Consider the following 55,005-nt stretch of genomic DNA (forward strand, 5'->3'; position numbering starts at 1 on the left):
GCGTCGGCATGTCCGCGCTGGACACCGCCATCGCCAACACCGCCCTTCCCGCCATCGCCGACCAGCTGCACACCACGCCCGCCGCCTCGGTATGGATCGTCAACGTTTATCAATTGGCCATGGTGGCCACGCTGCTGCCGTTCGCCGCCCTCGGTGAAGTGATCGGCTACCGGCGCGTGTGCCTGTTCGGCATCGCCATGTTCACCGCCGCCTCGCTGGCCTGCGCGCTGGCCTGGTCGCTGCCGTCGCTGGTGATCGCGCGCCTGTTCCAGGGCATCGGCGGCGCCGCCATGATGGGCGTGAACACCGCCATGGTGCGCGCCATCTTCCCGGCCAAGCTGCACGGCCACGGCTTCGGCCTCAATTCGCTGGTGGTGGCGGTCGGCTTCGCGGTCGGCCCCACGGCCGCATCGCTGATCCTGGCCGTCGCCTCGTGGCCCTGGCTATTCGCCATCAACGTGCCGCTGGGCGTGGTTGCCGTGGCGCTGGGCCGCCGCGTGCTGCCGCACACGCACCGCGCCAGCCACAAGATCGACGCGCCCACCGCCATCCTCAACGTATTTGCCTTCGGCCTGCTGATCCTGACCTTCGGCGACGCCGCCCACCAGGAAGGCTGGCACAAGCTGCTGCCGGAAGTGATCGCCACGCTGATTTTCTTCGGCCTGCTGCTGCGCCGCCAGGCCGGCCACGCCGCGCCGATGCTGCCGGTGGACCTGTTCAAGCGCCCGCTGTTCACGCTGTCGGCGCTGACGGCCGTGTGCACGTTTGCCGCCCAGGGCCTGGCCTTCGTCTCGCTGCCGTTTTATTTCGAGACCACGCTGGGCCGCTCGCCGATCGAAACCGGCTTCCTGATGACGCCATGGGCGGTGCTGGTGGCGGTGATGGCGCCGATTGCCGGCCGCCTGAGCGACCGGTATCCGGCCGGTGTGCTGGGCGGTATCGGCACCGCGCTGCTGTCCTCCGGCCTGGTGGCCATGCTGATGCTGCCGTCCAATCCCTCGGTGCTGGACATCGGCTGGCGCATGGCGTGGTGCGGCATCGGCTTCGGCTTCTTCCAGGCGCCGAATCTGAAGGCGATCATGGGCAGCGCGCCGCCGGCCCGCGCGGGCGGCGCCAGCGGTATCGTCGCCACCGCGCGTCTGATCGGCCAGGCCAGCGGCGCGGCATTGGTGGCCTACTGCTTCACGCTGTCGGCCACACGCGGCACCTCGTATGCGCTGATCCTGGGCGCGGTGTTTGCGGGCGTGGCCTGCGTCGCCAGCTTCTCGCGGCTGGTCGTGTCCAACGAACTGTGAGCCGCGTTTGCGCGGACGCTGCTACACTCTCCGGCAAATGAATGAGGAGACGTCAGCATGTCCAACCGCACGCTTAACCTGACCGATACACTGTACGACTACGTGCTCGCGCATTCGCTGCGCGAGCATCCGGCGCAGACCGCGCTGCGCGCCGCCACCCGCGGCCACGAACGCGCCAGCATGCAGATCTCGCCGGAACAAGGCCAGTTCATGGCCTTGCTGGTCAAGCTGATGGGCGCCCGCAACGCGATTGAAGTCGGCGTCTTCACCGGCTACAGCGCGCTGTCGGTGGCGCTGGCGCTGCCGCCGGAAGGCCGGCTGGTGGCCTGCGACATCAGCGATGAATACACCAGCGTCGCCAAGCCGTTCTGGCAGCAGGCCGGCGTGGCCGGCAAGATCGACCTGCGCCTGGCGCCGGCGCTGGAAACGCTGCAGGCGCTGCTCGCCGACGGCGAGGCCGGCCTGTACGACTTCGCCTTCATCGACGCCGACAAGGTCGGCTACGACGCCTACTACGAAAGCTGTTTGCAGCTGGTGCGCCCCGGCGGCCTGATCGTGCTGGATAACACGCTGCGCGAGGGTAAAGTCACCGCCCGCGCCGACAACGACGATACCGCCGCGCTGCAAGCGCTGAACATCAAGCTGCGCGAGGACCATCGCGTCGACATCTCCCTGCTGCCGATCAGCGATGGCGTGACCCTGGCGCGCAAGCGCTAGCGCTGCGCAGGGGCCGTCGGCTATTTCGGCCGCGCCGGTTCGATATCCTCATCCGGCTTGTTCAGAAGGCCGGCGCGCAGCTGCCGCACCGCCACCGCCACCGAACGCGCGACGTTGCGCACCTCCTGCTGGAACTTCTCATCCTTGTCCAGCACCAGATGGCTCCCGGCATAGGATTCGTAATAGCCCACATAGCGGTCCAGCGCCGACTGCTTGCCGGCGTCGATCAATCCCATCCAGTCCAGCCAGTCGGCCAGGCCCCGGCGCAGGCCCTCGATGCCGGCCACGTCGCCGTGCACCACCAGCCCATAGGCGCGGCCCGACAGGTGCTTGGGATAGTCCCAGCCGGCCAGTTCCAGCTGCTTGGCCTCCGCCGCCTTCTTGCCGTGCGTGGTGGTGGGATCGGGATTGCCGCCGTCCGCGCAGACCAGCCGGTCGATCATCAGCTTCAGCACCGACGGCGCCTGATACCAGTAGGTCGGCGTCAGGATGATGACGCCGTGCGCCGCCACCCATTTTTCGTAGATCTCCGCCATCCAGTCATTGGTCTGGCGCTCGCCGTGGTTCGGATAGCAGCTGCACGGCCAGTGGCACAAGGGCATGGCGGTCGACAAGCAGCCTTTGCAGGGATGGATGTGCAGATCGTAGCTGGACGTGAGCAGGCTCAGGTCCAGCACATCGGCTTCGATATCCGCTTCAGCCAGCGCTTCCCTGGCCCATAAGCTCATGCGATACGTCTTGGAGATCTCGCCGGGGCAGGAACCGTCGTTGCGCGCCGCGCCGATAATCAGCAGCACGCGCGAACGCGTCTGCGGATCTTTCTGGCGCTGCTCGGCCGCCAGCAGGCGGTCGCGCGTCGCCTTCCACTCCACCGACAGATCGTAATCGGGATCGGCGAACTCGCTGCCCGCCTTCTGCGTAATCGGCGATTTGCGGCTGTCCTGATAATTGTGCCACGCGATCTCCTCCACCTGTGCCAGCGCCGCCTGCACCGGCTCGAAGTTCGGATCCTTGAACGAGCGCATGAACTGCAATTTGAACTCCTGGCGCTCCAACTTCTCCGGCGCCTGGCCCTGCCTTACCTCTGGTTCCGCCATGTGACCTCCATATGATAAGCCAGCTTGGCACGCGCTCCGGCGATGCTCCGTTCGCTCACGCACACTCCTACACGCCCACGGCGCGTACACCTACTGCGGTCATGGCCGAGGCGGCATAGCATGTACCTGCAATCTTTTCAAAGGAGACCATCATGAGCCAGTCCAACAAACCCGATCCACGCGGCTTCAAGCCAGGCGCCAATATGCCGCAGGAAGGTTACGATCCCAAACAGCAGGGCATGTCGGAAAGCGGCAACCACGCCACCGGCCATCCGGGCAACGACACGCCGCCGGGCAATTTGCAGCACGACCCGAAAGAACAGTCGGAGCGCGCGCTGCGCCAGGATAACCACAACCGCGCCGACCAGCGCAACGAGCAAAGCGCAGCAGCCGCTGCCACCGCCGCCACCCACCGCGACAAGAACGCCGGTGCGCGCGGCGACGACTCCACCGACACCAATCGCGACCGCAAACGCTGATCAACAGCGCTTATTCCAGTTTACTGGACATGGATTTCCTGTAAAATGGAAATCCATGGACATCAATCTTCTCATTGCCCGCCGCGTGCGGGAACTGCGCGACGCCCACGGCCTGTCTCTCGACGCGCTGGCGTCGCGCAGTGGCGTCAGCCGTTCCAACATCTCCCTGATTGAACGTGGCGAAAGCAGCCCGACCGCTGCCGTGCTGGATAAACTCGCCAGCGCGCTCGGCGTGGCGCTGGCCGCGCTGTTCGAAGATAAAAGCGCTGAAGCCGAACCGTCGCCGGTCATGCGCGCGGCAGAGCAGCCGGTATGGACCGATCCCGGCTCCGGCTACATGCGCCGCAGCCTGTCGCCGTCCGCGCCATCACCACTGCAACTGGTGGACGTGGCGTTCCCCGCCGGCCAGCGCGTCGCCTATGACAGCGTGCCGCACAACGCCGACATTCACCAGCAGATCTGGATGATCGAAGGCGCGATGGAAATCGGCGTCGGCGAGCAGCAATGGCGGCTGGAGGCCGGCGACACGCTGGCGATGCGCCTGGACCGTCACATCGTCTACCACAATCCCACCCGCAAGCAGGCGCGTTATCTGGTCGCGCTGACCAGTCAACCGGCCAACAGGAGAAGCCAATGAATGTAAGCACGCCAGCCGTCATGAGCTCCGGACGCGCCGACGAGGCAAGCGCGCCGACGATCGCTGTCCGCCGTATCAGCGCTGACGAAGCGCACACGCGCGCCGACGCGCTGGCCGAAGCGCTGGCCGACGTTCTGCTCGACTGCGTGGAAGGCGGCGCATCGGTCAGCTTCATGCTGCCACTGCCGCGCGCGAAGGCGCTGGATTTCTGGCGCGGCGTGCTGCACGGCGCGGCGCGCAAGGAGCGCGTGCTGCTGGTGGCGGAAACGGCAGCGGGCCGCATCATCGGCACCGTCCAGCTCATCACCGCGCAGCCGGACAACCAGCCGCACCGCGCCGACGTCGCCAAGATGCTGGTCCACCGCGATGCACGCCGCCGTGGCGTGGCCGCGCAGCTGATGGCCGCCGTCCACCAGACCGCGCGCCAAGAAGGCAAGACCGTGCTGGTGCTGGACACCGTCACCGGTGGCGACGCCGAGCGCCTCTACCAGCGCGCCGGATGGCAGACCGTCGGCACGGTGCCAAACTTCGCGCTGATGCCGGATGGCGCCTTATGCGGCACCACCTTCTTCCACAAGCAGCTTTAAAAGTCGGTCTCGCCCTCGATCACTACCGGATAACCGCTGATCGCGCGCGAGGTCTGCATGCCGGCCATCACCGCCGCCTCCACGCAGCCCGCATTGATGCCGGTCTTGATCCAGTCGCCCGTCAGGAACAGGTTGGAAAAGCCCGATTGATCGGTGCGCAGACGATACCGGGTGCTGTTCACCACCGACATCACATAGCGCTCGGACGGATCGACGTTGGCGCGCCAGTACTGCGCATCGAAACGCTGCACGCCGGTGGCCTCGCTGCCGTCCACCAGCCATTGCCAGGGGAACGCGCCTGCCGGACCGGCGGCCGACCACAGCGACGCGATCTCCTTGCTCAACTGGTGAATCGCCCCCTCTTTCGCCACCTGCGCCATCCGCTGCGGGAAACCGTGGTCGCTCACCGGCGGATAGCTCTCCACCGGCAGCGCGCTGCAGAAGTAGGACACATTGCGCGGGTCCAGCGGCGCCGGCCAATCCTCGCGCACCAGCAGCTGATCCATCGGCGCCCAGGTGTCGAACGGTTCGGTGAAGCCGCTGAGCACCGGCTGCGGCCCTTTCGGCTGATTCGCCCAGCCCATTTGCGCCAAGTCCCTGTCCAGCCAGACCTGATAGGCCTGCGTCGCCACCGTCTGCACCTTCTCGGACGTGGCCAGCAGCGCCGGGCTTTGCGCCAGCAACTGCGGGCACAGCACCGGCAGGGAGCCGATCGAAATGCCGAACACCACCTGGTCGAAATCGACGCCGCGCTTCAGCGTGACCGCCGGCAGCTCCTTGCCGAAGGCGTCGCGATACACCTGCGGCCAATCGGTCCAATGCGATTCCAGGTTGATGCCCTGCTCCTGCAACAGCGCGGCCTGTGCCGGATCGATCTGGCCGTACAGCGGCTCGCTCGGCCAGCAATCCAGGCCTTTCACCGGCACCAGCGGATCGTAGGCGTCGCCGGCCAGCTGCACCTGTTGCGTCATGCGGATGCTGCCGATCTGCGCGCCGTCCGGCACCAGCTCCTCGACCTTGTGGAAGAACTGGAACTTGACGCCGCGATTCAACAGCGCCTGATACATTGGCGTGAAGATGGTGTCGCCCATCCCGGCCTGCATCTTGAACATGATGCCGCCCTTGTAGGCCAGGCCGATACGCGCCATCGCGCGCAGCATGGTGCCGGCTTCCGCGTTCGGCTTGTCGAACGCGCCGCCCTCGTAGGCGAAGATCAGGTCATAGAAACCGCGCACCGGCGCCGACTGCACGCATAGCTGCTCGTCACCACCATGCTTGCGCAGCCAGTCGCGGAAGTCGATATCGTTGATGACGTCGAAGCCATGCCTGATCACGCCATCCTCAAACACGCCCTTCATCACCGTGATGCCGAGATCGAGGCAGATGAACAGGCGGCGGATATCGTCCACCACGTCGCCGTCGGCGTTGGCGATCAACTTGCCGTAGCGCGCATGCAGCTTGCCGCGCACCCCGGCCATGGCGCCGGCCAGCGCCAGGTGCTGGCCCTCGCTGGCGTCTTCCGCCATGTTGAACACCATGCCGGACAAGGCGCCGGCCAGCAGCGACACGTCATCCAGCAATTCGTGCGCCGATGACGTCACGCCTTCGGCCAGATGGTATAACCAGTCAGGAATGACGCCGGTGTGGTGCGGGTGCGGCGGCAGCTCCATCTCCCTTGTGAGATTATCCAGGCTGCGTATCCACTGCTCGATCCAGCCGACCATGGCCACGGCCATCTGCCACAGCGTGATTTTCTGATCGCCCTCGCCCGGCTCGCCCGGCAGCGTCGGAAAGACGATGGACCAGTTGCGCCACTGGCCGCCGACGCTCTCGGACAAGGCCACGTAGTCCTGCTGCTTGAAGGCGTCGCGCCAGGTGGCGAGCGGCGCGCCGGGCGGCCGCTCCAGGCTTGCGTAAGCGGCTTTGATCATCTTGAACGCATTCGAATAGAAACCGAACCAGATGTGCAGACCATGCTCCTCGATGCGCTGGCCATATTGGGCATTGCGGCCGCTGGCGCCCTTGCCGCCCAGCCGCCAGCCTTGCTGGTAGACCGTGATGTCGTAGTTGTTCTGCCAGCCCGGCTGCTCGGTGAGGTAATAGGCCGTGGTCATGGCGCTGACGCCGCCGCCCAGGATCGCGACCTTCTGCGGTGCGATCGATGAATTGTCCACCAACTCCTCGCCCGGCTGCGCGGTGAAGTCGAAGTTCAGGTAGTACGGCAGGATGGCCTGCTGTGCACCGAGTTGCAGGCCAAGCGTCTCGTTGAGCGGGAAGCTGTCGAAGGCGTGCAGCACGGCTTGGTATTCGTAGCCCAGCACTTTGCCGCTGTGGATTTTCTCGATCGTGGCCGGCGCGGCAAGGATGGCCTGGTACACCGCCTTCAGCCCCGCGCTGTCCGGGAACTGCTTGAGGAAGATCTGATCGATACGCGGATTGCGCAGCAGCGAAATGATGTCCTCCCAACCGGCGACGTCCATGTTGAAGAAATCCGGAATCGACAGGAACAGCTCGATCGCCTGCTCGATCAGCTCCAGCAGGCTGCTGACTTCCTTCTCGCCGTCCGTCTGCCGCGTGGCGGTCACCTCCAGCAGCGGATGCATGGCGATCTTCGTCTCCGGCGAGAACGGATGGAAGCCCTTGGCCGACAGCGCGCAGCGCTGCGCGTCGATCTCGTATTCGCACAAATACTTGGGATAGCCGAACAGCTCACGGCCGTTAATCAGCGCCATCGCGTCATCGACGAAGATGTGCGCCGGATAGTAGTAGATGTGCGCCAGCTTGCCGTCGTCGTCCATGGCGCCGACCATGATCCAGGTGACGATATCGATCTCCGTGATCCAGCCCTTCGCGTGATCGACCGGCGCCGCCGAATCGGCATGGTTCACCTGCGTGAAGGTGATCAGCACATATGGCGAAATCGCCTTGAACGTCATGCGCTGGCCGGCCACCGCGTTCAGCGTGCCGTCCAGCGTGGACTGCAGTTTCGCCAGGTCGCCCTTGACGAAAAAGCCGTACATCTCGGAGTTTTTCAACTGCAGCGGTGAATGCATCATCACCGAGCCGCCCTGGTAAATATACGAAGGTCTGGTCGCCATGGCATGGAAGGAAGAGTTAAACCGATGCCACAAGTGTATTTCAAATTCAGCACAGTTGCCAAAAATAAATCCACGGATGAGCGTGTAAAATGACGCCATGGGCAGAGAACAACATGAACAACGCGCGTGGGTGCGCATGCCGTCCGGACGCCGCCTGGACCTGCTCGATCCCACACCTTTCGACTGGGACGACAGCGACCTTGCGCTGGGCCTGGCGCGCACCTACCGCTGGGGCGGACATTCGGCGTGGCCGTTGCCGCTGTCGGTGGCGCAGCATTCGCTGACGGTGATGCACGTGCGCGCGGCCGCATGTACCGCCATGGGCCTGACGCTGCCGCCGGTGTCGGCGCTGCGCGAGCTGCTGCATGACGCGGAGGAAGGCCTGCTCGGCTTCGACTGCATCTCGCCGCTCAAGCCCTTCCTCGGCGACGCGTTCAAGACCCTGTCACAGAAACTGGAAGCGGCCGTGTTTCTTCGTTACGGCCTGCCCGGCTGGACGCCGAAGGAGCACGCCGCCCACAAGCTGGCCGACCGCCTGGCCGCCGCCAGCGAAGCGGTGCACATCGCCGGCTGGTCCGCAAAAGAAGTACAGCAGACGCTGAAGATCGCCGTGCCGCCGCTGCACGACGACCCGCTGCAAGCCATCTACGGCGGCATCGCCTGGGAACCCTGGCCGCCCGCCCTCGCCGCCGAGCGCTTCCTCGCCGAACTGGACCGCCTGAAGGCAAACAGCGATTGATGCGAGCGCTTCCATACTTCTGAAGGATGTACTCGCCTATACCAATGTATAGCTATACGGCCCGGCCAAGGTTGACGAAAATGACTTCATCAACCTTACCTGGAGCCAGACCATGAATACCGCTTCCGTCGTTATCGCCGATGTCCACCCGCTGATCCGCGCCGGCATGGCTGCCATGATTGAATCCGATGGCAAATTCACGTTGCTGGGCCAGGCCTGCAACGGCAGCCAGGCGCTGGAGATGTGCGAACGCCTGCAGCCGGACCTGGTGCTGATGGACATGAACATGCCGGACTGCGACGGCGTCGAAGCCATCGGCCGCATCCGCGCCCGCCGCCCGGACGCCAAGGTCATCGTCCTCAGCGGCCATGACGGCGAGGAAGACGCCGACCGCAGCATGCGCGCCGGCGCCCACGCCTACATGCTGAAAAGCGCCGCGCTGGCCGACCTGATGACCTGCATCCACGCTGTTTTGCAAGGCAAGAAATTCATGATGCCGGAACTGGCCGTCAGGCTGGCCAGCCGCATCCACGCCAACCAGCTGACACCGCGCGAGCGCGACATCCTGATCCACCTGGCCACCGGCATGAGCAACAAGGTCATCGCGCGCGCCGCCGGCATCGGCGTCGGCACGGTCAAGTTCCACGTCAAGAGCATCATGGCCAAACTCAACGTCTGCACCCGCACCGAGGCCGCCATGGTGGCCGCCAAACGCGGCCTGGTCCACCTGAACTGACCTTTAGCCGAGTAGCAGCGGCAACGCGCAGGGGCTAGTATTGCCGCTTTACCGCCTCATACTGGAGTTACCATGTTTGCATTCCCGCGCCGCCTGCTGGCCGCCCTCCTGCTGGCCTGCGCCAGCCTCGCCCAAGCGGCCGCGCCGATGGCGACTGCGCAGGCGCCCGGCTATTACCGCATCATGCTGGGCGATTTCCAGATCACCGCGTTGTCCGACGGCACGCATCCGTTCCCGGTCGATACGGTGATGACCAATATCACGCAGCCGCAAGCCATCCAGGATCTGGCCGATGTCGACCTCAAGCTGCCGGTGCAGGGCTCGATCAATGCCTTCCTGATCAATACCGGCAGCAAGCTGATCCTGGTGGACGCCGGCGCCGGCGCGCTGTACGGCCCGTGCTGCGGCAAGCTGATGGCGCATCTGCGCGCCGCCGGCTATCAGCCGGAGCAGGTCGATGAGGTGCTGCTGACCCACCTGCACAAGGACCACGCGGGCGGCATCATGCAGAACAACGCCGCCGCCTTCCCCAACGCCGTGCTGCGCCTGTCGCAGGCGGAAGCCGATTACTGGCTGACGCCGGCCAACAAGGCCAAGGCGCCGGAGTTCCTGTCGACCTTCTTCGACGCCGCGCAAGCCGCCGTGGCGCCGTACCAGGCCGCCGGCCGCTACCAGCCGTACAAGGATTTCGGGCCGCTGGAACCGGGCATCGAAGCGCTGCCGGCGCCCGGCCACACGCCGGGCCACGCCGCCTACCTGGTGCAAAGCAAGTCGCAGCAGCTGCTGATCTGGGGCGACATCGTCCACGTGGCCGGCATCCAGTTCCCGCATCCGAGCGCCACCCTCAAGTACGACAGCAGCGAACCCGACGCGCAGGGCACCCGCGCCAGGCTGCTGGAGCTGGTCACCGGCAAGCAGCTGATGATCGGCGCGGCCCACATCGCCTTCCCGGGCCTGGGCCATGTGCGCCTGCACAAGGGCGAATACGAATGGCTGCCGCTCAATTATGACGAGACACCGGCAAACCAGCGATAAGCCGGTTAGCGGCGACTAACCCTATCGGGTGTGTCGCTTCTTACAAATCTGCCGTATTTCGCCAAATCGCCCCATGCTGCATCATCTGTGCTGAAGTCAACCACCGGATATGCAGCATGGCAAGCATCAAGCCCACTCCCGACCTGCGACCCGCGCGTCTGAACGCCCTCGGCGAATTTGCCGCCTCCATCGCGCATGAAGTCAAGCAGCCGCTGGCCGCCATCACGCTCAACGCGCGCGCCGGCCTGCAATGGCTGGACCAGGACCCGCCACGCCTGGAAGAAGCCCGCGCCGCCCTGCGCATCGTACTGGAAGCAAGCATGGCCGCAACCGGCATGGTGCGCAGCCTGCACGGCATGGCCTGCCAGACCGCGCCGCAACGCGCCACCTTCGTCGTCAACGACGTGGTGCGCGACGTGCTGCAACTGCTGCGCGCCGAGCTGCGCCTGCAATGCATCGGCGTCACCGAAGACTACGGCCCGGACTACCAGCTCAACGCCGACCGGGTGCAGCTGATGCAAGTCATCATGAACCTGGTCCTGAACGCCATCGAGGCGCTGAAGGACATCCACGACCGGCCGCGCACGCTGGCCCTGCGCACCGCGATCGACGGCGGCGCGCTGTGCGTCAGCGTGGCCGACAACGGCGCCGGCATTCCGGCGGCGCTGGCCGAACGCATCTTCGATCCCCTGTTTTCCACCAAGCCGGGCGGCACCGGCATGGGCCTGGCCATTTGCCGCAGCATTGCCCAGGCCCACGGCGGCTGCCTCCGGAGCGGCGACGCCCGGCCGCACGGCGCCGTTTTTCACCTCAGCTTCAAGGAGTACACCTTATGGACCCCATCTCGATCCTGATCGCGGACGATCACCCCCTGATACTGGCAGGCCTGAGCGCGCTGATCAGCGCCATGCCCGAGTTCCACCTGGCGGCGCAGGCCACCGACGGCCAGCAGGCGGTCGACCTGTATCGCCAGCACCGCCCGGACGTGGTCATCATGGACCTCAGCATGCCGCGCCTGAACGGCGTCGAGGCCATCGAGCAGATCCGCGCCTGGGACGCCAGCGCCAGCATCGTCATCCTCACCACCTACCAGGGCGATGAAGACGTCTACCGCGGCCTGCGCGCCGGCGCCAAGGCCTATCTGCTGAAAGACGCCGACACCGGCCAGCTGGTCGATTGCCTGCGCACCGTTGCCAGCGGCCAGCAATTCCTGCCGGCCGAAGTGGCCAGCAAGCTGGCCGAACGCAAGGGCACCAGCCAGCTGTCGCGGCGCGAACTGGAAATCCTCGCCCATCTCGCCACCGGCAAGAGCAACAAGATGATCGCGCGCAGCGCCGACATCGAGGTCGGCACCGTCAAATTCCACGTCAACAATATTTTGGCCAAGCTCAACGTGGCAAGCCGCACCGAAGCCGCCACAGTGGCGGCCCGGCGCGGCTTGCTCAGCGTCTTCTAGATTACTTGGCAGGAACGGCCGGCAGGATCTTGTGGACGCTGCTGGTGCGTTCCGGCGCCTTGTGCACCATGGTGTAGGCGTAGTCCACGCCCATGCCGTAGGCGCCCGAGTGTTCCTTGGCGATGGCCATCACGCCATCATAGGTCTCGCGGCGGGCCCAGTCGCGCTGCCATTCCAGCATGACTTGCTGCCAGGTCACCGGCACCACGCCGGCCTGGATCATGCGCGCCATGGCCTGGTCGTGCGCTTCTTTCGAGGTGCCGCCGGAAGCGTCGGACACCATGTAGATTTCGTAGTCGCCTTCCAGCATCGCGCACAGGGCGAAGGTGGTGTTGCAGACTTCGGTCCACAGGCCGGCCACGACGACTTTTTTCTTGCCATTGGCTTTCAGTGCGTCGCGCACTTTCTGGTCGTCCCACGAATTCATCGACGAACGTTCCAGGATTTCCTTGTCCGGGAAGACGTCCAGCAGTTCCGGGTAGGTGTGGCCCGAGAAGGCTTCGGTTTCCACGGTGGTGATGGTGGTCGGGATGTTGAACACCTTGGCCGCCTTGGCCAGCGCAACGGTATTGTTTTTCAGCACCTGGCGGTCGATCGACTGGACGCCGAAGGCCATTTGCGGCTGGTGATCGATGAAGATCAGCTGGCTGTTTTGCGGGGTCAGGACTTCTAGTTTGGGATTGCTCATGATGGGTTCCAAGTGGTGTAAAAAGGAACCTTCATCTTAGGGTTTGGCGGCCACCAGCACCACTCATCTAAATATAGGCTTTGCCCGGTCCCCGGCTCTGTTAAGCTGTCGCTTACGATTGACTATGGACTTGCCATGAACGAACAACTTACCGCCCTCACGCGCGGCCTGCGCGACCTGCACAAGCAGCTGATCAATCTGGAGACCCAGTACTTCGGCGCGGTCGGCAGTCCGCTCGAGCATTTGCAGCTGATCACCAACCACCCGCATTTCGCCTGGCTGCAAAAATTGTCCGGCCTGATGACGCAGATCGACGAGCGGCTTGACGACAAGGAGCCGGTCACGGTGGAGGAAGCCAAGGCGTTCCGCCAGTCGCTGGAAATGCTGATCGGCCCGTGCGAGGAAGGCGACCAGGAGTTCCGCACCAAGTACAACGCGCTGCTGCACGACGGCCCGGAACTGGTGATGGCCCACGGCAACGTGCGCCAGTTGCTGGCGAAGATCTAGGCCGCTTCGGCGCCGGCTCATTTGAACCAGGGTATATACCGTTTCCAGCGCGCCTGGCCGGCGTAGGCGCACGCCGCCGGCACCACCAGCCGCATGCAGGTGCCGCCGCTGGCGCGGTTCTCCAGCGTCGCCTGGCTGCCGATGCGGCCGGCGCGCTCGAACAGGCCGGTCAGGCCCCAGCGCCCGGAACTGCCGTGCCGCGCCACCTCCGGATCGATGCCCTTGCCGTCGTCCAGCACCTGCACGATGAACTGGGCGGCGCCGTACTCAAGCTCCACCTGCACCGACGCCGCATCCGCATGGCGGAAGGCGTTGATCAGCGCCTCGCGGGCGATGCTGTAGACTTCGCACGCCACCTGTTCGTCCAGCGCACGCGGCTTGCCCTGCGTGCGCAGGCTGAACACGGCGCGATGGCTTTCCTCCAGCACCTCGCCCACCAGCATCAGGCCGCGCGCCAGGTCGCCGTCGCCCATGGCGCCGGAACGCAGATCCTGCAATTCGTCGCGCCCCTCTTCCATCACCTTGTCCGCCATCAGCAGCACGCGTTCGATCTTGCGCCGCGCCGGCGAGTCGGGCGCCAGGCCACCCAGCGCCGACTGGAAGCTCAGCGTCAGGCCGTGCACGCTTTGCAGGAAGCTGTCGTGCAGCGCGCGGGCGATGCGCTCGCGCTCGGCCGTGCGGGTGGCCAGGCGCAGCGTCGCCTGGTTCAGCCATACGCGGTACAGCAGATACGCCGCGCCGGCCAGCACCGCGATGCACAGCAGATAGAACAGCGGCGTCTGCCGGAAGGTCGGCAGGATGCGCACCGCGATCACGGCTGCCTGGTCGTTCCACTGGCCGAACTGGTTCACCGCCGCCACGCGGAAACGGTAATCGCCCGGCCCCAGGTTGGTATAGGAAACGGCGCGGCGCGCGCCGGCATCTTGCCAGTCCGTATCGACGCCTTCCAGCTGGTAGCGGAAGCGCAGGCCTTCGGGCATGGTGTAGCTGAGCGCCGTGTATTCGATGCGCAGCGAGGTGGTGCCGGGCGCCAGCAGCACCGGCTGGTCCAGCGCCAGGTAGCGCTTGCCCTGCGCCACCAGCGTTTCGATCTTGACCTGTGGCGGATGCGGCAAGGGGTAGGCGCGCGTGCTGTCGAGCCGGGCGATGCCGTTGGTGCCGGCAAACCATAGCTGCCCCTCGGCATCGGCCACCGCGCTCGGCACATGGTTGGTGATGGAGGCAAAGCCCGGATAACCGTCCAGCGCGCCGTACAGCGCATACTTGAGGGGCAGTTCCGGATTGTCCAGCGCGCTCCGCCAGTCGACGGCGCGCACGTGCACCACGCCCTTGCTGCCGTTGAACCAGCGGTCGCCATTGGCCGAGATCGCCATGCCCGACACGCGCGCCAGCACATCCGGGTCCTGGGCATGGAGCCGGCGGAACTGCCCGCCCTGCAACACCACCACGCCGGCATTGCCGCCCACCACCACTTCCGGACCGCCACGCACGAAGGTGATGGCGCCGATGTCGCCTTCCTCATGCGGCGCATAGCGGGTGATGCGGCCCTGGTCGTAGTACAGCAGCGTGCCGTCGTTATAACCGAACCACATGGCGCCCGGCGCGCCCGGCGCGGCATACGCCACCACGGTCGGTATGCCGAGCTCGGCCTGCGACATCCAGCGGCCGTCCTGCCAGCGGAACAGTCCGCGCCGCGTCACGGACAGCCACAGGCCCTTGCCGTCGTCCACCATGCGCACGGCATTGACGACGCCGTGCTCTTCGAGGCCGGGCGGATAGGCAATGCGCTCGACCGTCTTGCCGTGACGGCGTTCGATGTCGTGCGGCCCGGCCTTGAGCAGGCCGCCGTCGGCGCTGTTGGCCAGCGCGCCGAACTCCGTTTCCGTGCCGCGCTCCAGCAGCTCGGTCGAGCCGTCGGCGTTCAGCCGCCACAATTCATTGTTGGGCCTGGCCAGCACCAGCACCCGCCCCGCCTCGTCGCGGGCAAAGGTGAAGAAGCGCTCGCCCCCGGACAGCTTCACCTGGAACAGGCGGTTCTGGCGGAAACGTTCGACGCCGGCCTGGGTGCCGACCCAGATGCTGCCGTCGCGGTCTTCAAACAGCACGTTGCCGGTCAGGTTGCTGACCTGCCAGGCCTGATCGAGCCGGCTGTCCGGCTTGCCGGTGGGCGTGAACACGCCGCCGGGCTGGCGGCCGACGCCGTCGGTGCGGCAGACGCCGGGACAGTTGAGCGCCCAGTAATTGCCGTCGCGGTCGAACAGGCCGTCCTCCTGCCCTTCGCCCAGCGCCATCCACTGCGGACGCGGCAGTTGCTGTCCCGGCTGCTGGGCCGGCACCGGCGTCAGCTTGTCGTGCGAGTCGAGCCACAGGCGGCCGTCCGGCGACGCGCTCAGATTGGTGGTGTTGTAACCGCGGAGCACCGAACGGAAACGCTGCGCGCCATGCGCCAGCACCATCAACTGGTCGCCGGCCGCCAGCCAGATTTGCCGGTACTGGTCGATCAGGATGTTGGAGACCCGGCCGCGCGGCAAGCCCATCGCGGCGCCGACATTGCGCCATTCCCCCTGTTTCAGTTGCAGCAGGCCGCCGTTGGTGGCGGCCCACACCACGCCGTCGTCATCGGCGATGACATTGATCACGCCGGGAATCAGGTCGCGGCCGATATGCGAGGGGTAATGCGTGAGGCGGCCCTTGCTCAGCCGGCTGACGCCGCCAAAGATGTAGCCGATCAGCAGGTCGCCGTTGCGCAGCGCCTTCAGCGCCGTGATGGGCCTGGCGGGCATCGCCGCGCCGGGCAGCGTTTCGAAGCGCTGGAAACGGAAGCCGTCAAAGCGGTACAGGCCGGTGCTGCTGCCGATCCACAGCCAGCCGTCGGCGGTTTGCGCCATGGCGGCGATTTCCCCTGGCGCGCCGTCCTTGCCGGTCCAGATGTCATGATGGTAATCGCTGAGTGCAACCTTGCTGTCCAGTGCCCAGGCGCGCGGCGCGATGCAGGCCAACACCAGCAACAACAGGATTATGCGGCGACTCACGGGAGGTAACAATCAGGTCATTAATGAGTCTGTATCATAGACTAAAAAGCAAAAATATAAAAACCTATCAGTTTGATAGATACAATAAAATTTACCAATCGTCGTGCAGCCGCTAATCTGGTCACACGTTCCACAGATTAAGAGAGCACCATCATGACCATCAAAGCCCGCCTTCACTCCCTGCCACTGCCTGTCAGCGCCATCGCCCTGCTGGCCGCCATCGTATTGGGCAGCCTCGACTACCAGGCCGCCGGCTGGCTGCTGTTCGGCATCGGCGTTCTGACCTGGGCCCGTTTCGACGCCCGGCAGCTGCTCAAGGCCGACCGCAACGGCCTGTCGCCGGCGCTCGCGCTGCTGGCCTACACCGCGGTGGCCGGCGACCAGGCCAACGCCGCCGTGACCTTCGCGCTGGCCTTGCATGCGCTGGTGGTTTTCCTTATCCTGATCAGCCGCCATCTCTCCGAAGATGTAGCGCAAGCATTTTCTCAGCAAAAAGGCATAAGCCAGCGTATTTAAAGTGGTTTTTTCAGATATCCACACCAACTGTGGATAAGGGTGTGAATAACCGCCACTTGACAGCCGAGAACGCCTTTAACGACGGGCTTTTCAACAAAATGCCTAATCCACAGGCAGAATTTTTCCTTCATAAAATCAAAGACTTAGGAAATGTTAAAAGTCGGCGCACGCGATTTTTCCGCCATCTTGAAAAAATAATTTTTGTGCATAAGTGGGAAGCAGGACACCGTTGTTGCGCAGCACTGGGAATCCTTTGACAAAAGTGCTGGCGAGGAATAGTGTCACTCTGGAGTTCGGCCAGTTCGACTTACCATGGGAACCTGCATGAATCAGAACGACGACGATACCGATTGGATGATAGAAGACGAGGCGCAGCCCAACAGCCAGCCGCGCCAGGGCGGCGCCAATGCAGCCCCGGCGCCGCCGCCATGGCGGGTGCTGATCGTGGATGATGATGTGGATGTCCACGTGGTCACCAAATTCTCGCTGAGCAACGCCTGCTTCCAGGGCCGCCGGCTCAGCTTCCTGCATGCCTACAGCGGCGAGGAAGCCCTCAACGTGCTGCGCAACACGCCGGACATCGCGCTGGTGTTGCTGGACGTCATCATGGAAACCAGCGACGCCGGCCTGCACGTGGCGCGCCAGATCCGCGACAGCCTGCACAACAACCTGGTGCGCATCGTGCTGCGCACCGGCCAGCCGGGCCAGGCGCTGGAACACAGCATCATCCTCGATTACGACATCAACGATTTCTGGTGCAAGACCGACCTGACCACGCGCAAGCTGTTCACCACCGTGATTTCCTCGCTGCGCGCGTATGCCGGGCTGGAGGAGGCGCATCGCCGCAGCGTCGCCCTGCAAAACGAGCTGGACCAGGCGCGCAAGCTGCTGGCGGCCGTCGACCAGCACGCCGTGATCGCCACGCTCGATGCGCGCGGCCACATCGTCACCGTCAACGACAAGTTCTGCACCGTGTTCCAGTACAGCCGCGAGGAACTGCAGGGAGCCGACGCGCGCCTGCTGCATGCCCCGCCCTATCCGCAGGACCAGCTGGCCGATGCGCTGCAGGCGTTGAAAGATGGGGAGGCATGGACTGACGTCATCACCACCTGGCGCCGCGACGGCCAGGAAGTCCGCCTGCGCGTCACCGCCACCGGCGACGATGGCGGCGCCATCATCATCGGCAGCGTGTTGCAGGCGCTCAAGATTCCGCTTTAAGTTTCGCTTAAGTTACGGAAACATAAGCCTTTTTCCGGATATCCACAAATCCTGTGCATAACTATGTGGATAGCCCCCCATTGACAACGGATACAGCCTGTAACGGCGCGGTTTTCTACAAACTGCACATCCAACAGGCAAAACCAATATCCTTAAAAATCAATGACTTACATTATCACGGATTGTAACGCAAAAAGTTTTCAAAAAAATTCTTGCCAACATGATTTGTGTATAAGTAAACGTGGGGGCGGTATATCAGTGGGCGGCTTTTCGCCGCTGATCGGGATGCAATAGCACCCGTTCAATCACCTTGGGATCGACGTTATGCGATTTCAGGTATTCGATCGCACACACGGTGTTGAAACTGGACTGCACCAGGATGCCGCGGTTGACCACCGCGCTGCACTCCTCGTCGTGGCGGGGCTGGAATAAGGTGACCGGCGGGGCGAATTCCAGGCTCTGGACTAGCGAGACGTTCATCATGATCCTTCGTGAAAGTGAGGGGCTGCCACCCCGATCGTCGATGCGCTCAGGGAGTATGGCCGACACTCGGACAAAGTCAATGTCAGCCTCCTATCATTCCGCAATTAAAACCTTCCGTTCTATAATGTGGCATGAACCCCGACCGCCCGCGCCCATCTTCCCTGCTCGATTTGTTCATCTCCTTCACCCTGCTTGCGCTGCAAGGCTTCGGCGGCGTACTGGCCGTGGTGCAACGTGAGATGGTGGAACGCAAGAAATGGCTGACGCCGGAAGAGTTTCTGGAAGACTGGGCGGTCGCGCAGATCCTGCCCGGTCCCAACGTGGTCAATATTTCGCTGATGATCGGCGGCCGCTACTTCGGCCTGCGCGGCGCCCTGAGCGCGCTGGCCGGCATGCTGTGCGTGCCGCTGCTGGTGGTGCTGGGCCTGGCGCTGCTGTATGCGCAGTACGGCAACCATCCGGGCGTGGCCGGCGCGCTGCGCGGCATGGCGGCGGTCACGGCCGGGCTGATCGCGGCCACCGGCGTCAAGCTGGGCGCGGCGCTGCGCAAGCATCCGCTGCCGGGTTGGCAGACCGGGCTGATTGTGCTGCTGTGCATGGTCTTCGGGCTGGCGCTGCATCTGCCGCTGGGCTATACGCTGCTGATCCTGGGCGGGGTGAGCTTTGCCCTCACCTGGCGTAAGCTGAAAGGCGCAGCCGCATGAACGAGGCGCCGCTCCATATCGTGTTGACCTTGGCCGACTGGCTGGGCCTGTTCGGGCATTACCTGCTGCTGTCGCTGCTGTCGATCGGCGGCGCGATTTCGACGTCGACCGAGATGCACCGTTATCTGGTGGTCGAACATCACTGGCTGACGCAGGCGCAGTTCAATAATTCGATGGCGATTGCGCAGGCGGCGCCGGGGCCGAACGTGCTGTTCGTGGCCTTGATGGGCTGGAACGTGGGATTGAATGCGGGCAGCTATGCGGCGGCGCTGGCCGGTGTGGCGGTGACCATGCTGGGGATTCTGATTCCCAGCACGACCCTGACCTATTTTGCGGCGCGCTGGGGGCATCAGAACCGCGACCTGGTGGGCGTGCGCGCGTTCAAGCAGGGCATGGCGCCGGTGGTGGTGGGATTGATGGTGTCGGTTGGGCTGATACTGGCGGCGGCCGGCGGCGATGCCGCCACCGACTGGCCGCTGTGGGTGATTTCGCTGGTGGCGGGGTTGCTGATCTGGCGGACGCGCATCCACTTGCTCTGGCTGCTGGCGGCGGGGGCTGTTATTGGCTGGTTTTTACCCCTTTAGCCGGAGGGGTCAGACCCCTGCGGGGTCTGACCCCGGGCCGCCGCCGGGGGCCGGGTTTTACTTGTTCTGATAACCGCCGTAGTATTTTACCGGGCTCCAGTCTGGCGCCACCCCGGGTTTCGATGGTCCGTATTGTTCGTACTCCGGCGCGGCGTAGACGACTTTGCCATTGACGATCGTCAGGCTGGATTCCAGGTTCTTGATCTGCTCCACGTCCATCGTGAAGTAGTCCTGCGGCAGGATCACCAGGTCCGCGTACTGGCCCTTGGTTAGCGTGCCTTTCAGCTTTTCTTCGCCGCTCATCCACGCGCTACCCTGCGTCATCAGCTTCAGCGCCTGATACCGGCTCAACACGTCCTTCCGCTGCCAGATCTCCAGTCCGCCCGCCGTCTTGCCGCTCACCGCCCAGTAAATCGACGGCCACGGTCCGTAGCTCGATACGCGCGTGCCATCCGTGCCCAAACCGACCGGAATCTTCATCTCCAGCATCTTCTTAATCGGCGGCATCTGGCGGGTCTGCGCGCCGTACTGCTTCCAGTACAGCTCGCCCTGGAAGTACATGCGGTTCTGCACCGCGATGCCGCCGCCCAGCGCCTTCACGCGCGCCAGCTGCTTGTCGCTGATGGTTTCGGCGTGGTCGAAGAACCAGCGCAGGCCGTTCAGCGGCGTGTCTTTATTGACTTTTTCGATCACCGCCAGGTCGCGGTCGATGCTCTCGTCATACGTGGCGTGGATGCGGAACGGCCAGCGGTTCTTGATCAGCAGGCGCAGTACCGGCTCCAGCTCGCCTTCCATCTCGTGCGGCATGTCCGGACGCGGCTCCAGGAAGTTCTCGAAGTCGGCCGCGCTCCACACCAGGTTCTCGCCGCCGCCCTCGGTGTTGTAGCCGTTGGCGTAGAACAGGTGATCATTCTTGTCGGGATGGGTCTGCGTCAGCCAGCGCTGGTAGTCTTCCAGTTCCTTGCCCGGCTTCTGCGCGAACAGGTAGTAGGAGGTGCGGACCGTCAGCTTGCCGTTCCTGGCCAGTTCCAGGCTCACCGCATAATCGTCCGGATAGGCCTGGCCGCCGCCGCCGGCGTCGATGGCGCTGGTCAGGCCTAGGCGGTTCAGTTCGGTGTAATACTGCTGCGTCGAGTTCAGTTGCTCATCGCGCGGCAGCACATTGGTCTTGGCCAGCGTGCCGTACAGGATGGCCGCATTCGGCTTGGCGATCAGCATGCCGGTCGGCTTGCCGTCCGCGCCCAGCTCCACCACGCCATCCTTGAACTTGGTGTCGGCGTTATAGCCCAGCGTGGCGATGCCCTTCTGGTTCAGGTAGCCCAGGCCGTACAGGTAGAGGATGAACACCGGCTTGTCCGGCACCGCCGCATTGATTTCTTCCAGCGTCGGCAGGCGCTTTTCTTCAAACTGGTATTCGTTCCAGCCGCCCACTACCTTGATCCAGGCGCCATCGGGCGTGCGCGCGGCCTGCTCCTTGAGCATCTGCAGCGCTTTCTTCAGCGAGGTCACGCCATCCCAGCGCAGTTCGGCGTTGTAGTTCAGGCCTTCGCGGATGATGTGCAGGTGCGAGTCGTTCAGGCCGGGAATGACGGTCTTGCCGGCTGCGTCGATCACTTGCGTGGTGGAGGATTTGAGCTTGAGGATCTGGGCGTTGCTGCCCACGGCCTCGATCTTGCCATCCTTGATGGCCAGGGCTTGCGCGAAGGCGCCCTCTTTGCTCATGGTGGCGACCTTGCCATTGGTGATGATCAGGTCGGTTGCGTGCGCGGGAAGCGCGCAGGCGATTGCTGCCGCGAAGGCGAGCTGGGTCAATTTCATAACGACTCCTAAAAATAAAAAAACCGGCGCGATCCGAAGGGTTCGCGCCGGCCGTGTCAGAGAATTGAGGCCAGCTCAGTTCTCCGGATTACTCTTTGATTGCTTCGATAGCGAAGCTCAGGGTCACTTCATCGCCAACGTTAGGAGCGTAGGCGCCTGCGTTGAATTCGGTACGCTTGATGGTGGCGGTGGCGTTGGCGCCGCAAGCCAGTTTCTTGGCCATTGGGTGTTCAGCGCACTTGAAGTTGGTGATGGTCAGGGTCACTGGCTTGGTCACGCCCTTGATGGTCAGGTTGCCGTCCACGGTCGATGGCACGTCGCCTTTGAAGTTGACTTTGGTCGACTTGTAGGTGATGGTCGGGAACTTGGCGGTGTCCAGGAATTGTTCGCCCTGGATGTGGCCGTCGAACAGTTTCGAGCCGGTGTCCACGGATTTGGCATCGATCGTTGCTTCTACCGAACCGGTCTTGGCAGCGCGGTCCAGCGTTACCTTGGCGGTGGTGCTGTTGAAGCGGCTTTGCTGGTTGCTGAAACCGAAGTGGCTGTAACCAAAGCTGGAGAAGGTGTGGTTGACGTCGGAGACGAAGGTATCAGGGGCAGCGAAAGCGGACAGGGAAACACCGGCGGCGATCAGCAGGGCAACAATTTTTTTCATTTAGAAACTCCTAATGTGGTGAACAAGATTGTTCGAGTGAGGACGATTATGCTCGCGACATCTAAAGTTGTAAAACGAAAAATTTACCGCTTTACTATCGATAAAATCGATCATATCAGCGTAGCGTTATCATAACGGAACGAAAGGCGAAGGGAATCTACCGAAAGACTTAGACCGGTGAGTCGTTCCCGCGCAGGCGGGAACCCATGCAGAGGAGATTACGCCGCGATCGCAGCGTCGGAGACAGGCGTTTGATTCAAAATCCGGCCCAGCAGACGCTGCTCCAGCGCAGCAAACGCCGCATTCCCCCGAGCACGCGGACGCGGCAGCTCAACCTTCATATCCAGAGTAATACGGCCATCCTCGATCAGCACCACGCGGTCAGCCAAGGCCAGCGCCTCCTGCACATCATGCGTGACCAGCACCGCGGTGAAGCCGCGCGAAATCCACAGCGACTCAATCAGCTGCTGCATCTCGATGCGCGTCAACGCATCCAGCGCGCCGAGCGGTTCATCGAGCAGCAGCAATTGCGGCTCATGCAGCAAGGCCCGCGCCAACGCGACGCGCTGTCGCTGGCCGCCGGACAGCTCGGCCGGCCAATCATCGGCGCGCTCCGCCAGGCCAACCGTGGCCAGCGTGGCCGCCGCCGCGTTCAGCGAACGTGGCAACCCAAGCGCCACGTTCTCCAGCACCGTCTTCCAAGGCAGCAGGCGCGCTTCCTGGAACATGATGCGGATGCTGGAGGCGATGCTGCCCGTACCGATCCTGATGCTGCCCTGATCGGCCGTCTCCAGCCCGGCGATCGCGCGCAGCAGCGTGCTCTTGCCGCAGCCGCTGCGGCCGACGATGGCGACAAACTCGCCCGGACGCAGCTCCAGCTGCACATCGTGCAGCACCTGGCGCGTGCCGAAGGATTTGCTGACGCTCTCCAGATTCAGCGCCACACCCTGGCGGCGCGCCGGTGGCGCCGAGGTCCAGGTCGCGCTCTCGCGCGGCAATGCGCCCGTATCGAACAAAGCGGTAGAAATATGCATGGGATCTCCTTAACGGTAAGCCGGGTTCCAGCGCAGGAAGTGCTTTTCCAGACCGCGCGACACCAGATCAGCCGCCTTGCCCAGCAAGGCGTACAACAGAATCCCGACCAGCACCACATCGGTTTGCAGGAACTCGCGCGCATTCATGGTCATGTAGCCGATGCCCGCTTGCGCCGAAATGGTTTCCGCCACAATCAGCAGCACCCACACCAGCCCCAGCGAAAAACGCACGCCGACCAGGATGGACGGCAGCGCCGCCGGCAGGATCACATCGCGGTACAGCGGCCAGCCGGACAGGCCATAGCTGCGCGCCATCTCGATCAAGCCCTGGTCCGCCGAACGGATGCCGTGGAAGGTATTCAGATACACCGGAAAGAACACGCCCACCGCCAGCAGGAACAGCTTGGCCGTTTCATCGATGCCGAACCAAAGGATCACCAGCGGTATCAGCGCCAGCGCCGGAATATTGCGAACCATTTGCAACGTCGTATCCAGCAACGTTTCGGCACGGCGGAAGCTGCCGGTCAACAGCCCGAGCAGCAGGCCCAGACTGGCGCCGATGGCAAATCCGGAGGTCGCGCGCCACAAGCTGGTACGCAGATGCACCCACAGCTCGCCCGATACCGCCAGCGTCCAGAAGGCTTTCGCCACCGCCCACGGCTCCGGCAGGATGCGGCTGGACAGCCAGCCCAGTTGCGACGACACCTGCCACACCGCGATCAGCAGCACCGGCAGCACCCACGGCGTCCATGCGCTTTGCTTCTTCATCTATGCGGCCTTCTTCTTGGGCAGGATATCGCTGGCCATGATTTCGCCGAATGGACCGGTCAGCGATTGCTCGCCGTGGTCCTTGCCCTTGCCCAGCAGCGGGAACACCAGTTCCGCGAAGCGATACGATTCTTCCAGGTGCGGATAGCCCGAGAAGATAAAAGTCTCGATACCCAGGTCGGCGTATTCCTTGATACGCGCAGCCACGGTTTCGGGGTCGCCCACCAGCGCGGTCCCGGCGCCACCACGCACCAGTCCCACGCCGGCCCAGAGGTTGGGCGATACTTCGAGCTTGTCGCGGCGTCCGCCGTGCAAAGCTGCCATGCGTTGCTGTCCGACCGAATCCATTTTGGCGAACGAGGCCTGCGCCTTGGCGATCACTTCGTCGTCCAGATTGCTGATCAGCTCATCGGCGGCACGCCATGCTTCCTCATTCGTCTCGCGGACGATGACGTGCAGGCGGATGCCGAATTTGACGGTGCGGCCACGTTTGGCGGCGCGCGCGCGGATGTCGTCCAGCTTCTCGGCCACGGCGGCCGGCGGTTCACCCCAGGTCAGGTAGACGTCCATCTGCTCGGCCGCCAGTTCGTGCGCCGGTTCCGACGAACCGCCGAAATACAGCGGCGGATGCGGTTTCTGCACCGGCGGATACAGCGTCTTGGCGCCCTTCACCTTGATATGCTTGCCGTCGAAATCATAGCCCTTGTCGCCGCCCTCGCCCGCCAGCGATGCGCGCCACACGCGGATGAATTCATCCGAGATTTCGTAGCGCTTGGCGTGGTCGGCATACAGGCCGTCGGCTTCCAGCTCGCCCTGGTCGCCGCCGGTGACTACATTGATCAGCAGTCGGCCATTGGACAGGCGGTCAAAGGTCGACGCCATGCGCACCGCCAGACCGGGCGTGGTCAGGCCGGGACGGATCGCCACCAGGAACTTGAGGTTTTGCGTGACGTGGATCAGCGACGAGGCGACCACCCATGCGTCTTCGCAGGAACGGCCGGTCGGCAGCAGCACGCCGTCGTAGCCCAGCGTGTCGGCGGCCACCGCCACCTGCTTCAGGTAGTTGGCGTCGATGGCGCGTGCACCCTTGGAGGTGCCGAGGTAGCGGCTGTCGCCGTGGGTCGGGATAAACCAGAACAGATTCAGGGACATCTTGACTTCCTTATTGCGCCGCCAGCTGTTTGGCCGGCAGGGTTGCATCCTTGACCGCGATCGGTTTCGGGATCAGTTTCAGATTCGAGAAAGCGTCGGCGACTTTTTGCTGTTGATCCAGCACGTCGACGCTGATCGGCTTGACGCCGTAGCTGTAGCGCGAAGCGGCCAGCGCCACGATGTCCACATCCAGCCCGGTTTGCGACGCCAAAATGGCGGCGACTTCCTTCGGATTCCTCGCGCCCCACTCGTCGACCTTGGCGATTTCTTCCAGCACGATGCGCACCACATCGCTGTTCTTCTCGGCATACGGGCGCGCAGCCAGGTAGAACTGGTGATTGGCCACCAGTCCTTTGCCGTCGGCCAGCACGCGCGCGTTCAGCTGCTTTTCGGCGGCGGCCAGGAACGGATCCCATATCGCCCATGCATCGACACTGCCACGCTCAAACGCGGCGCGCGCATCGGCTGGCGGCAGGTACACCACTTCGATATCCTTGTAGCCCAGGCCCGCCTTCTCCAGCGCCTTCACCAGCAGGTAGTGGACGTTGGAGCCTTTGTTCAGCACCACCTTTTTTCCTTTTAAATCAGCGAGGCTGCGCAGCCTGGAATCCTTGTGCACGACGATGGCTTCGCTGCCCGGCGACGGTGGCTCGTTGCCGACATAAACCAGGTTGGCGCCAGCCGCCTGCGCAAAGATCGGCGGCGCTTCGCCGACCGTACCGAAGTCCACGCTGCCGACGTTCAGGCCTTCCAGCAGCTGCGGGCCGGCCGGGAACTCCGTCCACTTCACCGTAACGTTGCGCGAGGCCAGACGCTGCTCCAGCGTGCCGCGGCCTTTCAGCAGCGTCAGCGTGCCGTACTTCTGGTAGCCGATGCGCACTTCCTGCCTGGCCGGCGTCTGCGTCTGCGCCTGCGACTGGCCTGCGCCGGCCGCCATCACGCCGGCCGCAAACAGCAGGCCCAGGGTGTGGCGGCGCGATGCGCGTTTCTGTTCGATACTCATAAACACTCCTTATCGCGCCAGACGCACAGGCTGCGCCTGCGTCACAAACACCTCGTCCTGCTGCTGGCGCAGCGCGTTCAGGCATGCCGACAGCGCATCCACGCCAGCCTGCACACGCCAGGCGATCGCCGGATCGACGGTCAGGCCGCTGACGTCGTTCCACGTCAACTGCTGCGAGGTGGCGTAAATACTGGTGAAGACCTGGCGCGCATCCAGCGCATGCAGCACCGGGCGCAACGCATAGTCCAGCGCCAGCATGTGCGACTGGCTGCCGCCGGTGGCCAGCGGCAGCACCAGCTTGTCCTTCAGGCCGTCCTGCGGCAGCAGATCGAGGAAGGCTTTCAGCACGCCGGTGTAGGACGCCTTGTAAATCGGCGTGGCGATCACGATCGCATCCGCCTCGGCGACGGCATCCACCGCGCGCTTCAGGGCCAGGTCGGCAAAATCCGCATGCAGCAAGGCTTTCGCCGGCAGGTCGCGCACCAGCAGTTTGCTGTGACGGTGGCCGAGCGCGGCCAGTTTGTCGCCGACGTGATCCAGCAAACGGCCGGTACTCGACGGCGCTGCCGGGCTGCCGCTGATGAGAAGAATGCTCATGGTCTGTCCCCTGATTTTGATGGTGGCGTTCAGCATAAATCCGCACGATTGATTTCAAAACGAATAGTTTTACGCTTCGATATGCAAAATCCATTGCATGATTTTTCCGCATAAGGAAAGCCGGATTTCTTCGTGTACTGACTTTGGAACGGTCTTCATACTGGCAGGACCGATTCCTCTCTCTAGTGGACATACCATGTCTAATGCCTTACTCAAACCGTCGCACCATCCTGCGCAGGATCCGCTTCTCGTCGCGGCCGAACTGGCGCAGCGGCTGGCCGCCGGCGCCAATGCGCGCGACCAGGCAGGCGGCCACGCAGCACAGGAACGCGAATGGATACGCGAATCCGGCCTGCTTACCGTGTCCATCCCGGCTGCCTATGGCGGCCAGGGCGCGGACTGGCCGACGGTCTATCAGGTGATCCGCATCCTGGCCCGCGCCGACAGCGCGCTGGCGCACATCTTTGGCTTCCATCATCTGCAACTGGCCGGCATCCAGCTGTACGGCAGCGCGCAGCAGCAGCGCCGCTTCCTGACGCAGACGGTGGAGCAGAATCTGTTCTGGGGTAACGCCCTCAATCCGCTCGACAAGCGCACCATCGCGACCGATGCCGACTATGGCTTCCAGCTCGATGGGGTGAAGAGTTTTTCTTCCGGCTCGGTGGGTTCGGACTGGCTGACCATCTCGGCCTGGCATGAACCGTCGCAAAGCGCCTTGATCGGCGTGGTGCCGACGCGCCAGCATGGCGTGGCCGTGCAGGCGGACTGGGACGCCTTCGGCCAGAGGCAGACCGACAGCGGCAACGTCCACTTCAATCAGGTGTCGCTGCCGTCGACACAGGTGTTGCAGGCGCCGGGCGTCAAGCCGACGGCGCAGGCCTCGCTGCGCTCGCAGGTGGCGCAGCTGATGATGGCGAATCTCTATCTCGGCATCGGCGAAGGCGCGTTCGAGGCTGCGCGCGCCTACCTCGCGCAGGAGGCGCGGCCCTGGTTTGCGTCCGGCGTGGAAAAGGCTGGCGCCGATCCGCTGATCCAGCATCGCTTCGGCCAGTTGTGGCTCAAGCTGCGGCCGGCCGCCGTGCTGGCGAACCATGCGGCGCAGGAGCTTGATCGCCTGTTTCGTCTGGGCGCGGCTGTCACCGCGCAGCAGCGCGGCGAGCTGGCGGTGTCGGTAGCCGAGGCCAAGGTGCTGGCGCATACGGCCGGCGTGGACGTCAGCAGCGAGATCTTCGAGCTGACCGGCGCACGCTCGACCTCCGCCAAATTCGGCTACGACCGGTTCTGGCGCAACGTGCGCGTGCACACCTTGCACGATCCGGTCGATTACAAAATCCGCGACCTCGGACGTTATGCGCTCGACGGCACGCTGCCTGAACCTACTGCCTATTCCTGATTTTTCAATGACTACTCCCCTGATTCGCATCGAGCATGCGAGCAAATCCTTCGGCGACTTTCATGCGGTGCGCGATGTGTCGCTGGATGTGGCCCAAGGCGATATCTTTGGCCTGATCGGCAAGAGCGGCGCCGGCAAGTCCACGCTGCTGCGGTTGATTAATCTGCTGGAGCGGCCGGACCATGGCGCGGTCACGGTTGATGGCCGCGAGCTGACGTCGCTGTCCAAGCGCGATTTGCGCGATGCGCGCGCCAATATCGGCATGATCTTCCAGCAGTTTAATCTGCTGCAGAATGCGACCGTTTCCGATAACGTCGCCTTCCCGCTGCATATTCATGGCGGGCAAAGCAAGCAGCAGATCGCCGCGCGCGTCAGCGATTGCCTGGAACTTGTCGGCCTGTCCGACAAGGCTGATAGTTATCCGGCGCAGCTGTCGGGCGGGCAGAAACAGCGTGTCGCCATCGCCCGCGCGCTGGCCAGCAGGCCGGCGGTGCTGCTGTGCGACGAGCCGACATCGGCGCTGGACGCGGAAACCACGCGCGCGCTGCTGACGACGCTGAAGGATATCAATCACCGGCTTGACGTCACCATCGTCATCGTCAGTCATGAGCTGGACGTGATCGGCGCGATCTGCGACCACGTCGCCGTCATCGAAAACGGCGCCATCGCCGAACAATTCGCCCTCGACAACGCCACCAGCCTCACCGCTCCGCGCCACACCGCCCTGGGCCGAGAACTGGCCGCCGCCGTCGCCACCCGCGCGAGCGCCGCCAACGCCATCGCCGCCATCGCGCCACTGGAGACCGCCCATGTCTGAACTCCTCTCCGCGCTTGGTGCCTCGGCCAACGCCATCTTCGCCATGCTGCCTGAAATGTGGGAAGCCCTCGGCCAGACGCTGGTCATGCTCGGCATCGGCCTGTCCGCCGCGATCCTGATCGGCGGGCCGCTTGGCATCGTGCTGTTCCTGGTCGCCGACGGCCAATCCCTGCAAAACCGCCCTGCCGCGCTGGTACTCGGCTGGCTGGTGAACACCGTCCGGTCATTCCCCTTCATCATCCTGTTGGTGGCGCTGGTGCCGTTCACGCGCGCGATCGCCGGCACCTCCATCGGCCCGCTGGCCGCCGCCGTGCCGCTGTCGTTCGCCGCCATCCCCTACTTCGCCCGTCTGGTGGAGCAGAACCTGCGCGAAGTCCCGCGCGGCGTCATCGAAGCCGCCCACGCCATGGGCGCGTCGGAACTGCAAATCATCCTGCGCGTGCTCCTGGTGGAAGCCCGCTCCGGCCTGGTGCTGGCGCTGACCGTGCTGTCGATCAGCTTCCTGTCCTACTCCGCCGTGGCCGGCGTGGTGGGCGGCGGCGGCATCGGCGACCTCGCCATCCGCTACGGCTACTACCGCTTCGAAACCGACATCATGGTCGCCACCGTCGCCATCCTGATCCTCATGGTGCAGGTGATCCAGTTCGCCGGCAACCGCATCGCCAAAAAAATAGATAAACGCTAAAGGAAGTACATGAACACTCGCCGCAACCTGCTGCTGGCCGCCGTCGCCGCCGCAATCAGCCTCTCCGCCTACGCCAAAGACCAGAAGGAAATCGTCATCGGCACCAGCTCCGGCCCCTACGCGGACCAGATCAAATTCGGCATCAAGCCGATCCTGGAAAAACAGGGCTACAAAGTCAAGCTGGTGGAATTCAACGACTACGTCCAGCCCAATTACGCGCTGGCCGAAGGCTCGCTGGACGCCAACGTCTTCCAGCACAGCATCTACCTGACCAAGTTCTCGACCGACCATAAGCTGGCCTTGTCCGAACTGATCAAGATCCCGACCGCGCCGATCGCCCTCTACAGCCAGAAACACAAGACGCTGAACGACGTCAAGGAAGGCACCACCATCGCCCTGCCGAACGACCCGACCAACCAGGCGCGCGCACTGGTGCTGCTGGATCAACTGGGCTGGATCAAGCTGCGCGAAAAAACCGATCCGCTGAAGGCATCGGAAAAAGACGTCGCCACCAACATCAAGAAAATCAAGCTGCTGCCGCTGGAAGCCGCACAGCTGCCGCGTTCATTGCAGGACGCCGACTACGCCTTCGTCAACGGTAACTACGCGCTGGCCTCCGGCCTGAAGCTGAAGGATGCGCTGATCACCGAAAAAATCTCGCCGTCCTACGCCAACCTGGTAGCCGTGCGCACCGCCGACAAGGACAAGCAGTTCGCCAAGGATATCGTCGCGGCCTACCGCTCGCGCGAATTCCTCGCCGTGACCAACAAGTACTTCGCCGACTACGCCAAGACCGACTATCAGCTCGCGCTGGAAAAGTAATGCCGAAACTTATACGCTTCAACGCCTTTCAGATGAACACGGTGAGCCACCAGTCGCCGGGACTGTGGACGCACCCGCGCGACAACAGCCACCGCTACAAAGAACCGGACCACTGGACCGAACTGGCGCAACTGCTGGAACGTGGCCGCTTCGACGCCATCTTCCTGGCCGACGTACTGGGCGTCTACGACGTTTTCGAGGGCAGCGCCGACGCGGCCATCCGCCACGGCGTGCAGGTGCCGCTGAACGATCCGCTGGCGCTGGTGCCGCTGATGGCGCAGGCCACCAGACACCTCGGCTTCGGCGTGACGTGCGCGTTGACGTATGAGCATCCCTACATCTTCGCCCGCCGCATCTCGACGCTGGACCACCTGACGCGCGGCCGCATCGGCTGGAACATCGTCACCGGCTACCTCGACAGCGCGGCGCGCAACCTCGGGCTGAACCAGCAACTGAGCCACGACGAACGCTACGACCTCGCCGACGAATACATGGAAGTGGTCTACAAGTTGTGGGAGCAAAGCTGGGAAGATGGCGCAGTGGTCAACGACAAGGAACGCGGCGTCTACGCCGATCCGTCGCGCATCCATCCGATCAACCATGAAGGCAAGTACTACAAGGTGCCCGGTTTTCATCTGTGCGAGCCATCGCCGCAACGCACGCCGCTACTGTACCAGGCAGGCACCTCGCCGCGCGGCACGGCGTTCGCGGCGCAGCACGCGGAATGCACCTTCGTCAGCGGACCAAGCAAAAAAGTGGTGAAGAAGTATGCGGATGACCTGCGTGCCGCCGTGCGCGCAGCCGGCCGCGATGGCGACGACCTCAAAATCTACGCCCAGGCGCTGATCATCACCGCGCCGACGGAAGCCGAAGCGCGCGCCAAGCACGAAGAATACAAGCGCCACATCGACATCGAAGCCGCACTGGCGCTGCTGTCCGGCTGGACCGGCGTCGACTTCAGCAAGTTCCCGCTGGACGCGACCATCGAATACATCGACTCCGACGCCGGCCATTCGGCGCTGGCCTCCTTCAGCCAGGCCGACCCGGACCGCCGCTGGACCGTGCGTGAGGCGGCGCAGTTCATCGGCCTTGGCGGACGCGGACCGGTGCTGGTCGGCGATCCGTCGCAGATCGCCAGCCAGCTTGAAGCCTGGCAGGACGACACCGGCATCGACGGTTTCAATCTCGCCTTCGCCGTGGCCCACGAAAGCATGCGCGACGTGGTGGATCTGGTCGTGCCGGAACTTCAGCGGCGCGGCCGCTATCGCCAGGAGTATGACGCCGGCACCCTACGCGAGAAGCTGTTTCAACGCTCCCAGCGTCCGCGCGTCCATTCCCATTCGTTGTGATGCCAGGCCCAGTGGCCGGGCACCCAGTAATGTGAAGGGCTGGGCGCGACCGTGATCTGCTCGACGATCAGCGCAGGCATAGGACGCGCCGGTCCTTGATACCAATAGCCCCGCTGCCATTGCCACCCATGGTCGCGCCACGCCCAGTGTCCCTGGACCCAGGCATAGCCGGAGGCCGGCGATGGCGGTATCACTTCCTGGATCGGCGCCGGTGCATAGCGCACGGTGGCTGGATGGTCGTGGACCACCACGCGTTCCTTGACGACGGTGGTGCAGCCGCTTAAGGCGATGGCGATAGCCGCCGCGATGATTATTTTCTTTGTCATGTTCAGAGTCCTCGGTGTTGATGCGGCGATTGCCGCGCCAGCACCTATAACGCCTGAGTCGACGAATCCGATGTATAAAGCAGGTTTCCGGCGTAAGTAAATGTAATTTTGCGCCAGAGCGCGATCGACACCGCCACGGTCATCGCGCCGGTGATCACGTCGACGACGTAATGGCCGCCGAACTTCGGCGTCGCCAGGATCATGCTGATGTTCACCAGCAGCACCGGCCATGCGAGCCGGGTACGCCAGAACGCGCAGGTGAACAGGACCGCCAGCACCGTGTGATAGGAAGGGATCGAGATCAGTCCTTGCAGGGCCGTCGGGTCGACGGTGCGCAATGCGCCGGAGCGCAGCGGTTCAAAGTCGCTCAGTCCCGACATGTCCACCGCCAATTGCGAAGCGTAGTATTTGCCGGCGCCGGCGGCCGGATAAAGCCAGCTGCTGATGTGGGTGATGATCATGCTGACGACCATGCCGCCGCAAAAGTCGGACAGCTGCTTGAAGCGCCGCGTCAGCGACAGGTAGATCACCATCAACGGAAACTGCACGATAAAACTCTTGTAGCCGTACTTCAGCCACAGGTCCGCCCATGGATGCTGCTGTATCCAGCGGCAGTAGGCCACCCAGTCGAATCCCAGTGCGATATCCCAGCGCGACAACGTCGCATCCACCAGCGGCGCATCGGTGGTGACCAGAAAATAGCCAAGCGCCGCCGAAAAATTACTGAAGACGATGAGCGCGACGTAGGTCAGCAGCATGCTGCGCACGCGGGCGCTACGCCAGCATCGAGGGAATACCAGCGGCGTCAGAAACGACAGCACCACCGCGAGAAGGATCGCCGCCCGCTCACCGTCGCGCAAAGCCCAATGTGCGTGATAGCCCCAGGCCAGCATGAGGATCAGATAAATGGCGGATACCAGGGACAGCGCCCTCAGGCCACGATAGTCCGGCGCTGGCAGCATCATACGTGCGACATTCCCCTGCATGGTAAATTTACAATACCGGATTGTATGACAAATTCCTCTCTATATGGATAATCCCGCCGAACCGTTGTTGCGCGTCCGCGCGTCTGTCGATGCCGCCGAATGGGAGCGCATGCACGCCGCCGTGATTGCCATGTCCTGCGCCAGACTGGAAGTGCTGCATCGACGCAGGGTCAGTCGCATACTGAAGTATCTGCCAAAGCCGCATCCCGGGATGCAGAAGATTATCTATGGGCTTGGCGCAACAGGATTGATCGTGTCGGCCTTGATGGCGGCAGCCGGCGGCATCCCCTATCGTGGCTACCGGCTGGAACTGCTGTTTGCTGTGTTCTTTATAGCCACCATGGTGCTGACCTACTATCTTCCAGCAATCGAAGCGGCGCAGAACAGGCGCCGACCGGCGTTTCACTACCGGATCGCCAGAGGCACGGCCAACCGCGTCCTCAAAACAGCGAAAAAAGCGCTGCCGTTCGATGCGGAATACCGGTTTTTCGAAGATAAAGTCGCCTACACGTGCATCACCGGCGACAAGGCCAGGCTGCGATGGACGCTCGGGCTGAAAGGCGTGCAGCTGCAAGGCGACGGCTTTACGCTGCTCTATAAGAAGCACACATCGCAGGAGCCGTACGGCATCCTGCTGCACGCCGCGCCGGAAGTCGAAGCGCAACTCGAAAGACTGGGCGTGCAGCCGATGGCGGCGATGGATTAGTCGTTGCGCATCTGCGCCTGCGAGACGTTGCTGCCCGGCGGGACGCTCTGCGTCAGCCACACATTGCCGCCGATGGTGGAGCCGGCGCCAATGGTGATGCGGCCCAAAATCGTCGCGCCGGCGTAGATCACCACGTCGTCTTCCACGATCGGATGGCGCGGCACGCCTTTGATCAACACGCCCTGCTCGTCCGCCGGGAAGCGCTTGGCGCCCAGCGTAACATGCTGGTACAAGCGCACGCGCTGGCCGATGATGGCGGTTTCGCCGATCACCACGCCGGTGCCGTGGTCGATGAAGAAACTGGCGCCGATCTGCGCGCCCGGATGGATGTCGATCCCGGTCAGCGAATGGCCGATGTCGGAAATCAGCCGCGCCAGGAACGGCGAGCCAAGGCGATGCAGGCTGTGCGCCAGGCGGTAATACAGAATCGCGATGGTGCCCGGATAGCACAGCATGATCTCGGCCACCGACGTCGCCGCAGGATCGCCGGAAAACGCCGCCTGCACGTCGGATACCAGCAGGCCGCGCACTTGCGGCAGCTCCGCCGCGAACTGGCGCGTGATGTCGTGCGCCTGCCTGGTCAGCGCGTCTTCGTCTGGAATCGCGTCCTCGGACGAAAACTGCAAACCGCGCCGCACCTGCTCGGCCAGGCGGTTCAAGGTGGTGGTCAGGGTATCGCCGACGAAGAAGTCGATGCTCTCGTCAGTGAGGTTGGGACGGCCGTAATGCGTGGGGAACAGCGCCGCCTGCAGGCCGTTGACGATGATGGTCAGCGCCTCGCGCGACGGCAGTTCGCGCACGCGGCCATGGTGACGGATGTTGTGCGTGGCCTCGCGCGACACACGCAGTTGCTCGATCACGCTGGCCAGGTTCCAGTGCGAAGGCTTGACGGAAGTGCCGTCAAAAGTATCTCTAGTCATATTGTCTCGAATTCGAAAAGCATGGGCGTAGTCACCCACCGTGCAGCATAACCACCCTGTTCGCGCAGGCAAACGAATGATTTCAGCCTTTCTTATGCGGCATGCGCATATCGCGTAAAATGCCGGGTCCAACGAACAATACGCTATTCATGAATATTTTGCTGACGCTGCTGCTGGCCGGCCTGACGATGGTCGGTCCGCTCGCCATCGATACCTATCTGCCGTCCTTCCCCGCCATTACCGTGGCCTTTGACGCCAGCCCGCTGCTGGTGCAGCAGACGCTGTCGATGTTCCTGTTCTGTTTCGCGTTCATGATGCTCTTTTACGGCACGCTGTCCGATTCGTTCGGCCGTCGTCCGGTGATCGTGGTGTCGCTGGTGCTGTATATCGCGGCGTCGGTGGTGGCGGCGATGGCGCCGTCGATCGGCGTGCTGCTGGCCTGCCGCGTGGTGCAGGGCCTGGCGGCCGGCGCCGGTTCGGTGGTGGGCCGCGCGATTGTGCTGGACCGCTTCGACGGCATCCAGGCGCAGAAAATCCTGTCGCACATCATGATGGTGTTCGGCCTGGCGCCCGCGATCGCGCCGGTGCTGGGCGGCTGGCTGCAGGTGAGCTTCGGCTGGCGCTCGATCTTCTGGTTCCTCAGCGCCTTCGGCGTCATCATGCTGGTGGCGGTGCTGCGCGCGCTGCCGGAAAGCCTGGCCGTCAAGGATCGTCATCCGTTCCACCTGGGCGTGATCGCCAAAAACTACTGGAAGGTGCTGTGCCATCAGCACTTCCTGCTGCTGGCGGTGGCCGTCGGCATGTGCTTTGCGGGCGTGGCGCTGTACATCGGTTCGGCCGCCTACTTCGTGATGCACATTCTGCACCTGCCGGAAACCGCGTTTGCGTGGATGTTCGTGCCGCTGATTAGCGGCATGGTGGTCGGCTCGGCCTTGTCGGGAAAATTCGCACACCGCTACTCGCGCAAGGCGCAGGTGTGGCTGGGCTTTGCGATCATGATAGTCGCCGGCGTAATCAACGTCGGCTACAACCTGTTCTTCGTGGCGGCGGTGCCGTGGGCGGTGATGCCGCTGTTTATCTATTCCTTCGGCCTGGCGCTGGCCATGACGCCGCTGTCGATGATCGCGCTGGAGTACTTCCCGAACAACAGCGGCCTGGCGTCGTCGATGCAGTCGTTTATCCAGATGCTGCTGTTTGCGCTGGTGTCCGGGCTGGTGGCGCCGCTGCTGTTCGATAGCGCGCTGAATCTGGCCTGGGGCGTGCTCGCCAGCCTGGTGCTCAGCGTGATCGCGTGGCTGCTGGCGCAGACCGGCACGCCGGTCACGCACGACTGATCAGGGCCAGGGCGCGGGATTCAGGTCGATATACTGCGCCCCGCCCTGCTCCGGTTCACGCTCGGATGATGAACCACCGGGCGCCTGGGCGGGATTGCGCAGACCCAGTATCTCCTTGCGGGATTCAACAAAGTCCGCGCTCGACAGCGGATTGTCCTTGTCCGGCCAGTTCTCCACGGCCCAGGCCTGCAATTGCTCGAAACGCTGCCACAATTCGCTGATAAAGCGGCGACGCTCATCTTCGTTATCCATACGCCCTCCTTGGCTGATCCTGTCCATGCCGACAGTATGCACCCGGCGTGGCCAGGGGTCGGTACGCAAGATAACTCACTAGCATGTAAAATGATGCATTCATCTGCCTTAAGCCAGAACCACGAATGCGCCTTACCTCTTTTACCGATTATTCACTGCGCACGCTGCTCTATCTGGCGGCCAATCGGGATCGCCTGGTTACCATCCAGGATATCGCCGATCTGCATGTGATTTCAAAAAACCACCTGATGAAGGTGGTCTACCAACTGGGCCTGTCCGGCCTGGTGGAGACGGTACGCGGCCGCAATGGCGGGCTGCGTCTTGGAAAGGAGCCGAAGGACATCAACATCGGCGCACTGGTACGCTCCACCGAGACCGATTTCTTCATGGCCGAATGCTTCGACCGCGCCACCGACACCTGTCCGCTGACGCCCGACTGCAAGCTGAAACACACGCTGAACGACGCCACCCAGGCCTTCCTCAACGTCCTCGATCAGCAAACGCTGGCCGACATGCTGCCGGGCGACCCGGTGCACTCGCAGAGCAAGCCGGTGCGGATCATCCGCAACTCAGTCAAATCGCACTAGGCGGCATCCTGCCGCAGCTGCGGCAGTGACGCCATTAAATCCGAGAAGCGCTGGCCCTGGATCATCACGTGCTCGCGCAGCAGATGCGCCGCGCGCTCGCCGTCGCCGTCCAGGATGGCCTGCACCACGCCGTCATGCTCGTGGTAGGAATTGGCCAGCCGGTTGCGCACGCGCAGTTGCAGGCGGCGGTAGGGACGCAGGCGGCGGTACAGCGCGCGCGTCTGCTCGATCAAAAACTGATTGTGGCTGCCGGCGTAAATCGCCTCGTGGAAGATCTCGTTCTTGTAGTAATACTCGTCCGGCTCCTGCGCATCGAGCGCGGCCTGGCAGGCCTGGTGCGCGGCCAGCAGCGATTTCTGTTCGTCGGGCGTCATCCGCCGCGCGGCCAGGCGGCCGCAGACCGCCTCCAGTTCCGACATCACCTCGAACATCTCCACCAGCTGCTGCGGCCCCAGTTCGGCAACGATGGCGCCACGGCGCGGCCGTATCACCACCAAGCCCATGGAAGACAGCTGAATCAAGGTCTCACGGATCGGCGTGCGCGACACGCCAAAGCGCGTCGCCAGCTCGGTTTCATCGAGATGCTGGCCGGGTTTGAGCTCGCCCACGGCAATCATTTCTTCGATTTGCTCGCGGAGAGTAGCGGAATGAGTTGTCATGCCTCCCATTATATCGCTTGACAACGTATGCGCAACCGCTATTCTTGTATACACGAAAAAGCTTATTGCATATGGAATGCGATAACGATAATATTTCCGCACATCAACCCTTGGAGGACGTATGACCGCTATCACCCGCAGGTCCGTACTAGCAGCTCTGGCAGCCAGCCCTTTGTTGTTGCAACCAGCCTGGGCGCAAACCGCGCTCAAGCTTTCCCACCAGTTCCCCGGCGGCACCATCACCGAAGGCGATTTCCGTGACCGCCTGTCCCGCATGTTTGCCGCCGAAGTGGAAAAGCGCTCCAAGGGTGCGCTGAAGTTTTCGATCTATCCCGGCTCTTCGCTGATGAAGACCAACGCCCAGTTCTCCGCCATGCGCAAGGGCGCGCTGGACCTGTCGCTGGTGCCGCTGTCGTATGCCGGCGGCGAAGTCCCGGAAGTGAACATCGGCCTGATGCCCGGCCTGGTCACCTCCTACGAACAGGCTTACGGCTGGAAGAACGCCGAAGTGGGCAAGGAACTGTCGCGCATCCTGTACGACAAGGGCATCGTGATGGTGAGCTGGATCTGGCAAGGCGGCGGCATGGCCTCGCGCGGCAAGCCAGTGGTCGATCCGGACGACGCCAAGGGCATGAAAATCCGCGGCGGTTCGCGCGAGATGGACATGATGCTGAAGGCCGCCGGCGCCGCCGTGGTCACGCTGCCGTCCAATGAAATCTACGCCGCCATGCAGACCGGCGCGATGGAAGGCGCACTGACCTCCTCCACTTCGCTGATCTCGTTCCGCCTTGAGGAAGTCTCGAAAGCGCTGACCACCGCGCGCGGCGGCTCCTACTGGTTCATGCTGGAACCGCTGATGATGTCGCGCACCGTGTTCGACAAGCTGCCGAAGGACCAGCAGCAGCTGATCCTGACCGTCGGCGCCGAACTGGAAGCCTTCGCGCTCAAATCATCGAAGGAAGATGACCAGCAAGTGGCCGTGGTCTACCAGAAAGCCAACGCCAAGGTGGTCGACATGACGCCGGCCTCGCTGCAGAAATGGCAGGCCATCGCCCGCGCCACCGCCTGGAAGGACTTCAGCGAGAAGAACGCCAGCTGCGCCAACCTGCTGAAACTGGCGGAGAAAACGCTGTGAGCCACGGCGTAGACATCGCGCCGTCGCGCGGTCCTGCGCCGCCGGACAACGCCGTCATCGCGGCGCTGACGGCGGCACTGGACAAGCTGAATCGCTTGCTGATGACGCTGTCCATGATCGCACTGGTGCTGACCGCGCTGGTGCTGACCTACTCGGTGGTGTCGCGCTACTTCTTCAGCGCGCCCACCGACTGGCAGGACGAGGCCTCGGTATTCATGCTGGTCGGCGTCACCTTCTTCACCACCGCCTATGTGCAGTTCCATCGCGGCCATATCGGCATCGAAGCGGTGGCGGGCCTGCTGCCGCGCCGCGTGAATGCGGTGCGGCTGTTCGTGGTGGACCTGGCGTCGACGCTGTTCTGCGCCTTCTTCACCTGGAAATCGTGGATGCTGTTCCACGAAGCCTGGGTGGATGGACAGACCACCTCCTCCACCTTCGCGCCGCCGCTGTGGATTCCGTACTCGATGATGGCCGCCGGCATGACGCTGCTGACGCTGCAACTGCTGCTGCAAACGCTGGCCCGCATGACCAACAAACCTGCATCGGAGCGCGCAGCATGAGTGACCTGACCCTGGGCGCGCTGTATGGCGCCGTCACGCTGGTGGTGATGTTCTCCGGGATGCCGATCGCATTCGCGCTGGGCATCGTGGCCACCGGCTTTATGTACTTCTTCATGCCGCCGTCCTCGCTGGACACGGTCACGCAGAACGTCTACGAAGAGATGGCGTCGATCACGCTGCTGTCGATTCCCCTGTTTATCCTGAAGGGCGCGGCCATCGGCAAATCACCGGCGGGCCGGGACTTGTACTCCGCCATCCACACGTGGATGCACAAGATCCCCGGTGGCCTCGGCATCGCCAACGTATTTGCCTGCGCGCTGTTCGCGGCCATGGCCGGCTCCTCGCCTGCCACCTGCTCGGCCATCGGCTCGGCCGGCATTCCGGAGATGCGCAAGCGCGGCTACTCACCGGGCTTCGCGGCCGGCATCATCGCCGCCGGCGGCACGCTGGGCATTCTGCTGCCGCCGTCGATCACCATGATCCTGTACGCCGTCGCCGCCGAGCAGTCGCTGGGCCGCCTGTTCCTGGCCGGGATAGGCCCCGGCATCCTGCTGGTGGTGCTGTTTGCCGGCTACGCCGTCTACCGCGCCCGCAAGGAATACCGCATGGCGCTGGAGATCTACGAAAAAGGCGGCGAGAAATCGGCCTACCTGGAAGACGAGCATTTCACCCTGAAGGAAAAAGTGGAAATGCTGCCGCGCGTGCTGCCGTTCATCGTGCTGCTGATCGGCGTGATGGTGGCGCTGTACGGCGGCTTCGCCACCCCATCGGAAACGGCGGGCCTGGGCGCGCTGCTGGCGTTGGCGCTGCTGGCCGTGATCTACGGCGTGTGGAAGCCGAAAGACCTGTCGCCTATCCTGGGCTCGTCGATCAAGGAATCGACCATGCTGCTGCTGATCATCGGCATGTCGCTGCTGTATTCCTACGTGATGAGCTACCTGCATATCAGCCAGTCGGCCGCCGCGTGGGTGGTCAGCCTGCACCTGTCGAAATGGGTGCTGCTGGCGGTGATCCTGTGCATGGTGATCGTGTTCGGCTTCTTCCTGCCGCCGGTGTCGATCATCCTGATGACGGCGCCGATCATCCTGCCGCCGCTGCGCGAGGCCGGTTTCGATCTGATCTGGTTCGGCATCGTCATGACGGTGGTGATGGAGATGGGCCTGATCCATCCGCCGGTGGGACTGAATATATTCGTCATCAAGAACATCGCGCCGGACATTCCTTTGAAGGATGTGATCTGGGGCGTGTTCCCCTTCCTGTTGCTGATGGTGCTGGCGGTGCTGCTGCTGTGCGTCTTCCCATCGATCGCAACCGGCCTGCCTGACATGATTATGGGAGCAAAATAAAATGTCCTGGAACACCTTGCAGCAAAATCGCGAAGCGCGATTGCAGCGCGCCCGTACGGCGTTGGGCAATGAACTGGATGGCAAAAGCCTGCCGTCCGCGCGCATCGCCGATCTGCTGCATGCGGTCATCGAATGCGGCGACCGCGTTTGCCTCGAAGGCAATAACCAGAAGCAGGCCGATTTTCTCGGCCATGCGCTGGCCCATTTGAATCCGGAGCGCGTCAACGACCTGCACATGCTGCAGTCGGTGCTGGCGCTGCCGGAGCATCTGGATGTCTTCGAGCGCGGCGTCGCTTCGCGGCTGGATTTTTCGTTCTCCGGTCCGCAGGCGGCGCGCGTGGCGCGGCTGGCGTCGGCCGGCAAGCTGAATATCGGCGCCATTCACACCTATCTGGAACTGTTCAGCCGCTACTTCATCGACCTGCCGCCGCGTGTGTGCCTGATCGCGGCGGAAGCGGCGGACCGCGACGGCAACCTGTACACCGGGCCGAATACCGAGGATACGCCGGCCATCGTGGAAGCGACGGCGTTCAAGCAAGGCATCGTCATCGTCCAGGTGAACAAGATCGTGGACAAGGTGCCGCGCGTGGACGTGCCGGGCGACTGGGTGGACTTCGTCGTGCAGTCGCCGCGTCCTTATTACATCGAACCGCTGTTCACGCGCGATCCGGCGCAGATCTCGGAAATCCAGGTGCTGATGGCGATGATGGCCATCAAGGGCATCTACGCCGAATACGAGGTGCAGCGGCTTAACCATGGCATCGGCTTCGACACCGCCGCCATCGAGCTGCTGCTGCCGACCTATGCGGAGTCGCTTGGCCTGCGCGGCAAGATCGGCAAGCACTGGGCGCTGAATCCGCACCCGGCGCTGATACCGGCGATTGAAGCGGGCTTCGTCACCTCCATCCATTCCTTCGGTTCGGAACTGGGCATGGAAGAATACATCCATGCGCGGCCGGACGTGTTTGCGATCGGCCCGGACGGCACCATGCGCAGCAACCGCGCGATGTGCCAGGCTGCAGGTCACTATGCCTGCGACATGTTTATCGGCTCGACCTTGCAGATCGATTTGCAGGGCAACTCGTCCACCGCGACGGCGGGCCGCATTTCCGGCTTCGGCGGCGCCTCCAACATGGGTGCCGATGCGCGTGGACGGCGTCACGCCAGTCCGGCGTGGCTGAAGGCCGGCGAACAGGCACGCGCAGGCCGCAACACCATCCCGCGCGGCCAGAAGCTGGTGGTGCAGATCGTCGAAACCTTCCGCGAGCACATGCAGCCGGCCTTCGTTGAAAAGCTGGACGCATGGGAGCTGATGGAGCAGGCCAAGATGGCCATCCCGCCGGTGATGATCTACGGCGACGACGTCACTCACATTCTGACCGAGGAAGGCATCGCCAACCTGCTGCTGTGCCGCACCGACGAGGAACGCGAGCAGGCGATACGCGGCGTGGCGGGCTACACGCCGGTGGGTCTGGGCCGCGACGCGCGCATGGTGGAAAACCTGCGCGACCGTGGCATCATCACGCGGGCGGAAGACCTGGGCATCGACAAGCGCCTGGCCACGCGCGACCTGCTGGCCGCACGCAATATGAAAGACCTGGTGCGCGCATCGGGCGGTTTGTACAATCCGCCCAAGCGTTTCCGCAACTGGTAAAGGAGCACGAAGATGGAAACCTTGAACTATCGATTTGAAAACGGCACGCACCGCCTGACCGCGCCGCCGGAAGTGGTGGGCGTGGTCGGCTCCGGCAACCTGGAAGTGCTGATCGAGCCGGCGGCGCTGGATGGCGCGTGCAGCATCGAGATCACCACCGCCGCTGTCGGCTTCGGCCCGATCTGGGAAGCGGTGATGCGCGACTTCCACGCACGCTGGCTGCTGGCCGACACCCGCATCTCCATCAATGACATGGGCGCCACGCCCGCCGTTGTCAGCCTGCGCATGGACCAGGCGGTGCAGACCATGCTGGGAGACGCGCCATGAGCCGCGCTGTCAGCTATCAGGAAGCGACCGCGCGCGAACGCTTGCAGCATCTGTTCAACGCCGGCAGTTTCGAGGAATTCATTCCGCCGTATGAGCGCGTGACCAGCCCTCACCTGGCACAGCTGAACGCGCCGGTGGCGTTTGACGACGGCGTGGCCATCGGCCGCGCGCTGCTTGGCGACGTGCCGGTGTACGTTGCGGCGCAGGAAGGCGCCTTCATGGGCGGCGCGGTCGGCGAGGTGCACGGCGCCAAGCTGGTTGGTCTGCTGCGCAAGGCGGTGGCCGACAAGGTGGCGGCCGTGGTGTTGCTGGTGGAATCGGGCGGCGTGCGCCTGCACGAGGCCAACGCCGGCTTGATCGCGGTGTCGGAAGTGATGCGCGCCCTGCTCGATGCGCGCGATGCCGGCGTGGCGGTGGTTGTGCTGGTGGGCGGCGCCAATGGCGCGTTCGGCGGCATGGGCATTGTAACGCGTTGCGCCAATGTGGTTGTCATGTCGGAGGAAGCGCGGCTGGCGATGTCCGGCCCCGAGGTGATCGAAACCGCCAACGGCGTCGAGGAATTCGATTCGCGCGACCGCGCGCTGGTGTGGCGCACGACCGGCGGCAAGCACCGCTATCTGCTGGGCGACTGTCAGCGCATCGTGGCCGACGACGTGGCGGCGTTCCGCGCCGCGGCGCAGGATGCGGTTGCCGCGCTGGCAGGCGGCGCGACCGGCTTGACCTTGGAAGCGCTGGAGGCCGAGCAGAAGATGCTGGAGGATCGCCTGAACAGCTTCGGCGCCCTGCACGATCCGATCGATATCTGGAGCGCGATGCGGATGGCGGATGCGGAAAATATTCCGATGCTGGACGTGGACAGCTTTATCGCGGCGGCGGCAACGCACCGCAAGGGAGTCTGAAATGGACTGGAAAAAACTGGCTGATACGCTGTTCCCGCAAGGTCACACGATCGTCGAGAAAAATGAGTTTTTGAGCGGCGGCGCGCAGGTGGAAGGACAATCTGTGGCGGTGATCGGCACCACCGGGCATACGCCGATTGGTGTGGAGATCGCCCTGGCGCAGGCGCAGGCGATCCTGCGCACGGTGCGCGATTTCCCTGGCCGGCCGATCCTGATGCTGATCGATACGCAGGGCCAGCGCCTGCGCCATCGCGATGAGATGTTGGGCATTAACAGCTACATGGCGCACCTGGGCAAGTGCGTGGATCTGGCACGGCGCAAAGGACACAAGATTATCGGTCTGGTGTACGACCAGGCGCTCTCCGGCGGGTTTATCACCAGCGGCTTGATGGCGGATGCCTGTCACGCGCTGCCGGATGCGACCATCCGCGTGATGGGCTTGCCGGCGATGGCGCGCATCACCAAGGTGCCGGAAGAAGTGTTGACCGAGCTGGCCCAGAGCAATCCGGTGTTTGCGCCGGGGCCGGAAAATTATCTGCGCATGGGCGGTCTGGAATCGATCTGGAATGGCGATCTGGCGGAGCATTTGCGTACCGCGCTGGCGCAGCCTGTCGCGGGCGATCAGCGCAGCGCATTGGGCTTGCAGCGTGGCGGGCGTCGCTGGGCGCAGCCGGTGATCGATGCGGTACTGTCTGGCGGCCATGTTCAACGTGCATAAAGACTTCGAGCGGCATATGCTGGTGTGGCTGACCGCAGCAGGTTGGCACGCCGCGATTGCCGCTGCGCGCGATGAACACAAGACCGCGCTGGCGCTGTGGGAGAGCCAGGACTGGCCGGTTGTCGTGCGTCGTCTGGAGGCGAATGCCGCGGCCGACGAGATTAGTCTTGGCCTGCCGCTGCCGCCACATGCGGAGACTGGCCAGAAGGTTCGGATCGGACTGCGAGCGCGCGTCGCGGACATCTGCAAGGTGGCGCCTGCGATGGAGCTACGGTCCGCAGGAGCGCATTTTGCGGCGTTGTGCGATGAAGCCGGGCCCCTGCAATTGCGTGTATATGGTTCGCTGGCGATGCAGTCCTTGACCGGTTTGCAGTATGTGTCGCCGGCTTCGGATGTGGATGTGCTGTTTCATCCTGCCAGCCGGGATCAGTTGGCGGAAGGCGTTGCGCTGCTGGCGCGGCACGGAGAGCGCCTGCCGTTGGATGGCGAGATTGTTTTTCCCGGCGGCGCGGCGGTATCGTGGAAGGAGTGGCGGATGGCCATGGCGCATCCGGCCAAGGTGATGGTCAAGGAATTGCAGACGGTGCGCCTGGCTGATACCGCGTCGCTGCTGGCGACCCTGGAGCCGGCATGATGCGCGCGGCGGCTATCCGCATGCTGGGGGTAAGCGGCGCGGCACTGAGCTCGCCTGTCACGCCAGCCACTCCGCTGGGTCGCTCGCAGAAGTTGGCGTTTGCGCGCGAGGTGGCGCGGCTGGCGGTGCGCAGCTTGCATGCGGAGTTGTGCCTGTATCCGAAGCCGGGACTGGTGTCGCCGGTGGACAATGGCAGTCATGACGATATGGATGCGGGGACGTTCATGCGCAGCCTGTTCTCGCTGCGTCACTACTTCAGAAAAATCTGTTTGGCAGGATTGAACGATGCGCCGTTTGCACAGCTCAAGCAGTTGGGCATTGCGGCGGAGACGGCGATGCTGCAAGCGACGCGCGGCATCAACACGCATCGCGGCGCTATTTTCAGCCTCGGCCTGCTGTGCGCCACCGCCGGCCGCGCCCGCGCGCAAGGCACGCCAATGACACCCGCCGCCCTCCGCGCCGCGATGCTGATACGCTGGGGCGAAGAACTCGCCATGCACGCGGCGCCTGCCGCCAACAGCCAGGCGACCGCCAACAAAGCTGCATCAATTCCGCCGTCGCGTGACGGAACGGCGGAGGCAGCGACAGCGCCAGCGCAGGAGGTGGTGGCGGAGCCGCTGAGTAACGGCTTGCGTGTGGCGGCGCGGTATGCGGCGAGTGGCGCGCGGGAGGAAGGCGCGTTGGGATTGCCTTCGGTGTTCGAGGTCGGACTCCCTGCCCTGCTGGCCGCGCGGGCCCGTGGCGCCACCGTCACCGAGGAGCGCGTCGATACGCTGTATACCTTGATGGCCCACATCAGCGACAGCAACGTCTATCACCGCGCCGGGCCGCGAGGCGCGCAGATCGTGCGCGATCATGCTGAAAGCTTTCTTGCGCAGGGCGGCACCGCGCACGCCAGCTGGCGCGAACAGGCCATCGCCAGCCACCACATCTTCATGCAGCACCGGCTCTCGCCCGGCGGCGCGGCGGACCTGCTGGCGGCTTGCTGCCTGGTGCAATCCATCGCGGCATTGGACGACAAATGAGCCGCGCACGACTGCTGCTGCTGTGCCCCGGCCAGGGCGACCAGCACACGGACATGTTCAGCCTCGCGCGCACGAGTGATGCGGCAAGCGACCTGCTCGACCAACTCGCCGTGCGGGCCGACGGCGACATCTTCGCCAACCGTAACGCCCAGCCGCTGATCGTGGCCGCCACGCTCGGCATGTGGGAAGCCATCCGCGACTTCGCGCCGTCGCCGGCACTGGTGGCCGGCTACAGCATCGGCGAGCTATCCGCGTACGGCGTCGCTGGCGCCATTACGCCGGCACAGGGCATCGCCCTGGCGGCACAGCGCGCGCAATTGATGGACGCGTGCCAGCAGGCCGCGCCAGGCCAGGCACTGCTCAGTATTACCGGCATAACGCTGGCAAATGCCGAAGCGCTGGCAACCGCCCACGGCTTCCACATCAGCATAGAAACGGGAGAAGACACCTGCATCGTCGGCGGCCCCGCCGCGCAGACGGAAGCGCTACAACAGGCGATTGAGGCAAGCGGCGCGCGCAGCCGCCGCCTGCCGGTCGAAGTCGCCTCGCACACGACCTACATGCAAAGCGCAGTAACGCCATTCGAAGACGCGCTGCGCGCCACACCATTCCAGCCCATGCAGGCGCCGGTGCTGGCCGGCGTGGATGCAACGACAGTCGAAGACAAGCCGCGCGCCATCGACACCCTCTCGCGCCAACTGGCCGAAAAAATCCGCTGGCTCGGCTGCATGGACGCCGCCGCCGAAGCCGGCATCACCGTGGCGCTGGAACTCGGCCCCGGCGCCGCCCTCTCCCGCATGCTGCAAAACCGCCATCCGCACATTGCCACCCGTTCGGTGGCCGATTTCCGCACGCTGGATGGCATCCGCAAATGGCTGGACCGCGCAACCGAAGACTGATCAGCGGTTGTTCTGCGTCGCCCACGCCATGATGTTCGACGCATCCATCGCGCCCGGCTGCCGCGCCACTTCGCGCCCGCCCTTGAACAGGGCCAGCGTCGGAATACTGCGGATCGCATAGCGCGCCGCCAGATCCTGCGCCTGCTCGGTATCCACCTTCACCACGCGGAACTGCGGCTCCAGGCGCTGCGCGGCCTGCGCGTAAAACGGCGCCATCGTGCGGCACGGACCGCACCACGGCGCCCAGAAATCCACCAGCACCGGAATGTCGCTGCGTTCGATATGCTTGAGGAAGCGCGCGCTGGTCAAATCCACCGGCGCGCCGGTGAACAGCGCCTTCTGACACTTGCCACACACCGGCTCGGCCGCCAGTTTGGCGGCCGGCACGCGATTGACCGCATCGCAGTGCGGACAGACTATATGCAGCGACTCCGGCTGCGCGTTGGTACTACTCGTCATGTTCATCTCCAGACAGCTGACTACGAGCTGAACATGATAATCCAGGGACGAAAAAAATGCCGCGCCACGCGAAATTGCTTCGCGCGTGCGGCCAATCAGGGCTTACGCTGCTATGGGTGGCAATCAGGTCTCTTTACGAGCGCCAGTCTGCTTGCTGCTCTGGGAGGCAGCTTGGGCGGCGGTTTGGGCCTGGGTGGCCTGCCCTTGAAGGTTACCGCTTTCACGGCTTTCGGTGCCGTTCTGGCCGCTTTGCAGCGACTGGCTGCCACGCGTGTAGCGGGAGCCATCGGTACGGAACGGATCGGTGAATTTCTCCACTGCGTCCTGATGGCTGCGCAGCGTTTTTTCCGTTTCTTCCGAGGTCACACGCGCCACTTCGTCGGCCAGGGCCTTGGCGGTGCGGCTGGTTTCCTGAATGTGCTCTTCGGCGACTTTGGACAGGTCCACCTGGGTGTCGGCGGCGATGCGCGACAGGTGCTGCTGGTACGAGCGCAGTTTTTCAGCGGTGGGCTGGGCATGCGCGGCGGCGGCGGCCAGCGCTTCGGTGGCGCGGTGCGAGGTGATGACCTGCTGGCCGGCCTGCGTGGTTTCCTCCAGCAGGGTTTGCGCCAGTTGAATGTTCAGGTCGCTGTACTGCTGAACGGTGCGGAACAGGGACTTGGACATATCGTTAAAGAACGACAGTTGCGCCTCCATGTGGGTTTTAGCGGCTGGGGTGACAGTTTGGGAAAATGGGTACATAGATTTGCCTCGAAAGTAAGGTGCCTGGAAGTTGTCCACGCCGCGGAATGCAGCGCGAACGACAAGGCTACGTTAGCTCGATTTGCCGCGTTTGATCTGCGTCAAACGTGGCCTACTTCCCACCCTGGCGGAGCGATTCAATCAACAACCCGCAGGCAAACAGGAATATGCCTGTCAGAAAATATCCCGTGACTGTCGGAAAAGTCGCGACACCGTTGAAACCCACCGCGTCCAGCACCGGCACAGTCCGCGCCTGCGTCGCCACATACATGCCGAACAGGAACAGCGCCAGGAAGGTGCGCGCTGTCCGGCTCAAGCTGCCCAGCAGCCCGGCCGCCGCCGACAGGGCCAGCGCGCCGCCCAGCAGCGCGGCCGCGCGCAGCGGCGTGGTCGCCAGCCAGCGCACCAGCACCGGCGCGGTGAACAGCAGCGCCAGCAGCATGGCGCTCAGCCATTGCGCCGTGTAGGCGCGCTCGCGGCCGCCCGGCGTCGCCGCGTTCAGCGCGTCCACGTCGTACTGTCTGTCGCGCACGCTGATTTCGCTGGCCAGGATGCCCCAGACGGCGATGGCGGCGGTGACCACCGCGCCCAGCGCCGCGCTGTCGGCAACGCAGCCCCATGCCAGCAGCACCAGCGCCGCCACGACAGCCGCTGGATTCGTCACCAGCACCAGCGCCAGCAGGGCCAGCGCGCGGCCGCCGACGCCGGGGATGCGCGCCGACCAGCCAAACAGCGGACGCGCCAGCCGCGCGCAAGGCCGCAGCCAGCCATTGAGCAGCGCCAGCGGCGACCAGCCGCCACGCTGCGCGCGCACCTTGACGCGGTCCGGCGAAAAGCGGTGGAACAGGGCTATCGCCAGCAGCAGAGGCAACAGCGCCAACAGCGCGCTGCCGACGCGGGTCCAGATGATCTGCGCCGTCCACAGGCCGTCCGGCAGCAGCACCGCCGAACTGGTGATGTCGAAGGTGCCGCCGCCGACGATCAGGCCTTGCGACGGCAGCACCGACTGGATCGCGCCGATGATGGCGCCGATGCCGGAGAAGTCCAGCAACAACGCCGGCGTCCACGCCTGATGACCCACGGCGCCGGCCGCGCCGGCCGCCAGTTGCGCCACCCAGATGAAGAAATACAGCACGTCGCCGCCCTTGCCCATCAATGGCGGCCAGGCCTCGAACAGCAACACCATGGCGGCGGTGAAGAACACCAGCGGCAGCAGCGCCAGCGCATAGGTCTGGAGATAAATCCCGAGCTGGATCGGCCCTTCGCCGCGCAGCAGATGCAGCACCAGCATGGTGGCCAGGAAGATCAGCAGCAGCCCGCACAGATAGGCGACATTGCCCAGCCAGCGCCCCAGCAGGAACACGCCGGAAGCCAGCGGCGTGGCGGCCAGCACCGCGCCGATGCCGCTGCGCACATCCTCGTTCATGCGGCCGCGCGCCAGATAGAAGCCGGCCAGGCCGAAGAACAATCCGGTCAGCGCCGCGCTGCCGATGGCCAGGCAACTGCTGGTGTAGGCCACGCGCGCGCCGTCGCTGACGATCATCGCCTGCCCCTGTTCCGGATCGCCGACCATCAGCCAGGTGAGCACGATCAGCGCCAGCACCGCCACCAGCGTGCCGACGCGCCGCATGCGCAGCCGCACTTCCGTCAGCAGCAGCGCCTTGAGCGCCGCGCCGGACCAGGGCGTGAAGGCCGGCGTCATGCCGCCAGTTCCGCGTTGTCGCGCACCGCGTAGCGCTGCGTCATCAGGGCTTCTTCCAGCGTCGGCTCGGCCGGCACCGCGCCGGCCAGCGGCGATGAAGGATGGGCGATGCGCAGCATGATGCCGTCCGCGTGGCGCTGCGCCTGCAGCACCTGTACCTGCTTGCGCAGCGCTTCGTAATCCTCTGGAGCTACCGTCACCGACCACACCTGGTTGCGCGCGCGCTGCACAAAGCTGTCCGGCGTATCGCAGGCCACCAGCCGGCCCTGGTTCATGATCGCCAGCCGGCCCGCCATGTTTTCGATGTCGGAGACGATGTGGGTCGATACGATCACCAGCTTGCGGAAGCCGATCTCCGACAGCAGGTGGCGGAAGCGCAGGCGCTCTTCCGGGTCCAGACCGGCGGTCGGCTCGTCGACGATCAGCACATCCGGATCGTTGAGCAGCGCCTGGGCGATGCCGAGGCGGCGCTTCATGCCGCCGGAAAAACCGGCCGCCTGGCGGTGCGCATGGTCGTGCAGGTTGACCACTTCCAGCAGCCGGCGGATGCGGGCCGGATCGCGCACGCCTTTCAGCGCGGCGAAATACTGCATGAATTCCAGTGCGCTCAAATTGGGATAGACGCCAAAGTCCTGCGGCAGAAAGCCGAGCCGCGTGCGCATGGCTTCCGGCTTTTTTACGATGTCCACGCCGTCGAACAGGATCTGGCCGCTGGTCGGCCTGGCGATGGTGGCGATCATCTGCATCAGCGTGGTCTTGCCGGCGCCGTTATGGCCGATCAAACCCACCACGCCGGCCGGCAGATCCAGGCTGACGTCGTCCACCGCGCGGACATTCTTACCAAAGGTCTTCACAACATTGCGTAGTTCGAGCATGGCACTCCTGAAATGAAAACGGGGCCGTCTCCGGCCCCGCAAGCTGGAGATTTATTCTACCTTGTTATTTAAACAGCGCCGACGCTTTTTGCACGGTGATGGCTATCCCGATAGCGAGAGGAATACCCACCGCCAGCCAGCCGAAAGCCACCGCCGCCGGACTGGTGACGCCATTCGACGCCACCACTGCGCCGGTCGATGCGGCGGCGTCGCGTTCGTGCGCCAGCTTCTTCTCGGCAGCCAGTTCGGCGTCGGTCATGAAGTGCCTGTCGGCCAGCGGACGCACCAGCAGATTGCATACCAGGCCAAGCAGCAGCAGGCCGGCCAGCACGTACATGGTGATGTCGTAGGCCTGCGCCTTGGCGACGCCATGATCGATCTGGTATTCGCGCACGCCGCTGATCAGCAGCGGACCGAAGACGCCGGCCGCCGACCATGCCGTCAGCAGGCGGCCGTGGATCGCGCCCACCATCTGCGTGCCGAACAGATCCGCCAGGTAGGCCGGCACGGTGGCAAAGCCGCCGCCGTACATCGACAGGATGATGCAGAAGAAGATCACGAACAGCGCCAGGTGGCCGCCGTGCGCCATGGTCGGAATCGACGCGTACAGCGCCAGTCCCAGCACGAAGAAGATGCCGTAGGTGACCTTGCGGCCCAGGAAGTCCGAGCACGAGGCCCAGAAGAAGCGGCCGCCGATATTGAACAGCGACAGCAGACCGGTGAAGCCGGCGGCAATCGCGGCGATCTGCGCCTTCTGCGCCGCGTTCAGCTCATTGAAGGACAGCGGCAGGTTCAGCAACTGGCCGCCGAAGATTTCCTGCAGCAGCGGCGAGGCCATGCCGAGAATACCAATGCCGGCCGTGACGTTCAGGCACAGCACCCACCACACCAGCCAGAACTGCGGAATGCCCCACACCTTGCTGGCGTGGACGTGGCGGGTGGTGATCATCGCGTTGCCGCTGGCGGCAGGCGGCGTCCAGCCGGCCGGTTTCCAGCCGGTCGGCGGCACGCGGTAGGCCAGCGCGCCGGCCAGCATGAAGACCAGGTAGATGGCGGCCATCACCAGGAAGGTCTGCCACACGCCCACCGAATCGGGCGTGGCGAAATGTTTCATCAGCTTGTCGGCCAGCGGCGCGCCGATCACGGCGCCGCCGCCAAAGCCCATGATGGCCATGCCGGTCGCCATGCCGCGGCGGTCCGGGAACCACTTGATCAGGGTCGACACCGGCGAGATGTAGCCGAGGCCCAGGCCGATGCCGCCAATGACGCCGGAACCGAGCCACATCAGCCAGATCTGGTGCTGGTAGACGCCCAGCGCCGAAATCACCAGGCCGCCGCACCAGCACACGGCCGACACCACGCCGGCCTTGCGCGGGCCTGCATGTTCCAGCCAGCCGCCGAACAGCCAGGCGGACAGGCCGAGGAAAACGAAGAACATGGTGTACATCCAGTTCAACATCGAAATCTGCCAGTCGCAGCTGCTCGACAGTATGCGCTCCAGCAGGCCGATATCTACGGGGCAAGCCAGCGCTTCCTTGATGCCCAGAGCCTTGGACAGCGGCAGCCAGAATACGGAAAAGCCGTAGGCCATGCCGATGCAGAGGTGGATGGCCAGCGCCGCCGGCGGCACCAGCCAGCGATTGAAACCGGCGCCTGCAACCGTGCGTTCCTTCTCCAGAAAATCAAACAAAGCCATGCACTTTTTCCCCGATTAGTGTTTCTTATGAACAATTTCGGGCGCCAGAATAGCACAAATGCAACGGCTAAGGGAGGCGTTTCAGGTCGTCCAGCGTGAACCACAACTCCTTGCGATGGAGCGGCGTTTCCACTGTGAGCAGCGGATTGGGAAGGTTGATCAGCACGCGCTTGTCGAGCCGGGCCTGGCGGATTTGCGCGCCGTAGTATTTGTAGAACAACTTTTCGAAACTGCCGTCGGCCAGCGCGGCTTCCAGGCCGCGCCGCAGCGCCTCCGCCAGCGCCGGGTTGCTGCGGTTGACGAAAAAGTAATCGGCGGTCGGGTAGCGCACCACCACGTAGGGATCGACCACCAGTTCGGGATGGTGGGCGGCTTCGGCCCAGATCTCGTTGACCGAGCGCGGCGCCCAGTCGATGCGGCCGGCATTCAGCATGCCGAACATGGTGCTGTAGACGGCGGCCGGCTGCACTGTCAGGCCGCTATGGCGAAGGATCTGCACGTCCGGCCAGTCCTGCCCCTGGCCGGCGGTGAACGGAAGCAGGTCGTCCAGTCCGTGCACCGACTCCAGCATCTGCTTGTGATCGGCGCGCAGCAGGGCGATGCGCCAGCCGATCAGGCCGCGCGTCAGCGGAATGCGCACCGGCAGCAGCCGGGTTTCGCGCTCGGCCGAGGTCATGGTGCCAACGACGTCGATGCGGCCCAGGCCCGATTGCAGTTCGACCAGCGCGCGATTCTGCTGCATGCCGGTGGCCGAGGCTTCGGCGCGGTATTGGCCGCCGGCCTTCGCCAGCGCCAGATGCAGCAAGGCGATGCCGTAGTCGCCCTGCGCGCCGTCGCCCTCCACGCGGGGATAATGAACGACCACAGGGGCCGCCGCCGCCCAGCCGCTCCAGCAAAACAGCACCATGATCCACAACGCACGCATGACAGTCATTTCCCAAATGAATCTATCTTCATGCTGCGCCTGCACTACGCCACTGTCAAGCTGACAAGAATAATTGCAACATGGCTGCGCTCAAAAATTAATCAGCGCGTGCATTCCGGCGCACAACCGTGTAAACTGGCGCTTATTGCCGAAGGGAAATATCATGGCCATTGCCGCACTCAGCTCAGGAGTTACAGGTCTCAACGCCGCACAACGCGCGCTGGGGAACAGTGCGCATGCCATCGCCAACATCGGCACCCAGGGTTTTCAACCGTCGCAGGCGAATTTCACGGAAAACACCCCGGCTGGCACCGGCGTGTCGATTTCCATACAAGCCCAGCAACTGCTGAAAGTGGATGGCCCGACGCCCAGCGCCAGCGCCACCAACCTGGCGACCGAAACCACCAACTCGCTGGTTTACAAGGCGCAGTTCGACCTGTCGGCCAAGGTGGTCCAGACCGCCGACCAGAATCTCGGCACGCTGATCGACATCAAGGCTTGATCCCCGGTGGCCGCATCGGCCACAATGCGCGGTAATGAATACCTTGAATACCGCGCAACTGCTTGCCGACCTGCCCTCCCGCTTGTCCGCCATTCCCCGCCGCTGGGCCGAACGGACACCGCACGCCAGCGCCCTGCACGACGGCCAGCGCCATTGGACCTATGCCGAACTGGCCGCCGCCATCGATACCGCCACCGCACAACTGCGTGCATGGCAGCTGCGGCCAGGCGACCGCCTCGCCGTCATCGGCGAAAACTGCGTGGCGCAGGTGGTGCTCACTTTTGCCGCCGCCGAGCTGGATGCGTGGATCGTGCACCTCAACGGCCGGCTGTCGCCGCGCGAAGTGGACGTGGTGCTGGAACACAGCGGCGCGCGGCGCGCCATCTACCTGACCATGCCCGCCTCGCCCGAGACCGCCGAACATGCGCGACGCCATGCGGCGCAGGCGATCGGGACGCCGTTCGGCACATGGATGCTGGGTGCGCTCAATGCGGACTGCACGCCGGAGCCGGTGCATGCGTCGTCGCACGAGCAGGTGGCGGCGCTGGTCTACACCACCGGCACCACCGGCCAGCCCAAGGGCGTGATGCTCACGCACCGCAACCTGCTGTTCATCGCCGCCGTATCGAGCACGCTGCGCGGCCTGACGCCGCAGGACCGCGCCTACGGCGTGCTGCCGATCACCCATGTCTACGGCCTGACCTCGGTGATGCTGGGTACTTTATATGCGGGCGCCTGCCTGTACCTGTGCCCGCGCTTCACGCCGGACGCGCTGCTCAAGGCGCTGCGCGACGACGGCCTGACCATCGTCCAGGGCGTGCCGGCGATGTACGCGCGCCTGCTGGAAAAGCTCGGTGGCGCCGGCACGCCGCTGCCGACGCGGCTGCGCTTTGCCTACGCCGGCGGCTCGCCGCTGCCGCCATCGCTGAAGGCGCAGGTGGAGCAGCTACTCGGCCTGCCGCTGCACAACGGCTACGGCCTGACCGAAACCTCGCCCACCGTCAGCCAGACGCGCCTCGACCAGCCGCGCAGCGATACCTCGGTCGGCCATGCCATTCCCGGCGTCGAGGTACGGGTGGCGGCCGGCGCGGACGGCATCGGCGAACTGTGGGTGCGCGGCCCGAACCTCATGCGCGGCTACTACCGCGAGCCGCAGCTGACGGCCGCCGTACTGGATGCGGAAGGCTGGCTCAATACCGGCGACATGGTGCGCCAGGATGCGGATGGCGCGCTGCACATCGTCGGCCGCACGAAGGAACTGATTATCCGCTCGGGCTTCAACGTCTATCCATTGGAAGTGGAGACGGTGCTCAATGCACATCCGGCGGTCACCCAATCGGCGGTGGTCGGACGCGCGGCGGCGGATGGCGACGAGGAAGTGGTGGCCTTCGTGGAACCGGACCCGCGCCGGCAGCTCGACGTCGAAGAACTGCAACG

General features: G+C 64.1%; 59 protein-coding genes (2 of these 59 running past the window's edge). 36 read left to right on the forward strand and 23 right to left on the reverse strand.

The genetic code is table 11. The features are described 5' to 3' along the window. Both GJ695_RS05035 and GJ695_RS05040 read left to right on the forward strand, forming a co-directional pair. Positions 1 to 1,295: the 3' portion of an MFS transporter gene (locus tag GJ695_RS05035; RefSeq protein ID WP_154362511.1), read on the forward strand. It extends 85 nt beyond the left edge of the window; only the last 1,295 of its 1,380 coding nucleotides appear in the window; its start codon lies off the left edge, out of view; its stop codon occupies positions 1,293 to 1,295. 57 nt (positions 1,296 to 1,352) lie between these two features. Beyond that, positions 1,353 to 2,012, forward strand: coding sequence for a class I SAM-dependent methyltransferase (locus tag GJ695_RS05040; RefSeq protein WP_154362513.1), 660 nt, complete (start codon positions 1,353 to 1,355; stop codon positions 2,010 to 2,012). 20 nt (positions 2,013 to 2,032) lie between these two features. Here GJ695_RS05040 and GJ695_RS05045 read toward each other — a convergent pair whose 3' ends face one another. Beyond that, complete coding sequence (locus tag GJ695_RS05045; RefSeq protein WP_154362515.1) at positions 2,033 to 3,109, reverse strand: flavodoxin family protein; 1,077 nt, start codon at positions 3,107 to 3,109, stop codon at positions 2,033 to 2,035. Between the two features lie 152 nt (positions 3,110 to 3,261). On the opposite strand from GJ695_RS05045, the gene GJ695_RS05050 reads away from it, so the two are divergent. From GJ695_RS05050 to GJ695_RS05060, 3 genes are read left to right on the forward strand one after another with little or no spacing between them, the layout of a single operon-like run. Then, positions 3,262 to 3,588: a hypothetical protein gene (locus GJ695_RS05050; RefSeq protein ID WP_154362517.1), complete on the forward strand. Its 327-nt coding sequence runs from the start codon at positions 3,262 to 3,264 to the stop codon at positions 3,586 to 3,588. Between the two features lie 55 nt (positions 3,589 to 3,643). Next, positions 3,644 to 4,225: a helix-turn-helix domain-containing protein gene (locus tag GJ695_RS05055; protein WP_154362519.1), complete on the forward strand. Its 582-nt coding sequence runs from the start codon at positions 3,644 to 3,646 to the stop codon at positions 4,223 to 4,225. Continuing rightward, complete coding sequence (locus GJ695_RS05060; RefSeq protein WP_154362522.1) at positions 4,222 to 4,812, forward strand: GNAT family N-acetyltransferase; 591 nt, start codon at positions 4,222 to 4,224, stop codon at positions 4,810 to 4,812. The genes GJ695_RS05055 and GJ695_RS05060 overlap by 4 nt, the downstream gene beginning before the upstream one ends. On the opposite strand, the gene GJ695_RS05065 is transcribed toward GJ695_RS05060, so the two are convergent. Then, complete coding sequence (locus GJ695_RS05065) at positions 4,809 to 7,910, reverse strand: NAD(P)-binding protein (RefSeq protein ID WP_154362524.1); 3,102 nt, start codon at positions 7,908 to 7,910, stop codon at positions 4,809 to 4,811. The two genes, GJ695_RS05060 and GJ695_RS05065, sit on opposite strands and share 4 nt — an antisense overlap. A 97-nt stretch (positions 7,911 to 8,007) precedes the next feature. Here GJ695_RS05065 and GJ695_RS05070 point away from each other — a divergent pair, with 97 nt between their 5' ends. From GJ695_RS05070 to GJ695_RS05090, 5 genes are all read left to right on the forward strand, one after another. Then, positions 8,008 to 8,649, forward strand: a complete 642-nt coding sequence (locus tag GJ695_RS05070; RefSeq protein ID WP_166455172.1) for a phosphohydrolase — start codon at positions 8,008 to 8,010, stop codon at positions 8,647 to 8,649. Between the two features lie 112 nt (positions 8,650 to 8,761). Next, positions 8,762 to 9,385 (forward strand): response regulator, encoded by a 624-nt coding sequence (locus tag GJ695_RS05075; RefSeq protein WP_154362526.1) that lies wholly within the window; start codon positions 8,762 to 8,764, stop codon positions 9,383 to 9,385. Between the two features lie 72 nt (positions 9,386 to 9,457). After that, positions 9,458 to 10,420: an MBL fold metallo-hydrolase gene (locus tag GJ695_RS05080; RefSeq protein WP_154362528.1), complete on the forward strand. Its 963-nt coding sequence runs from the start codon at positions 9,458 to 9,460 to the stop codon at positions 10,418 to 10,420. Positions 10,421 to 10,536: 116 nt separating this feature from the next. Continuing rightward, on the forward strand, positions 10,537 to 11,274 hold the full coding sequence (locus GJ695_RS05085; RefSeq protein ID WP_154362530.1) for a sensor histidine kinase: 738 nt from the start codon (positions 10,537 to 10,539) through the stop codon (positions 11,272 to 11,274). Continuing rightward, a complete protein-coding gene (locus tag GJ695_RS05090; protein WP_154362533.1) occupies positions 11,253 to 11,876 on the forward strand; it encodes a response regulator in 624 nt (207 codons plus the stop codon). Before GJ695_RS05085 ends, GJ695_RS05090 begins: the two co-directional genes overlap by 22 nt. A 1-nt stretch (position 11,877) precedes the next feature. Here GJ695_RS05090 and GJ695_RS05095 read toward each other — a convergent pair whose 3' ends face one another. Further along, complete coding sequence (locus tag GJ695_RS05095) at positions 11,878 to 12,564, reverse strand: hydrolase (protein ID WP_154362535.1); 687 nt, start codon at positions 12,562 to 12,564, stop codon at positions 11,878 to 11,880. Between the two features lie 135 nt (positions 12,565 to 12,699). Here GJ695_RS05095 and GJ695_RS05100 point away from each other — a divergent pair, with 135 nt between their 5' ends. Further along, positions 12,700 to 13,071: a hypothetical protein gene (locus GJ695_RS05100; RefSeq protein WP_154362537.1), complete on the forward strand. Its 372-nt coding sequence runs from the start codon at positions 12,700 to 12,702 to the stop codon at positions 13,069 to 13,071. 17 nt (positions 13,072 to 13,088) lie between these two features. Here the strand turns inward: GJ695_RS05100 and GJ695_RS30445 are convergent, their stop codons facing one another. Further along, positions 13,089 to 16,103 (reverse strand): sensor histidine kinase, encoded by a 3,015-nt coding sequence (locus tag GJ695_RS30445; protein WP_154362539.1) that lies wholly within the window; start codon positions 16,101 to 16,103, stop codon positions 13,089 to 13,091. 153 nt (positions 16,104 to 16,256) lie between these two features. Here GJ695_RS30445 and GJ695_RS05110 point away from each other — a divergent pair, with 153 nt between their 5' ends. The 3 genes from GJ695_RS05110 to GJ695_RS05115 all read left to right on the forward strand — a co-directional run bounded on the left by GJ695_RS05110 (position 16,257) and on the right by GJ695_RS05115 (position 17,837). Further along, the gene (locus GJ695_RS05110) at positions 16,257 to 16,619 is read left to right on the forward strand and encodes a hypothetical protein (RefSeq protein WP_154362541.1); all 363 of its coding nucleotides are present in this window, start codon (positions 16,257 to 16,259) and stop codon (positions 16,617 to 16,619) included. 41 nt (positions 16,620 to 16,660) lie between these two features. Beyond that, the gene (locus GJ695_RS29565) at positions 16,661 to 16,876 is read left to right on the forward strand and encodes a hypothetical protein (RefSeq protein ID WP_166455391.1); all 216 of its coding nucleotides are present in this window, start codon (positions 16,661 to 16,663) and stop codon (positions 16,874 to 16,876) included. A gap of 67 nt (positions 16,877 to 16,943) precedes the next feature. Continuing rightward, on the forward strand, positions 16,944 to 17,837 hold the full coding sequence (locus tag GJ695_RS05115) for a PAS domain-containing protein (protein ID WP_154362543.1): 894 nt from the start codon (positions 16,944 to 16,946) through the stop codon (positions 17,835 to 17,837). A gap of 255 nt (positions 17,838 to 18,092) precedes the next feature. Here GJ695_RS05115 and GJ695_RS05120 read toward each other — a convergent pair whose 3' ends face one another. After that, positions 18,093 to 18,320, reverse strand: a complete 228-nt coding sequence (locus tag GJ695_RS05120; RefSeq protein WP_229260472.1) for a hypothetical protein — start codon at positions 18,318 to 18,320, stop codon at positions 18,093 to 18,095. 131 nt (positions 18,321 to 18,451) lie between these two features. On the opposite strand from GJ695_RS05120, the gene GJ695_RS05125 reads away from it, so the two are divergent. Both GJ695_RS05125 and GJ695_RS05130 read left to right on the forward strand, forming a co-directional pair. Further along, entirely contained in the window at positions 18,452 to 19,024 is a 573-nt protein-coding gene (locus GJ695_RS05125; protein ID WP_154362545.1) for a chromate transporter, read from the forward strand. After that, the gene (locus tag GJ695_RS05130) at positions 19,021 to 19,608 is read left to right on the forward strand and encodes a chromate transporter (RefSeq protein ID WP_154362547.1); all 588 of its coding nucleotides are present in this window, start codon (positions 19,021 to 19,023) and stop codon (positions 19,606 to 19,608) included. Before GJ695_RS05125 ends, GJ695_RS05130 begins: the two co-directional genes overlap by 4 nt. A 57-nt stretch (positions 19,609 to 19,665) precedes the next feature. Here GJ695_RS05130 and GJ695_RS05135 read toward each other — a convergent pair whose 3' ends face one another. The 7 genes from GJ695_RS05135 to ssuE all read right to left on the reverse strand — a co-directional run bounded on the left by GJ695_RS05135 (position 19,666) and on the right by ssuE (position 26,635). Beyond that, positions 19,666 to 21,426 (reverse strand): amidohydrolase, encoded by a 1,761-nt coding sequence (locus GJ695_RS05135; RefSeq protein WP_154362549.1) that lies wholly within the window; start codon positions 21,424 to 21,426, stop codon positions 19,666 to 19,668. A gap of 88 nt (positions 21,427 to 21,514) precedes the next feature. Continuing rightward, complete coding sequence (locus tag GJ695_RS05140) at positions 21,515 to 22,081, reverse strand: YceI family protein (protein WP_154362550.1); 567 nt, start codon at positions 22,079 to 22,081, stop codon at positions 21,515 to 21,517. Positions 22,082 to 22,299: 218 nt separating this feature from the next. Further along, a complete protein-coding gene (locus tag GJ695_RS05145) occupies positions 22,300 to 23,115 on the reverse strand; it encodes an ATP-binding cassette domain-containing protein (protein WP_154362553.1) in 816 nt (271 codons plus the stop codon). 9 nt (positions 23,116 to 23,124) lie between these two features. Next, positions 23,125 to 23,883, reverse strand: coding sequence for an aliphatic sulfonate ABC transporter permease SsuC (gene ssuC, locus GJ695_RS05150; RefSeq protein ID WP_154362555.1), 759 nt, complete (start codon positions 23,881 to 23,883; stop codon positions 23,125 to 23,127). Then, the gene (gene ssuD, locus GJ695_RS05155) at positions 23,884 to 25,029 is read right to left on the reverse strand and encodes an FMNH2-dependent alkanesulfonate monooxygenase (protein WP_208023405.1); all 1,146 of its coding nucleotides are present in this window, start codon (positions 25,027 to 25,029) and stop codon (positions 23,884 to 23,886) included. Between the two features lie 16 nt (positions 25,030 to 25,045). Then, positions 25,046 to 26,038: a sulfonate ABC transporter substrate-binding protein gene (locus tag GJ695_RS05160; RefSeq protein WP_154362559.1), complete on the reverse strand. Its 993-nt coding sequence runs from the start codon at positions 26,036 to 26,038 to the stop codon at positions 25,046 to 25,048. A gap of 9 nt (positions 26,039 to 26,047) precedes the next feature. Further along, positions 26,048 to 26,635: an NADPH-dependent FMN reductase gene (gene ssuE, locus GJ695_RS05165; RefSeq protein ID WP_154362561.1), complete on the reverse strand. Its 588-nt coding sequence runs from the start codon at positions 26,633 to 26,635 to the stop codon at positions 26,048 to 26,050. A 196-nt stretch (positions 26,636 to 26,831) separates the two neighbouring features. Between ssuE and GJ695_RS05170 the strand changes: the two genes are divergently transcribed. The 5 genes from GJ695_RS05170 to GJ695_RS05190 are packed head-to-tail and all read left to right on the forward strand — an operon-like array spanning position 26,832 to position 31,701. Then, the gene (locus GJ695_RS05170; RefSeq protein ID WP_154362563.1) at positions 26,832 to 28,028 is read left to right on the forward strand and encodes an acyl-CoA dehydrogenase family protein; all 1,197 of its coding nucleotides are present in this window, start codon (positions 26,832 to 26,834) and stop codon (positions 28,026 to 28,028) included. 7 nt (positions 28,029 to 28,035) lie between these two features. Continuing rightward, complete coding sequence (locus GJ695_RS05175; protein ID WP_154362565.1) at positions 28,036 to 28,845, forward strand: methionine ABC transporter ATP-binding protein; 810 nt, start codon at positions 28,036 to 28,038, stop codon at positions 28,843 to 28,845. After that, entirely contained in the window at positions 28,838 to 29,530 is a 693-nt protein-coding gene (locus tag GJ695_RS05180) for a methionine ABC transporter permease (protein ID WP_208023402.1), read from the forward strand. Before GJ695_RS05175 ends, GJ695_RS05180 begins: the two co-directional genes overlap by 8 nt. Positions 29,531 to 29,539: 9 nt before the next feature. Further along, positions 29,540 to 30,352 carry a MetQ/NlpA family ABC transporter substrate-binding protein gene (locus GJ695_RS05185; RefSeq protein ID WP_154362567.1) on the forward strand — a complete coding sequence of 271 codons (813 nt, stop codon included), beginning with the start codon at positions 29,540 to 29,542 and terminating at the stop codon, positions 30,350 to 30,352. Next, on the forward strand, positions 30,352 to 31,701 hold the full coding sequence (locus GJ695_RS05190) for an LLM class flavin-dependent oxidoreductase (protein ID WP_154362570.1): 1,350 nt from the start codon (positions 30,352 to 30,354) through the stop codon (positions 31,699 to 31,701). The genes GJ695_RS05185 and GJ695_RS05190 overlap by 1 nt, the downstream gene beginning before the upstream one ends. On the opposite strand, the gene GJ695_RS29570 is transcribed toward GJ695_RS05190, so the two are convergent. Continuing rightward, complete coding sequence (locus tag GJ695_RS29570) at positions 31,659 to 32,027, reverse strand: YXWGXW repeat-containing protein (protein WP_166455171.1); 369 nt, start codon at positions 32,025 to 32,027, stop codon at positions 31,659 to 31,661. The two genes, GJ695_RS05190 and GJ695_RS29570, sit on opposite strands and share 43 nt — an antisense overlap. Before the next feature lie 44 nt (positions 32,028 to 32,071). Continuing rightward, the gene (locus GJ695_RS05200) at positions 32,072 to 32,992 is read right to left on the reverse strand and encodes a phosphatase PAP2 family protein (RefSeq protein ID WP_166455170.1); all 921 of its coding nucleotides are present in this window, start codon (positions 32,990 to 32,992) and stop codon (positions 32,072 to 32,074) included. Between the two features lie 64 nt (positions 32,993 to 33,056). Between GJ695_RS05200 and GJ695_RS05205 the strand changes: the two genes are divergently transcribed. Beyond that, positions 33,057 to 33,719, forward strand: coding sequence for a hypothetical protein (locus GJ695_RS05205; protein WP_154362574.1), 663 nt, complete (start codon positions 33,057 to 33,059; stop codon positions 33,717 to 33,719). Here the strand turns inward: GJ695_RS05205 and epsC are convergent. Further along, entirely contained in the window at positions 33,716 to 34,639 is a 924-nt protein-coding gene (gene epsC / locus GJ695_RS05210; RefSeq protein WP_154362590.1) for a serine O-acetyltransferase EpsC, read from the reverse strand. The two genes, GJ695_RS05205 and epsC, sit on opposite strands and share 4 nt — an antisense overlap. Positions 34,640 to 34,788: 149 nt before the next feature. On the opposite strand from epsC, the gene GJ695_RS05215 reads away from it, so the two are divergent. After that, positions 34,789 to 35,973: a multidrug effflux MFS transporter gene (locus GJ695_RS05215; RefSeq protein WP_154362592.1), complete on the forward strand. Its 1,185-nt coding sequence runs from the start codon at positions 34,789 to 34,791 to the stop codon at positions 35,971 to 35,973. Here GJ695_RS05215 and GJ695_RS05220 read toward each other — a convergent pair whose 3' ends face one another. After that, complete coding sequence (locus GJ695_RS05220) at positions 35,974 to 36,225, reverse strand: hypothetical protein (protein ID WP_154362594.1); 252 nt, start codon at positions 36,223 to 36,225, stop codon at positions 35,974 to 35,976. It abuts the gene before it with no gap. Positions 36,226 to 36,350: 125 nt separating this feature from the next. Between GJ695_RS05220 and GJ695_RS05225 the strand changes: the two genes are divergently transcribed. Next, entirely contained in the window at positions 36,351 to 36,812 is a 462-nt protein-coding gene (locus tag GJ695_RS05225; RefSeq protein ID WP_154362596.1) for an RrF2 family transcriptional regulator, read from the forward strand. Here the strand turns inward: GJ695_RS05225 and GJ695_RS05230 are convergent. Beyond that, positions 36,809 to 37,471, reverse strand: a complete 663-nt coding sequence (locus GJ695_RS05230; protein ID WP_154362598.1) for a GntR family transcriptional regulator — start codon at positions 37,469 to 37,471, stop codon at positions 36,809 to 36,811. The two genes, GJ695_RS05225 and GJ695_RS05230, sit on opposite strands and share 4 nt — an antisense overlap. A gap of 121 nt (positions 37,472 to 37,592) precedes the next feature. On the opposite strand from GJ695_RS05230, the gene dctP reads away from it, so the two are divergent. Genes dctP through GJ695_RS05280 form a run of 10 tightly spaced genes read left to right on the forward strand, consistent with a single transcriptional unit; the run spans position 37,593 to position 46,668 of the window. After that, on the forward strand, positions 37,593 to 38,606 hold the full coding sequence (gene dctP, locus GJ695_RS05235; protein WP_154362600.1) for a TRAP transporter substrate-binding protein DctP: 1,014 nt from the start codon (positions 37,593 to 37,595) through the stop codon (positions 38,604 to 38,606). Next, a complete protein-coding gene (locus GJ695_RS05240) occupies positions 38,603 to 39,166 on the forward strand; it encodes a TRAP transporter small permease (RefSeq protein ID WP_166455169.1) in 564 nt (187 codons plus the stop codon). The genes dctP and GJ695_RS05240 overlap by 4 nt, the downstream gene beginning before the upstream one ends. Continuing rightward, entirely contained in the window at positions 39,163 to 40,512 is a 1,350-nt protein-coding gene (locus GJ695_RS05245) for a TRAP transporter large permease (RefSeq protein ID WP_154362603.1), read from the forward strand. The genes GJ695_RS05240 and GJ695_RS05245 overlap by 4 nt, the downstream gene beginning before the upstream one ends. A gap of 1 nt (position 40,513) precedes the next feature. Then, complete coding sequence (gene mdcA, locus GJ695_RS05250; RefSeq protein ID WP_154362605.1) at positions 40,514 to 42,166, forward strand: malonate decarboxylase subunit alpha; 1,653 nt, start codon at positions 40,514 to 40,516, stop codon at positions 42,164 to 42,166. 12 nt (positions 42,167 to 42,178) lie between these two features. Continuing rightward, positions 42,179 to 42,493, forward strand: coding sequence for a malonate decarboxylase acyl carrier protein (gene mdcC / locus GJ695_RS05255; RefSeq protein WP_154362607.1), 315 nt, complete (start codon positions 42,179 to 42,181; stop codon positions 42,491 to 42,493). Next, positions 42,490 to 43,392: a biotin-independent malonate decarboxylase subunit beta gene (locus GJ695_RS05260; RefSeq protein ID WP_154362609.1), complete on the forward strand. Its 903-nt coding sequence runs from the start codon at positions 42,490 to 42,492 to the stop codon at positions 43,390 to 43,392. Before mdcC ends, GJ695_RS05260 begins: the two co-directional genes overlap by 4 nt. 1 nt (position 43,393) lies before the next feature. After that, complete coding sequence (mdcE, locus tag GJ695_RS05265; protein ID WP_154362611.1) at positions 43,394 to 44,110, forward strand: biotin-independent malonate decarboxylase subunit gamma; 717 nt, start codon at positions 43,394 to 43,396, stop codon at positions 44,108 to 44,110. Beyond that, positions 44,094 to 44,744 carry a malonate decarboxylase holo-[acyl-carrier-protein] synthase gene (gene mdcG, locus GJ695_RS05270; protein WP_229260471.1) on the forward strand — a complete coding sequence of 217 codons (651 nt, stop codon included), beginning with the start codon at positions 44,094 to 44,096 and terminating at the stop codon, positions 44,742 to 44,744. Before mdcE ends, mdcG begins: the two co-directional genes overlap by 17 nt. After that, positions 44,741 to 45,769 (forward strand): triphosphoribosyl-dephospho-CoA synthase, encoded by a 1,029-nt coding sequence (locus GJ695_RS05275; protein ID WP_229261278.1) that lies wholly within the window; start codon positions 44,741 to 44,743, stop codon positions 45,767 to 45,769. The genes mdcG and GJ695_RS05275 overlap by 4 nt, the downstream gene beginning before the upstream one ends. After that, positions 45,766 to 46,668, forward strand: coding sequence for an ACP S-malonyltransferase (locus GJ695_RS05280; RefSeq protein WP_154362616.1), 903 nt, complete (start codon positions 45,766 to 45,768; stop codon positions 46,666 to 46,668). The genes GJ695_RS05275 and GJ695_RS05280 overlap by 4 nt, the downstream gene beginning before the upstream one ends. On the opposite strand, the gene trxC is transcribed toward GJ695_RS05280, so the two are convergent. The 6 genes from trxC to GJ695_RS05310 all read right to left on the reverse strand — a co-directional run bounded on the left by trxC (position 46,669) and on the right by GJ695_RS05310 (position 53,066). Then, positions 46,669 to 47,127 (reverse strand): thioredoxin TrxC, encoded by a 459-nt coding sequence (gene trxC / locus GJ695_RS05285; protein WP_154362617.1) that lies wholly within the window; start codon positions 47,125 to 47,127, stop codon positions 46,669 to 46,671. A gap of 123 nt (positions 47,128 to 47,250) precedes the next feature. After that, complete coding sequence (locus GJ695_RS05290) at positions 47,251 to 47,868, reverse strand: phasin family protein (protein WP_154362620.1); 618 nt, start codon at positions 47,866 to 47,868, stop codon at positions 47,251 to 47,253. A 112-nt stretch (positions 47,869 to 47,980) separates the two neighbouring features. Continuing rightward, positions 47,981 to 49,570 carry an ABC transporter permease gene (locus GJ695_RS05295; protein WP_154362622.1) on the reverse strand — a complete coding sequence of 530 codons (1,590 nt, stop codon included), beginning with the start codon at positions 49,568 to 49,570 and terminating at the stop codon, positions 47,981 to 47,983. Continuing rightward, positions 49,567 to 50,445 carry an ABC transporter ATP-binding protein gene (locus GJ695_RS05300; RefSeq protein WP_154362624.1) on the reverse strand — a complete coding sequence of 293 codons (879 nt, stop codon included), beginning with the start codon at positions 50,443 to 50,445 and terminating at the stop codon, positions 49,567 to 49,569. Before GJ695_RS05300 ends, GJ695_RS05295 begins: the two co-directional genes overlap by 4 nt. A gap of 64 nt (positions 50,446 to 50,509) precedes the next feature. Then, positions 50,510 to 52,141, reverse strand: a complete 1,632-nt coding sequence (locus GJ695_RS05305) for an OFA family MFS transporter (RefSeq protein ID WP_154362626.1) — start codon at positions 52,139 to 52,141, stop codon at positions 50,510 to 50,512. A 67-nt stretch (positions 52,142 to 52,208) separates the two neighbouring features. Beyond that, complete coding sequence (locus GJ695_RS05310; RefSeq protein WP_229261279.1) at positions 52,209 to 53,066, reverse strand: substrate-binding periplasmic protein; 858 nt, start codon at positions 53,064 to 53,066, stop codon at positions 52,209 to 52,211. Positions 53,067 to 53,229: 163 nt separating this feature from the next. Between GJ695_RS05310 and GJ695_RS05315 the strand changes: the two genes are divergently transcribed. Continuing rightward, complete coding sequence (locus tag GJ695_RS05315) at positions 53,230 to 53,568, forward strand: flagellar basal body rod C-terminal domain-containing protein (protein WP_154362630.1); 339 nt, start codon at positions 53,230 to 53,232, stop codon at positions 53,566 to 53,568. Positions 53,569 to 53,602: 34 nt separating this feature from the next. Beyond that, positions 53,603 to 55,005: the 5' portion of a class I adenylate-forming enzyme family protein gene (locus GJ695_RS05320; RefSeq protein WP_154362632.1), read on the forward strand. The gene runs 139 nt beyond the window's last position; 1,403 of the gene's 1,542 nt are visible here — the first part of the coding sequence; its start codon is at positions 53,603 to 53,605; its stop codon lies beyond the right edge, outside the window.

The sequence above is a fragment of the Duganella alba genome (genome assembly GCF_009674495.1).
GTDB lineage: Bacteria > Pseudomonadota > Gammaproteobacteria > Burkholderiales > Burkholderiaceae_D > Rugamonas > Rugamonas alba.

Coding starts and splice junctions, on each gene's coding strand:
- GJ695_RS05310 (WP_229261279.1), bottom strand. CDS start 53,066: ATGCGTGCGTTGTGGATCATGGTGCTGTTTTGCTGGAGCGGCTGGGCG.
- GJ695_RS05180 (WP_208023402.1), top strand. CDS start 28,838: ATGTCTGAACTCCTCTCCGCGCTTGGTGCCTCGGCCAACGCCATCTTC.
- GJ695_RS05095 (WP_154362535.1), bottom strand. CDS start 12,564: ATGAGCAATCCCAAACTAGAAGTCCTGACCCCGCAAAACAGCCAGCTG.
- mdcC (WP_154362607.1), top strand. CDS start 42,179: ATGGAAACCTTGAACTATCGATTTGAAAACGGCACGCACCGCCTGACC.
- GJ695_RS05085 (WP_154362530.1), top strand. CDS start 10,537: ATGGCAAGCATCAAGCCCACTCCCGACCTGCGACCCGCGCGTCTGAAC.
- GJ695_RS05275 (WP_229261278.1), top strand. CDS start 44,741: ATGATGCGCGCGGCGGCTATCCGCATGCTGGGGGTAAGCGGCGCGGCA.
- GJ695_RS05080 (WP_154362528.1), top strand. CDS start 9,458: ATGTTTGCATTCCCGCGCCGCCTGCTGGCCGCCCTCCTGCTGGCCTGC.
- GJ695_RS05200 (WP_166455170.1), bottom strand. CDS start 32,992: ATGATGCTGCCAGCGCCGGACTATCGTGGCCTGAGGGCGCTGTCCCTG.
- GJ695_RS05110 (WP_154362541.1), top strand. CDS start 16,257: ATGACCATCAAAGCCCGCCTTCACTCCCTGCCACTGCCTGTCAGCGCC.
- GJ695_RS05280 (WP_154362616.1), top strand. CDS start 45,766: ATGAGCCGCGCACGACTGCTGCTGCTGTGCCCCGGCCAGGGCGACCAG.
- GJ695_RS05305 (WP_154362626.1), bottom strand. CDS start 52,141: ATGGCTTTGTTTGATTTTCTGGAGAAGGAACGCACGGTTGCAGGCGCC.
- GJ695_RS05120 (WP_229260472.1), bottom strand. CDS start 18,320: ATGATGAACGTCTCGCTAGTCCAGAGCCTGGAATTCGCCCCGCCGGTC.
- GJ695_RS05075 (WP_154362526.1), top strand. CDS start 8,762: ATGAATACCGCTTCCGTCGTTATCGCCGATGTCCACCCGCTGATCCGC.
- GJ695_RS05300 (WP_154362624.1), bottom strand. CDS start 50,445: ATGCTCGAACTACGCAATGTTGTGAAGACCTTTGGTAAGAATGTCCGC.
- GJ695_RS05215 (WP_154362592.1), top strand. CDS start 34,789: ATGAATATTTTGCTGACGCTGCTGCTGGCCGGCCTGACGATGGTCGGT.
- dctP (WP_154362600.1), top strand. CDS start 37,593: ATGACCGCTATCACCCGCAGGTCCGTACTAGCAGCTCTGGCAGCCAGC.
- GJ695_RS05065 (WP_154362524.1), bottom strand. CDS start 7,910: ATGGCGACCAGACCTTCGTATATTTACCAGGGCGGCTCGGTGATGATG.
- GJ695_RS05040 (WP_154362513.1), top strand. CDS start 1,353: ATGTCCAACCGCACGCTTAACCTGACCGATACACTGTACGACTACGTG.
- GJ695_RS05140 (WP_154362550.1), bottom strand. CDS start 22,081: ATGAAAAAAATTGTTGCCCTGCTGATCGCCGCCGGTGTTTCCCTGTCC.
- GJ695_RS05170 (WP_154362563.1), top strand. CDS start 26,832: ATGTCTAATGCCTTACTCAAACCGTCGCACCATCCTGCGCAGGATCCG.
- trxC (WP_154362617.1), bottom strand. CDS start 47,127: ATGACGAGTAGTACCAACGCGCAGCCGGAGTCGCTGCATATAGTCTGT.
- GJ695_RS05315 (WP_154362630.1), top strand. CDS start 53,230: ATGGCCATTGCCGCACTCAGCTCAGGAGTTACAGGTCTCAACGCCGCA.
- GJ695_RS05135 (WP_154362549.1), bottom strand. CDS start 21,426: ATGAAATTGACCCAGCTCGCCTTCGCGGCAGCAATCGCCTGCGCGCTT.
- GJ695_RS05230 (WP_154362598.1), bottom strand. CDS start 37,471: ATGACAACTCATTCCGCTACTCTCCGCGAGCAAATCGAAGAAATGATT.
- GJ695_RS05260 (WP_154362609.1), top strand. CDS start 42,490: ATGAGCCGCGCTGTCAGCTATCAGGAAGCGACCGCGCGCGAACGCTTG.
- GJ695_RS05090 (WP_154362533.1), top strand. CDS start 11,253: ATGGACCCCATCTCGATCCTGATCGCGGACGATCACCCCCTGATACTG.
- GJ695_RS05060 (WP_154362522.1), top strand. CDS start 4,222: ATGAATGTAAGCACGCCAGCCGTCATGAGCTCCGGACGCGCCGACGAG.
- mdcE (WP_154362611.1), top strand. CDS start 43,394: ATGGACTGGAAAAAACTGGCTGATACGCTGTTCCCGCAAGGTCACACG.
- GJ695_RS05290 (WP_154362620.1), bottom strand. CDS start 47,868: ATGTACCCATTTTCCCAAACTGTCACCCCAGCCGCTAAAACCCACATG.
- GJ695_RS05045 (WP_154362515.1), bottom strand. CDS start 3,109: ATGGCGGAACCAGAGGTAAGGCAGGGCCAGGCGCCGGAGAAGTTGGAG.
- GJ695_RS05175 (WP_154362565.1), top strand. CDS start 28,036: ATGACTACTCCCCTGATTCGCATCGAGCATGCGAGCAAATCCTTCGGC.
- GJ695_RS05185 (WP_154362567.1), top strand. CDS start 29,540: ATGAACACTCGCCGCAACCTGCTGCTGGCCGCCGTCGCCGCCGCAATC.
- GJ695_RS05055 (WP_154362519.1), top strand. CDS start 3,644: ATGGACATCAATCTTCTCATTGCCCGCCGCGTGCGGGAACTGCGCGAC.
- GJ695_RS05125 (WP_154362545.1), top strand. CDS start 18,452: ATGAACCCCGACCGCCCGCGCCCATCTTCCCTGCTCGATTTGTTCATC.
- mdcG (WP_229260471.1), top strand. CDS start 44,094: ATGTTCAACGTGCATAAAGACTTCGAGCGGCATATGCTGGTGTGGCTG.
- GJ695_RS05070 (WP_166455172.1), top strand. CDS start 8,008: ATGGGCAGAGAACAACATGAACAACGCGCGTGGGTGCGCATGCCGTCC.
- ssuC (WP_154362555.1), bottom strand. CDS start 23,883: ATGAAGAAGCAAAGCGCATGGACGCCGTGGGTGCTGCCGGTGCTGCTG.
- GJ695_RS05145 (WP_154362553.1), bottom strand. CDS start 23,115: ATGCATATTTCTACCGCTTTGTTCGATACGGGCGCATTGCCGCGCGAG.
- GJ695_RS05295 (WP_154362622.1), bottom strand. CDS start 49,570: ATGACGCCGGCCTTCACGCCCTGGTCCGGCGCGGCGCTCAAGGCGCTG.
- GJ695_RS05190 (WP_154362570.1), top strand. CDS start 30,352: ATGCCGAAACTTATACGCTTCAACGCCTTTCAGATGAACACGGTGAGC.
- GJ695_RS05245 (WP_154362603.1), top strand. CDS start 39,163: ATGAGTGACCTGACCCTGGGCGCGCTGTATGGCGCCGTCACGCTGGTG.
- GJ695_RS05130 (WP_154362547.1), top strand. CDS start 19,021: ATGAACGAGGCGCCGCTCCATATCGTGTTGACCTTGGCCGACTGGCTG.
- GJ695_RS05220 (WP_154362594.1), bottom strand. CDS start 36,225: ATGGATAACGAAGATGAGCGTCGCCGCTTTATCAGCGAATTGTGGCAG.
- GJ695_RS29570 (WP_166455171.1), bottom strand. CDS start 32,027: ATGACAAAGAAAATAATCATCGCGGCGGCTATCGCCATCGCCTTAAGC.
- GJ695_RS05225 (WP_154362596.1), top strand. CDS start 36,351: ATGCGCCTTACCTCTTTTACCGATTATTCACTGCGCACGCTGCTCTAT.
- GJ695_RS05160 (WP_154362559.1), bottom strand. CDS start 26,038: ATGAGTATCGAACAGAAACGCGCATCGCGCCGCCACACCCTGGGCCTG.
- ssuE (WP_154362561.1), bottom strand. CDS start 26,635: ATGAGCATTCTTCTCATCAGCGGCAGCCCGGCAGCGCCGTCGAGTACC.
- GJ695_RS05115 (WP_154362543.1), top strand. CDS start 16,944: ATGAATCAGAACGACGACGATACCGATTGGATGATAGAAGACGAGGCG.
- GJ695_RS05050 (WP_154362517.1), top strand. CDS start 3,262: ATGAGCCAGTCCAACAAACCCGATCCACGCGGCTTCAAGCCAGGCGCC.
- GJ695_RS05205 (WP_154362574.1), top strand. CDS start 33,057: ATGGATAATCCCGCCGAACCGTTGTTGCGCGTCCGCGCGTCTGTCGAT.
- epsC (WP_154362590.1), bottom strand. CDS start 34,639: ATGACTAGAGATACTTTTGACGGCACTTCCGTCAAGCCTTCGCACTGG.
- mdcA (WP_154362605.1), top strand. CDS start 40,514: ATGTCCTGGAACACCTTGCAGCAAAATCGCGAAGCGCGATTGCAGCGC.
- GJ695_RS05100 (WP_154362537.1), top strand. CDS start 12,700: ATGAACGAACAACTTACCGCCCTCACGCGCGGCCTGCGCGACCTGCAC.